59 protein-coding genes are annotated in these 54,881 nt (G+C 57.7%); 32 read left to right on the forward strand and 27 right to left on the reverse strand.

Going from position 1 to position 54,881, the window contains the following annotated elements:
- The 3 genes from B3R00_RS05155 to xseA all read right to left on the reverse strand — a co-directional run.
- A partial coding sequence (locus B3R00_RS05155; RefSeq protein WP_286997838.1) for an NADP-dependent isocitrate dehydrogenase occupies positions 1-1,699 on the reverse strand: 1,699 nt, incomplete at its 3' end.
- Between the two features lie 355 nt (positions 1,700-2,054).
- Positions 2,055-2,639: a superoxide dismutase gene (locus tag B3R00_RS05160; protein ID WP_174862768.1), complete on the reverse strand. Its 585-nt coding sequence runs from the start codon at positions 2,637-2,639 to the stop codon at positions 2,055-2,057.
- Positions 2,640-2,843: 204 nt separating this feature from the next.
- A complete protein-coding gene (gene xseA / locus B3R00_RS05165; RefSeq protein WP_376747681.1) occupies positions 2,844-4,163 on the reverse strand; it encodes an exodeoxyribonuclease VII large subunit in 1,320 nt (439 codons plus the stop codon).
- A gap of 174 nt (positions 4,164-4,337) precedes the next feature.
- On the opposite strand from xseA, the gene B3R00_RS05170 reads away from it, so the two are divergent.
- The 6 genes from B3R00_RS05170 to adk all read left to right on the forward strand — a co-directional run bounded on the left by B3R00_RS05170 (position 4,338) and on the right by adk (position 8,489).
- On the forward strand, positions 4,338-4,970 hold the full coding sequence (locus B3R00_RS05170; protein ID WP_286997843.1) for a MotA/TolQ/ExbB proton channel family protein: 633 nt from the start codon (positions 4,338-4,340) through the stop codon (positions 4,968-4,970).
- Positions 4,971-4,992: 22 nt separating this feature from the next.
- Positions 4,993-5,421: an ExbD/TolR family protein gene (locus tag B3R00_RS05175; RefSeq protein WP_286997845.1), complete on the forward strand. Its 429-nt coding sequence runs from the start codon at positions 4,993-4,995 to the stop codon at positions 5,419-5,421.
- Between the two features lie 10 nt (positions 5,422-5,431).
- Positions 5,432-6,454, forward strand: coding sequence for a tetraacyldisaccharide 4'-kinase (lpxK, locus tag B3R00_RS05180; protein WP_286997846.1), 1,023 nt, complete (start codon positions 5,432-5,434; stop codon positions 6,452-6,454).
- Positions 6,455-6,479: 25 nt separating this feature from the next.
- On the forward strand, positions 6,480-6,662 hold the full coding sequence (locus B3R00_RS05185) for a Trm112 family protein (protein ID WP_054067691.1): 183 nt from the start codon (positions 6,480-6,482) through the stop codon (positions 6,660-6,662).
- 5 nt (positions 6,663-6,667) lie between these two features.
- Positions 6,668-7,429 (forward strand): 3-deoxy-manno-octulosonate cytidylyltransferase, encoded by a 762-nt coding sequence (gene kdsB / locus B3R00_RS05190; RefSeq protein WP_286997849.1) that lies wholly within the window; start codon positions 6,668-6,670, stop codon positions 7,427-7,429.
- A gap of 403 nt (positions 7,430-7,832) precedes the next feature.
- Positions 7,833-8,489 carry an adenylate kinase gene (gene adk, locus B3R00_RS05195; RefSeq protein WP_174862773.1) on the forward strand — a complete coding sequence of 219 codons (657 nt, stop codon included), beginning with the start codon at positions 7,833-7,835 and terminating at the stop codon, positions 8,487-8,489.
- 101 nt (positions 8,490-8,590) lie between these two features.
- On the opposite strand, the gene B3R00_RS05200 is transcribed toward adk, so the two are convergent.
- Positions 8,591-9,547, reverse strand: a complete 957-nt coding sequence (locus B3R00_RS05200; RefSeq protein ID WP_376747678.1) for an asparaginase — start codon at positions 9,545-9,547, stop codon at positions 8,591-8,593.
- A 67-nt stretch (positions 9,548-9,614) separates the two neighbouring features.
- Here B3R00_RS05200 and lexA point away from each other — a divergent pair, with 67 nt between their 5' ends.
- The 3 genes from lexA to B3R00_RS05215 all read left to right on the forward strand — a co-directional run bounded on the left by lexA (position 9,615) and on the right by B3R00_RS05215 (position 12,233).
- Positions 9,615-10,286 carry a transcriptional repressor LexA gene (gene lexA, locus B3R00_RS05205; protein WP_219161964.1) on the forward strand — a complete coding sequence of 224 codons (672 nt, stop codon included), beginning with the start codon at positions 9,615-9,617 and terminating at the stop codon, positions 10,284-10,286.
- Positions 10,287-10,379: 93 nt separating this feature from the next.
- Entirely contained in the window at positions 10,380-10,643 is a 264-nt protein-coding gene (locus B3R00_RS05210) for a hypothetical protein (protein ID WP_219161965.1), read from the forward strand.
- Positions 10,644-11,231: 588 nt separating this feature from the next.
- Positions 11,232-12,233 carry a D-2-hydroxyacid dehydrogenase family protein gene (locus tag B3R00_RS05215; protein ID WP_219161967.1) on the forward strand — a complete coding sequence of 334 codons (1,002 nt, stop codon included), beginning with the start codon at positions 11,232-11,234 and terminating at the stop codon, positions 12,231-12,233.
- A 16-nt stretch (positions 12,234-12,249) separates the two neighbouring features.
- Here the strand turns inward: B3R00_RS05215 and B3R00_RS05220 are convergent, their stop codons facing one another.
- The 3 genes from B3R00_RS05220 to B3R00_RS05230 are packed head-to-tail and all read right to left on the reverse strand — an operon-like array spanning position 12,250 to position 14,707.
- The gene (locus B3R00_RS05220) at positions 12,250-12,687 is read right to left on the reverse strand and encodes a hypothetical protein (protein WP_219161968.1); all 438 of its coding nucleotides are present in this window, start codon (positions 12,685-12,687) and stop codon (positions 12,250-12,252) included.
- A complete protein-coding gene (locus B3R00_RS05225; RefSeq protein ID WP_219161969.1) occupies positions 12,687-13,142 on the reverse strand; it encodes a DNA polymerase III subunit chi in 456 nt (151 codons plus the stop codon). Before B3R00_RS05225 ends, B3R00_RS05220 begins: the two co-directional genes overlap by 1 nt.
- Positions 13,142-14,707, reverse strand: coding sequence for a leucyl aminopeptidase (locus tag B3R00_RS05230; RefSeq protein ID WP_219161970.1), 1,566 nt, complete (start codon positions 14,705-14,707; stop codon positions 13,142-13,144). The genes B3R00_RS05225 and B3R00_RS05230 overlap by 1 nt, the downstream gene beginning before the upstream one ends.
- Positions 14,708-14,731: 24 nt before the next feature.
- Here B3R00_RS05230 and lptF point away from each other — a divergent pair, with 24 nt between their 5' ends.
- The 7 genes from lptF (at position 14,732) to B3R00_RS05265 (ending at position 22,543) form a co-directional block, all read left to right on the forward strand.
- A complete protein-coding gene (lptF, locus tag B3R00_RS05235; protein ID WP_286997855.1) occupies positions 14,732-15,826 on the forward strand; it encodes an LPS export ABC transporter permease LptF in 1,095 nt (364 codons plus the stop codon).
- On the forward strand, positions 15,823-16,950 hold the full coding sequence (gene lptG / locus B3R00_RS05240) for an LPS export ABC transporter permease LptG (protein ID WP_219161972.1): 1,128 nt from the start codon (positions 15,823-15,825) through the stop codon (positions 16,948-16,950). The genes lptF and lptG overlap by 4 nt, the downstream gene beginning before the upstream one ends.
- Positions 16,951-16,955: 5 nt before the next feature.
- Positions 16,956-17,330, forward strand: coding sequence for a sirohydrochlorin chelatase (locus tag B3R00_RS05245; RefSeq protein WP_219164769.1), 375 nt, complete (start codon positions 16,956-16,958; stop codon positions 17,328-17,330).
- 61 nt (positions 17,331-17,391) lie between these two features.
- Positions 17,392-18,333 (forward strand): CysB family HTH-type transcriptional regulator, encoded by a 942-nt coding sequence (locus tag B3R00_RS05250; protein WP_219161973.1) that lies wholly within the window; start codon positions 17,392-17,394, stop codon positions 18,331-18,333.
- Between the two features lie 47 nt (positions 18,334-18,380).
- Positions 18,381-19,541, forward strand: a complete 1,161-nt coding sequence (locus tag B3R00_RS05255) for a pyridoxal phosphate-dependent aminotransferase (protein ID WP_286997859.1) — start codon at positions 18,381-18,383, stop codon at positions 19,539-19,541.
- Between the two features lie 451 nt (positions 19,542-19,992).
- Positions 19,993-21,330: a GntP family permease gene (locus B3R00_RS05260; RefSeq protein WP_286997860.1), complete on the forward strand. Its 1,338-nt coding sequence runs from the start codon at positions 19,993-19,995 to the stop codon at positions 21,328-21,330.
- Between the two features lie 37 nt (positions 21,331-21,367).
- Positions 21,368-22,543 (forward strand): glycerate kinase, encoded by a 1,176-nt coding sequence (locus tag B3R00_RS05265; RefSeq protein WP_286997861.1) that lies wholly within the window; start codon positions 21,368-21,370, stop codon positions 22,541-22,543.
- A 186-nt stretch (positions 22,544-22,729) separates the two neighbouring features.
- Here the strand turns inward: B3R00_RS05265 and B3R00_RS05270 are convergent, their stop codons facing one another.
- The 8 genes from B3R00_RS05270 to B3R00_RS05305 form a co-directional block, all read right to left on the reverse strand.
- Entirely contained in the window at positions 22,730-23,371 is a 642-nt protein-coding gene (locus tag B3R00_RS05270) for a DsbA family protein (RefSeq protein ID WP_286997862.1), read from the reverse strand.
- Positions 23,372-23,441: 70 nt separating this feature from the next.
- Positions 23,442-24,929 carry a ribonuclease G gene (gene rng / locus B3R00_RS05275; RefSeq protein ID WP_286997863.1) on the reverse strand — a complete coding sequence of 496 codons (1,488 nt, stop codon included), beginning with the start codon at positions 24,927-24,929 and terminating at the stop codon, positions 23,442-23,444.
- A gap of 61 nt (positions 24,930-24,990) precedes the next feature.
- Positions 24,991-25,605: a Maf family protein gene (locus tag B3R00_RS05280; protein ID WP_286997864.1), complete on the reverse strand. Its 615-nt coding sequence runs from the start codon at positions 25,603-25,605 to the stop codon at positions 24,991-24,993.
- Between the two features lie 167 nt (positions 25,606-25,772).
- Positions 25,773-26,240, reverse strand: a complete 468-nt coding sequence (rlmH, locus tag B3R00_RS05285) for a 23S rRNA (pseudouridine(1915)-N(3))-methyltransferase RlmH (RefSeq protein ID WP_219161980.1) — start codon at positions 26,238-26,240, stop codon at positions 25,773-25,775.
- Positions 26,237-26,908, reverse strand: a complete 672-nt coding sequence (gene rsfS, locus B3R00_RS05290; RefSeq protein WP_286997865.1) for a ribosome silencing factor — start codon at positions 26,906-26,908, stop codon at positions 26,237-26,239. The genes rlmH and rsfS overlap by 4 nt, the downstream gene beginning before the upstream one ends.
- Before the next feature lie 193 nt (positions 26,909-27,101).
- On the reverse strand, positions 27,102-28,103 hold the full coding sequence (gene hemF / locus B3R00_RS05295) for an oxygen-dependent coproporphyrinogen oxidase (protein ID WP_376747679.1): 1,002 nt from the start codon (positions 28,101-28,103) through the stop codon (positions 27,102-27,104).
- Entirely contained in the window at positions 28,054-29,340 is a 1,287-nt protein-coding gene (gene purD / locus B3R00_RS05300) for a phosphoribosylamine--glycine ligase (RefSeq protein ID WP_286997867.1), read from the reverse strand. The genes hemF and purD overlap by 50 nt, the downstream gene beginning before the upstream one ends.
- Positions 29,337-30,056, reverse strand: coding sequence for a YebC/PmpR family DNA-binding transcriptional regulator (locus B3R00_RS05305; RefSeq protein ID WP_286997868.1), 720 nt, complete (start codon positions 30,054-30,056; stop codon positions 29,337-29,339). Before B3R00_RS05305 ends, purD begins: the two co-directional genes overlap by 4 nt.
- A gap of 81 nt (positions 30,057-30,137) precedes the next feature.
- On the opposite strand from B3R00_RS05305, the gene B3R00_RS05310 reads away from it, so the two are divergent.
- The 3 genes from B3R00_RS05310 to upp all read left to right on the forward strand — a co-directional run bounded on the left by B3R00_RS05310 (position 30,138) and on the right by upp (position 33,453).
- Entirely contained in the window at positions 30,138-31,655 is a 1,518-nt protein-coding gene (locus B3R00_RS05310; protein ID WP_286997869.1) for a helicase HerA-like C-terminal domain-containing protein, read from the forward strand.
- A 79-nt stretch (positions 31,656-31,734) separates the two neighbouring features.
- Positions 31,735-32,601, forward strand: coding sequence for an enoyl-CoA hydratase-related protein (locus B3R00_RS05315; protein ID WP_286997870.1), 867 nt, complete (start codon positions 31,735-31,737; stop codon positions 32,599-32,601).
- Positions 32,602-32,820: 219 nt separating this feature from the next.
- Positions 32,821-33,453, forward strand: a complete 633-nt coding sequence (gene upp, locus B3R00_RS05320; protein WP_219161987.1) for a uracil phosphoribosyltransferase — start codon at positions 32,821-32,823, stop codon at positions 33,451-33,453.
- 338 nt (positions 33,454-33,791) lie between these two features.
- Here upp and B3R00_RS05325 read toward each other — a convergent pair whose 3' ends face one another.
- Positions 33,792-34,496 (reverse strand): YebC/PmpR family DNA-binding transcriptional regulator, encoded by a 705-nt coding sequence (locus tag B3R00_RS05325; RefSeq protein ID WP_286997871.1) that lies wholly within the window; start codon positions 34,494-34,496, stop codon positions 33,792-33,794.
- A gap of 172 nt (positions 34,497-34,668) precedes the next feature.
- On the opposite strand from B3R00_RS05325, the gene B3R00_RS05330 reads away from it, so the two are divergent.
- On the forward strand, positions 34,669-35,802 hold the full coding sequence (locus tag B3R00_RS05330) for a PQQ-dependent sugar dehydrogenase (protein ID WP_286997872.1): 1,134 nt from the start codon (positions 34,669-34,671) through the stop codon (positions 35,800-35,802).
- A 3-nt stretch (positions 35,803-35,805) separates the two neighbouring features.
- On the opposite strand, the gene phnD is transcribed toward B3R00_RS05330, so the two are convergent.
- The 4 genes from phnD to rpiA form a co-directional block, all read right to left on the reverse strand.
- Positions 35,806-36,669, reverse strand: a complete 864-nt coding sequence (gene phnD / locus B3R00_RS05335) for a phosphate/phosphite/phosphonate ABC transporter substrate-binding protein (protein ID WP_286997873.1) — start codon at positions 36,667-36,669, stop codon at positions 35,806-35,808.
- The gene (locus tag B3R00_RS05340) at positions 36,666-38,936 is read right to left on the reverse strand and encodes a putative bifunctional diguanylate cyclase/phosphodiesterase (RefSeq protein ID WP_286997874.1); all 2,271 of its coding nucleotides are present in this window, start codon (positions 38,934-38,936) and stop codon (positions 36,666-36,668) included. The genes phnD and B3R00_RS05340 overlap by 4 nt, the downstream gene beginning before the upstream one ends.
- Positions 38,937-39,116: 180 nt before the next feature.
- Positions 39,117-40,346 carry a nucleoside recognition domain-containing protein gene (locus B3R00_RS05345; RefSeq protein WP_286997875.1) on the reverse strand — a complete coding sequence of 410 codons (1,230 nt, stop codon included), beginning with the start codon at positions 40,344-40,346 and terminating at the stop codon, positions 39,117-39,119.
- Positions 40,347-40,367: 21 nt separating this feature from the next.
- Positions 40,368-41,060, reverse strand: a complete 693-nt coding sequence (rpiA, locus tag B3R00_RS05350) for a ribose-5-phosphate isomerase RpiA (protein WP_286997877.1) — start codon at positions 41,058-41,060, stop codon at positions 40,368-40,370.
- Positions 41,061-41,096: 36 nt separating this feature from the next.
- On the opposite strand from rpiA, the gene B3R00_RS05355 reads away from it, so the two are divergent.
- Entirely contained in the window at positions 41,097-42,143 is a 1,047-nt protein-coding gene (locus tag B3R00_RS05355; protein WP_286997879.1) for a quinone-dependent dihydroorotate dehydrogenase, read from the forward strand.
- A gap of 150 nt (positions 42,144-42,293) precedes the next feature.
- Here B3R00_RS05355 and B3R00_RS05360 read toward each other — a convergent pair whose 3' ends face one another.
- From B3R00_RS05360 to B3R00_RS05375, 4 genes are all read right to left on the reverse strand, one after another.
- Positions 42,294-42,677, reverse strand: coding sequence for a hypothetical protein (locus B3R00_RS05360; RefSeq protein ID WP_286997881.1), 384 nt, complete (start codon positions 42,675-42,677; stop codon positions 42,294-42,296).
- Complete coding sequence (locus tag B3R00_RS05365) at positions 42,674-43,069, reverse strand: phage holin family protein (RefSeq protein WP_219161995.1); 396 nt, start codon at positions 43,067-43,069, stop codon at positions 42,674-42,676. The genes B3R00_RS05360 and B3R00_RS05365 overlap by 4 nt, the downstream gene beginning before the upstream one ends.
- Positions 43,070-43,250: 181 nt before the next feature.
- Positions 43,251-43,556: a glycine zipper domain-containing protein gene (locus tag B3R00_RS05370; protein WP_174864041.1), complete on the reverse strand. Its 306-nt coding sequence runs from the start codon at positions 43,554-43,556 to the stop codon at positions 43,251-43,253.
- Between the two features lie 129 nt (positions 43,557-43,685).
- Positions 43,686-44,795 carry an NAD(P)/FAD-dependent oxidoreductase gene (locus B3R00_RS05375; RefSeq protein ID WP_286997885.1) on the reverse strand — a complete coding sequence of 370 codons (1,110 nt, stop codon included), beginning with the start codon at positions 44,793-44,795 and terminating at the stop codon, positions 43,686-43,688.
- Between the two features lie 359 nt (positions 44,796-45,154).
- On the opposite strand from B3R00_RS05375, the gene B3R00_RS05380 reads away from it, so the two are divergent.
- From B3R00_RS05380 to B3R00_RS05390, 3 genes are all read left to right on the forward strand, one after another.
- On the forward strand, positions 45,155-46,396 hold the full coding sequence (locus B3R00_RS05380) for a GGDEF domain-containing protein (protein ID WP_286997886.1): 1,242 nt from the start codon (positions 45,155-45,157) through the stop codon (positions 46,394-46,396).
- Positions 46,397-46,804: 408 nt separating this feature from the next.
- Positions 46,805-46,987 carry a hypothetical protein gene (locus B3R00_RS05385; protein ID WP_286997889.1) on the forward strand — a complete coding sequence of 61 codons (183 nt, stop codon included), beginning with the start codon at positions 46,805-46,807 and terminating at the stop codon, positions 46,985-46,987.
- 73 nt (positions 46,988-47,060) lie between these two features.
- Positions 47,061-47,417, forward strand: coding sequence for a PRC-barrel domain-containing protein (locus B3R00_RS05390; protein WP_286997890.1), 357 nt, complete (start codon positions 47,061-47,063; stop codon positions 47,415-47,417).
- 102 nt (positions 47,418-47,519) lie between these two features.
- On the opposite strand, the gene B3R00_RS05395 is transcribed toward B3R00_RS05390, so the two are convergent.
- Positions 47,520-47,753, reverse strand: a complete 234-nt coding sequence (locus B3R00_RS05395; protein WP_286997891.1) for a hypothetical protein — start codon at positions 47,751-47,753, stop codon at positions 47,520-47,522.
- A 481-nt stretch (positions 47,754-48,234) separates the two neighbouring features.
- A complete protein-coding gene (locus B3R00_RS05400; protein WP_286997892.1) occupies positions 48,235-48,510 on the reverse strand; it encodes a metal/formaldehyde-sensitive transcriptional repressor in 276 nt (91 codons plus the stop codon).
- Between the two features lie 45 nt (positions 48,511-48,555).
- Here B3R00_RS05400 and dmeF point away from each other — a divergent pair, with 45 nt between their 5' ends.
- The 8 genes from dmeF (at position 48,556) to B3R00_RS05440 (ending at position 54,629) form a co-directional block, all read left to right on the forward strand.
- Positions 48,556-49,521, forward strand: coding sequence for a CDF family Co(II)/Ni(II) efflux transporter DmeF (gene dmeF / locus B3R00_RS05405; RefSeq protein WP_286997893.1), 966 nt, complete (start codon positions 48,556-48,558; stop codon positions 49,519-49,521).
- A gap of 37 nt (positions 49,522-49,558) precedes the next feature.
- The gene (locus B3R00_RS05410; RefSeq protein WP_286997894.1) at positions 49,559-49,957 is read left to right on the forward strand and encodes a YkvA family protein; all 399 of its coding nucleotides are present in this window, start codon (positions 49,559-49,561) and stop codon (positions 49,955-49,957) included.
- Positions 49,958-50,096: 139 nt separating this feature from the next.
- A complete protein-coding gene (locus B3R00_RS05415) occupies positions 50,097-50,540 on the forward strand; it encodes a LexA family protein (protein WP_286997895.1) in 444 nt (147 codons plus the stop codon).
- A gap of 2 nt (positions 50,541-50,542) precedes the next feature.
- Complete coding sequence (cho, locus tag B3R00_RS05420) at positions 50,543-51,400, forward strand: excinuclease Cho (protein ID WP_286997896.1); 858 nt, start codon at positions 50,543-50,545, stop codon at positions 51,398-51,400.
- A gap of 8 nt (positions 51,401-51,408) precedes the next feature.
- Positions 51,409-52,797, forward strand: coding sequence for a Y-family DNA polymerase (locus tag B3R00_RS05425; RefSeq protein WP_286997897.1), 1,389 nt, complete (start codon positions 51,409-51,411; stop codon positions 52,795-52,797).
- Between the two features lie 36 nt (positions 52,798-52,833).
- Entirely contained in the window at positions 52,834-53,193 is a 360-nt protein-coding gene (locus B3R00_RS05430) for a hypothetical protein (protein WP_286997898.1), read from the forward strand.
- 146 nt (positions 53,194-53,339) lie between these two features.
- Entirely contained in the window at positions 53,340-53,906 is a 567-nt protein-coding gene (locus B3R00_RS05435) for a cytochrome b (protein WP_286997900.1), read from the forward strand.
- 15 nt (positions 53,907-53,921) lie between these two features.
- The gene (locus B3R00_RS05440; RefSeq protein ID WP_286997903.1) at positions 53,922-54,629 is read left to right on the forward strand and encodes a VIT1/CCC1 transporter family protein; all 708 of its coding nucleotides are present in this window, start codon (positions 53,922-53,924) and stop codon (positions 54,627-54,629) included.
- A gap of 55 nt (positions 54,630-54,684) precedes the next feature.
- Here B3R00_RS05440 and B3R00_RS05445 read toward each other — a convergent pair.
- Positions 54,685-54,881: diguanylate cyclase domain-containing protein (locus B3R00_RS05445; RefSeq protein ID WP_286997902.1), on the reverse strand; the 197-nt coding region annotated here is incomplete at its 5' end.

Consider the following 54,881-nt stretch of genomic DNA (forward strand, 5'->3'; position numbering starts at 1 on the left):
TGGCCGAGGTGCCCAGCTCCAGAATGGGGAACAGGTCGGTCAGGTAGTCGCGCAGGATGTTGCCGGTCACCGAGATGGTGTCCAGGCCACGGGCCACGCGCTCGAGCGTAAAGCGCATGGCGCGCACCTGGCTCATGATCTGGATGTCCAGACCTTCGGTGTCGTGGTCCTTCAGGTAGGTGCGCACCTTCTTGATCAGCTCGGCTTCATGGGGGCGGTAGGCGTCCAGCCAGAAAATCGCGGGCATGCCAGAGTTGCGGGCACGGGTCACGGCCAGCTTCACCCAGTCACGGATCGGCGCGTCCTTGACCTGGCACATGCGCCAGATGTCACCGGCTTCCACGTTTTGGCTCAGCAGCACTTCACCGGTGGCGATGTCTACGATGTTGGCCACACCGGCTTCGGAGATTTCAAAGGTCTTGTCGTGCGAGCCGTACTCTTCCGCCTTTTGCGCCATCAAGCCCACGTTGGGCACGGTGCCCATGGTGCGAGGATCGAAGTTGCCGTGCCACTTGCAGAAATTGATCATTTCTTGGTAGATACGGGCAAAGGTGGACTCAGGCATCACGGCCTTGCAGTCGTAAGTCTTGCCGTCAGCGCCCCACATCTTGCCGCCTTGGCGAATCATGGCGGGCATGGATGCGTCCACGATGATGTCGTTGGGCGAGTGGAAGTTGGTGATGCCCTTGGCAGAGTCCACCATGGCCAGCTCAGGACGGTTGGCGTGGCAAGCGTGCAGATCGCGAATGATTTCTTCGCGCTGCGAAGCAGGCAGCGTCTCGATCTTTTCGTACAGCGTAGCCATGCCGTTGTTGACGTTGATACCCAACTCATCAAACAGCTTGCCGTGCTTCTCGAACGCTTCCTTGTAGTAGATCTTCACGCAGTGACCGAACACGATGGGGTGCGAGACCTTCATCATGGTGGCCTTGACGTGCAGCGAGAACAAGATGCCTGCTTCCTTGCAGTCATTGAGTTCGCGCTCATAGAATTCGCACAGCGCCTTCTTGCTCATGAACATGGAGTCGATGATCTCGCCATCCTTGAGCGCGACCTTCTCCTTCAGAACAATCGACTTGCCCGAAGTAGTTTCCAGCACCATCTTCACGTCACGGGCTTTGTCCAGCGTCATGGACTTTTCGCCGTGGTAGAAGTCGCCTTCGTGCATGTGCGAGACGTGGGTCTGCGACCACTGCTTCCACTCACCCATGGAGTGGGGGTTCTTCTTGGCGAAGTTCTTCACTGCAGCAGGCGCGCGGCGGTCAGAGTTACCTTCACGCAGCACGGGGTTCACCGACGAGCCGATGCACTTGGAGTAGCGCGCCAAGATAGCCTTGTCTTCGTCTGTCTTGGGGTCTTCGGGGTAATCGGGCAGCGCATAGCCCTTGCCCTGCAGCTCCTTGATGGCTGCGATCAGCTGCGCTACGGAGGCCGAAATGTTAGGCAGCTTGATGATGTTGGCTTCGGGTGTCAGGGTCAACTTACCCAACTCGGCAAGTGTGTTCGGTACGCGCTGCGCTTCAGGCAGCATGTCGCTGAACTCACCCAGGATACGGGCAGCCACAGAGATGTCGCTGGTTTCGACATTCACACCCGCAGTGGATGCGAAAGCTTGCACCACAGGCAGGAAAGCGCTGGTGGCCAGACGGGGAGCTTCATCCGTCAGGGTATAGATGATGGTGGATTGCTGAGTTGTCATCTCTTGCTTTTGGCTCGATGGTTTACTGGGATATGGATAGGCACAAGACCTGGTCCCGACTCGGTTGCCCGCTGCCGTATCTGTTTTGCTTGGTGCCTGGAGCAACAGCGCAAAATTTCGTATCCGTGAAGCGAACTCCCACAATACAAAATTCTAACCGTTGATGCACCCTTTTTACCAAGTCTTCTACAAGAGTTAATCAAAAACTCTTCTATAAGACTTGCTGAATGCAAGCTGTTTTTGATGCTTGCAGCCCACAATCTAACAGCGCCACAAAAGAAAAGCCCGCGGGCTTTCACCAGCGGGCTTGACCGGCATCATGACCGGCGATGACAGTTAACTGTCAGTCAGTGCATTAAGCGGCAAAGTTGGCTTCAGCGAACTTCCAGTTCACCAGCTTGTCGAAGAAAGTTTCCACAAACTTGGGGCGTGCGTTGCGGTAGTCGATGTAGTAGGCGTGCTCCCACACGTCCACCGTGAGCAGCGCCTTGTCGCCGGTGGTCAGAGGTGTGCCCGCAGCGCCCATGTTGACGATGTCCACCGAGCCGTCAGCCTTCTTCACCAACCATGTCCAGCCAGAGCCGAAGTTGCCCACTGCCGAAGCCACAAAGGCTTTCTTGAACTCAGCGTATGAGCCCCACTTCTTGTTGATGGCATCCGCCAGTGCGCCTGTTGGCTCTGCACCGCCATTGGGCGTCATGCAGTTCCAGAAGAAGGTGTGGTTCCAGATCTGGGCTGCTTGGTTGTAGATGCCGCCCGAAGACTTCTTGATGACGTCTTCCAGTTCCATGTTTTCAAACTCGGTGCCCACTTGCAACTCATTGAGCTTGACCACATAAGCGTTGTGGTGCTTGCCGTGGTGGTACTCCAGCGTTTCTTGGCTGTAGTGGGGAGCCAGGGCGTCGATGGCGTAAGGCAATGGGGGCAGAGTGCGTTCCATGTTCAATCCTCGTGGTGTAAATAGTTAGAGAGGGTGCACCGCAGCAGCAGCGGTCAGCCAGATGCTGCGTGCAATCCAAGCGCTTAGTTTGACTTGGCGCAAACCATGCACTGTGTCAGCCATTGTAGGAACATCACAGGCGAATTGCAGCTAAAACCTCAAGGCTTTTGCTATAAAAGCCAAAGCGCTTGACTATGACGGTGATTACAAAAGCTTGGGTTGCGTCACGCTCACATCCAAACTGCCATCGGCCAACACCGCTTTCAATGGCGTACCTACGGGCGCCTGCTTGGCGCTGGTGATGACCTGCCCGCTTTGCGTCGTCAACACACTATAGCCACGCTCTAACACCCGTTGCGGATTGAGCAATTCAACACGCACTTGCAACTGCTGCAAACCTTGGCCTTGCTGCTGCAGTCTGCGTTGCGTTTTTTGAACCAAATCAGCCTCTAGCGCTTGATAAGCCTGCGTCTGCCGCTGCATTTTCATGAGCAATCCATGCCGCGCACGCTGCTGCATTTGCGACAGCTGCAGCCGCTGCTGCGCCATTTGCTGGCTGGGCCGCACCAGCCGGTAGGCCGCGGCATCCAGACGCTGCGCCTGACGGTCCACCTGGCGCAGCAACGCATCTTGAATGCGTGCCTGCATCGCCTCCAAGCCATCCAGCCATGCTTGGCGCGGCTGGGCCACCAACTCCGCCGCAGCCGTGGGCGTGGGCGCACGCAGATCCGCACAAAAGTCCGCTATGGTGAAATCGGTCTCGTGCCCTACACCGCTGATCAACGGCACCGGGCTTTGCACAATGGCGCGCGCCACCCGCTCGTCGTTGAAAGCCCACAGGTCTTCCATGGAGCCACCACCACGCACCAGCAAAATCACATCAATCACCGGCACGCCAGGCGTGCCTTTGCGCGCTGCCAAGTCATACAGCAGCTGCAGCGCCTGGGCAATCGATGCAGGGGCCTCACCCCCTTGCACCATGGAAGGGGCAATCAACACCGGAATGTGGGGCACGCGGCGGCGCAGCGCCGTCACCACATCGTGCAACGCCGCAGCGCCCAGCGATGTGACCACGCCAATGCCACGCGGCATCACCGGCAAAGGGCGTTTACGCGCAGCATCAAACAGCCCTTCGCTCTCCAACTGGGCCTTCACACGCAAAAACTGCTCAAAGAGTGCACCTTGCCCCGCGCGCTGCAGGCTCTCCACAATCAGTTGCAAATCGCCACGCTGCTCATACACCCCCAGCTTGCCACGCACCTCGACCAGCTCACCATCGCGCGGCGTGAAATCCATCGCCACAGCGGCACGGCGAAACATGGCACAGCGCAACTGCCCGGCCGCATCCTTGATACTGAAATAGCAATGCCCACTGCCTGCGCGAGAAAAGCCCGTGATCTCGCCGCGCACCGTCACGGGGTTGAAACGCGCCTCCAGACTGTCAGCAATCGCGCGGCACAAAGCGCCTACATCCCACACACGGGGTTTGCCAAGCGAAGGAAGGGGATCAAAGAAAGACATCAGGACTGCATCCACTCAAACAAGTGCAGAAAACAACAGCGCACCTGCACGGCCAGCGCGTAAGCTTTGATGCTTGCCAATTGCAGGCCAATCAAGCCACACAAGCCAAGCAGCGCGCTGGTGCTGCGCGATAATGCATGGCTGCAGACTCACAACACAAGCACGGGAGAAACAAAGTTGCTGTCGATCATACAGGCCGCTGGCTGGCCCATCTGGCCCCTTATTGCATGCTCCATCTTCGCACTGGCACTGATTTTTGAGCGCTTTATCTCGTTGAAAACCGCCCGTGTTGCGCCGCCCAAATTGCTTGACGAAGCCATCACCGTCTCCAAAGACCGTCTGCCCTCCAACGACGTAATCCAGCAACTGGCGCAAAACAGTGCCTTGGGTGAAGTGCTGGCCAGTGGCATGCAGCAGCTCAGCGCCTACCCCAAAAGCAGCGAAGAAGACCTGCGCGCGCGCATGGAGGCGGAGGGCCGCTCGGTGGCACACCGTCTGGAAAAATACCTGGGCGCACTGGCCACCATTGCCTCAGCCGCACCACTGCTGGGGCTGCTCGGCACCGTGATCGGCATGATTGAAATTTTTGGTTCACAAGCCAATGCTGGCGCCATGGGCACCGGCAACCCCGGCCAGCTCGCCCACGGCATTTCGATTGCGCTGTACAACACCGCCTTTGGCTTGATCGTAGCCATTCCTGCACTGATCTTCTGGAAGTACTTCCGCGCCCGCGTGGATGCTTATTTGCTGCAGTTGGAGCTGGCCAGCGAACAGTTTGTACGCCACCTCAACCGCCTGCGCACCAAATAACGAAGCGAAGCGCACCATGGCTATGAATTTTCGCCCCCGCCGCGCTGAAGAGCCAGAGATCAATCTGATTCCCTTCATTGATGTGCTCTTGGTGATCCTCATCTTCTTGATGCTGAGCACCACCTATAGCAAATTCACAGAGCTGCAACTGACCTTGCCCACCGCAGACGCGGAGCAAATGCGCGATCGCCCCAAGGAAGTGATTGTCTCCATCGCGGCCGATGGGCGTTACGCGGTGGACAAAAGCGCGCTGGAAGACCGCTCGGTCGATGCGATTGCCAGCGCCCTGGCTGGTGCTGCCCCAGCGGGGGCCAACAGCATTGTCATCATCAGCGCCGATGCGGCAGCCCCGCACCAGGCCGTGGTGTCTGCCATGGAAGCTGCGCGACGTGCAGGTTTGACGCAAATTACCTTTGCCACCCAGTCGGCCGCTTCTGCCGGCAAAAAATAAGGCTGCACCAATGAGTGCCCCCGCCCACCAGGGCACAGGCTCTGAGCGCTTGCGCCATATCTGGCGCAGCCGCAATCTGGCCGCCCGCGCTTTGTGGCCGCTAGCGGCCGTGTATGGCGCACTGTCTGGGTTGCAGCGCAAGCTGTATGTATGGGGCTGGAAAAAAGCTGCGCACCCGGGCATTCCCACCATCGTGGTGGGCAATGTGATTGCAGGCGGCGCAGGCAAAACCCCCGTGACGCTGGCCACCGTGGCGCATTTGCAGTCGCGGGGCTTCACGCCAGGCATCATCTCGCGCGGCTATGGCCGCAGCACCAATGACTGCCGCGAGGCCACGTCTGAATCCCTGCCGCAAGAGGTGGGCGATGAGCCCTTGCTCATGACCCGCGCCAGCGGCGTGCCAGTTTTTGTGGCGCGCCAGCGCATCGATGCCGCTCGCGCCTTGCTGGCCGCCTATCCAGCCACCAATGTCCTGGTCTGCGATGACGGGCTGCAGCACCACGCACTGGCACGCGACATAGAGATTTGCGTCTTCAACAACGAAGGGATTGGCAACGGCTGGCTGCTGCCTGCTGGCCCGCTGCGCGAAGCGTGGCCACGCCCGGTCACTGCTGCACTGTATTCCGCAGCGCGGCCGCCTTCAGGCACACCGGCCAGCATCCCGTGTTTTCATGTGCAGCGCCAATTGGCGCCCTATGCCATCACACGCAGCGGCCAGCGCGTGCCTTTGCAGAGCTTGCAAAGCCAGCCACTGCACGCTTTGGCAGCCATTGCCCGCCCCGAAGATTTTTTTGCCATGCTGCGCGCCCAGTCTCTGGCATTAGCCAGCACCGAAGCCCTGCCAGATCACTACAATTTTGAAAGCTGGAAGCGCCCGTCTGGTGAGCGCATTCAAGTGATTTGCACTGAAAAAGATGCCGCCAAGCTCTGGCAGCAATGCCCTGACGCCTTGGCGGTGCCTTTGCACCTTCACGTGGATCAAGGCTATTTTGATCTGCTAGATAAGCATCCGTGCCTATCATCCCCCTCTTAATACAGAACACCACTGGTACACCGCTATGGACCCCAAACTGCTTGAACTCTTGGTCTGCCCCGTCACCAAAGGCCCTTTGCGCTTTGACAAAGAGCGCCAGGAGCTGATCTCGCAAAGCGCCCGCTTGGCCTACCCCGTGCGCGACGGCATGCCCATCTTGCTGGAAAACGAAGCACGCCCCCTGGAAGACAGCGAACTGGAAGGCTAAACACCGTGGGCTTTACCGTTCTCATCCCCGCGCGACTGGCCTCCAGCCGTCTGCCCAACAAACCGCTGGCAGACATTGCAGGCTTGCCCATGGTGGTGCGTGTAGCACTGCAAGCACGCCAAAGTGCTGCCGACCGTGTGGTGGTGGCCGCCGACGATGCCTCTATCGTGCAAGCGTGTGCTGCCCATGGCGTCGAAGCGCTGCTGACCCGTGCTGACCACCCCAGCGGCAGCGACCGTTTGGCCGAAGCCTGCGCCCAATTGGGCCTGCATGGCGACGACATGGTGGTCAACGTTCAAGGGGATGAGCCGCTGATAGACCCCGCCTTGATTGATTCCGTGGCACAGGTGCTTGCCTGCGCACCCAGCGCCAGCATGGGCACCGCCGCACACCGCATTGCCAACCTGGCTGACTATCTGAACCCCAATGTGGTCAAAGTCGTGTGCAACGCCCAGGGCCTGGCGCACTACTTCAGCCGCGCCCCCATTCCCTTCAACCGCGACCATGCCGACACGCAATGGTGGAGCGAAAACAGCGACCACGCGCCGCTGCGCCATGTGGGTATATACGCGTACAAAGCGGGGTTTTTGCGCAGCTTTCCCCAACTCACGCCTGCGCCCACGGAGCAACTGGAATCACTGGAACAATTGCGCGCCCTGTGGCACGGCCATCAAATTGCCGTGCACATTACACAAAATCCACCCGGTACAGGCGTAGATACGCCGGAAGATTTGGAACGTGTACGCGCGCTCTTGCGCCACGCTTAAGCCAAAATATTTCAGGAATTTCTGAAAATTGAATGAAAAATAAGAGCAGTTAGCGCTTGAATTTGCAAGAGATGCCATGCATTCCAATGGAAAACTCAAGACAGACATGCGCCAAATGCTCCTATTTTCAGAAATTCCACAGCAATGTCTTCTACAAGACATGTCTGTCTTTTATCAACACAGTATGCTTTGTGCATAGCGAATAAGCACCCTGAGCACCGCCTGTCAAGTCACTGGCATCGCCCCCGAGAAACGACGCAGACGCGAAGTACTGGCGACTTTGTAAGTCAAAAATAAGGGCGTGCATGCTATCCTTGAAAAGATATCAAGCGGTAGCCGCCTGCTTTTTTGCTGCATCAAAACGCCCCGCTTCGCCAAGAATTTCTATATATCGAGGATCTCCATGAAACTGATTTTGTTGGGCGCTCCCGGCGCCGGCAAAGGCACACAAGCTGCTTTTATTTGCCAGAAGTTCGGCATTCCCCAAATCTCCACGGGTGACATGCTGCGCGCCGCCGTGAAGGCTGGCACACCTTTGGGCCTGCAAGCCAAGGCCGTGATGGAAGCTGGACAGCTGGTGAGCGACGACCTGATCATCAACTTGGTCAAAGAACGCATCGCCCAAGCCGATTGCGCCAACGGTTTCTTGTTCGATGGCTTCCCCCGCACCATCCCCCAGGCCGATGCCATGAAGGCCGCAGGCGTGGATCTGGACTACGTGCTGGAAATCGACGTTCCTTTCGACGCCATCATCGAGCGCATGAGCGGTCGCCGCTCGCACCCTGCATCGGGTCGCACCTACCACGTCAAGTTCAACCCACCGAAGGTGGAAGGCAAGGACGACGTGACCGGCGAAGACCTGGTACAGCGTGACGATGACAAGGAAGAGACTGTCAAAAAGCGTCTGGATGTGTACAGCAACCAAACGCGTCCTTTGGTGGACTACTACCAAGCTTGGGCCAAGCAAGACCCAGCCAAGGCTCCCCAATACCGCGCCATCAGCGGCATGGGTTCTGTCGAAGAAATCACGGCGCGCGCTTTCCAAGCATTGGGCGCCTGATTTTTTTTACACACCCACAAAAAAGCTGCCCCAGAGGCAGCTTTTTTATGTGCACTGCAACCACGCAGCGCCACACGCATTCCACACGTAAGGCGTATGCACTAGTTTTGCAGCAGCGCCAGCATCAGACTGATGCGTGCCTTGACAGGACTAAGGGGCGTCACCGCCGCGTCCTGCTCGCCATCGGCCAGCACAATCTGCCCCTGCTCGCAGCGCGTAGTCCGCCACACCATCACGCCTTGGGCCGTGGCACGCTGCAGTGCTTGCAGCAAGGCTTGGTGAATAGACCCATTGCCTGTGCCTGCCACCACCAGGCCCTGCACGCCCGCCGCCACCAACGCATCTACCGCAGCAGGCCGCGCTGCTGCGGTACTGGTCACCAACTCCACCCACGGCCACTGCTTGGCATCGCGCTCCCACACTGCAGCAGCCAGTTCAGGCAATACCAAGGTTGCAGATGCACGCTGCAGCCAACGCACACGCCCCTCCTCGACCCAAGCTACAGGCCCCTGTGCTCCAGAGGAGAAGGCATGCACGCGGTACGGATGCGCCTTGCGCAGCCATTGCGCGCCATGCACCTCGCCCGCCGCAGTCACCCACACGCCGGCTACGCCATCAGCGGCACAAATCACTGCATCCCGCAAATTGGCAGGGCCGTCGGCCGACAAAGCCGTGGCGGGGCGCATCGCACATGTCATGACCACAGGCTTCACCGGCCGCAGCACGCACTGCAAGAACCAAGCCGTCTCTTCCAATGTATCGGTGCCATGGGTAATTACTACACCTGCCACATCAGCTTGATCCAACCACTTGCTGCACGCCTGCGCTAGCTGCTGCCAAGTCGTGATATCCATGTCTTTGCTGTCGAGTTGTGCAACCTGTTCAGCCACGAATACGAAATGCTCCGGCAGGCAGCGATCAACAATCGGCTGCAACAACTGTGCAACATCAATCTGCCCAGGTTGGTAGCCAACACCACCTCCATGGGCGCTGCCCTGGCCCGCAATTGTCCCTCCCGTACCCAAGATCACAATTTTTCTTGTTGTAGACACTTGCACCCCTCACGAAACTGGTTAAAAATACAGGTACTGGATAAACAAACAGTTATCCTTCAAAAGGACAGGCATGGAGCACACCACCCTCACCCCCAGACAGCAGCAGATTCTGGATCTCATTCAAGAAGCCATCTCCCGCACAGGCGCGCCGCCAACACGCGCCGAGATTGCGCGCACCCTGGGTTTCCGGTCTGCCAATGCAGCAGAAGAGCACCTCAAGGCTTTGGCACGCAAAGGCGTACTTGAATTGGTCAGCGGCACTTCGCGCGGCATTCGCTTGGTCAGCGAGACCGTGCGCAACATTAACGCAGCCCGAGGCACACACTTTGACCTGCCAATGGCTGCCATGCAACCTCTTTGGTTACCGCTGGTGGGCCGCGTCGCTGCAGGGTCGCCCATTTTGGCGCAAGAGCACATTGACCAAAGTTTCGCCGTCGAGAGTTCCATGTTTGCCAGCAAACCCGACTACCTTTTGCGCGTGCGCGGCATGTCGATGCGCGATGCCGGCATCTTGGACGGGGATTTACTCGCGGTGCAATCCACCCGAGAAGCCCGCAACGGTCAAATCGTGGTGGCACGCCTCGGTGATGAAGTTACCGTCAAGCGTTTGCGCAAATCCGCTCACGGGATTGAGCTGCTGCCTGAGAACCCTGACTACCCCATCATCCAAGTCGGTGAAGAAGAAAATTTTGCGATCGAAGGCCTGGCTGTTGGCCTGATCCGCAACGCCATCCAGCTCTAAAAAAGCCATCTCCCCCTCCATGCATGCGGCCATTTGCGCTGCAGGGATTGCTGTCGCCTGTTTTATCTCAATTTCTCCACCAAGGAGTACGCCATGCACCTTTTGCACTGCCCATTGCCTCTGCCACATATCAAAACTGCGCGCACATCCGCCAGCAACCAAAATACTTTCTGCGATGTGTCGTTGCGCACCGTGACTTGCAAAACTTGCACCGGGAATGTCCGTTTAATGCGCCGCAGTAAAGACAAGGACAGCAATCGTTTTGCCTTATCCGGCAAATTAGCAGATGTTTGTGCGGCGCTGGATGCCCTGGCTGAGCAAGAAATGCGCAACACATGGCGTGTTGCAGCACATTAATGTCGCACAACCCATCGTCCACCACACGTCACTCTTGCCACTTCACCCAAACGTCAAAAACACCTGACAACAAATAGCGTGAATAAGCCCGAATCAGTTCCCGATAATTGCTGCACGATGCAACCAACGGTTCTCACCGATTCATACAGTTGCGCCATACCGGCAGGAGGATTTATGAGCACTACGCCGTATTCCACATCACGCCAACCTGTTATGCCCAGCAGCGGCGGGTTAATGGGCCGCAGCTTCACCTATCGCACCGCAGAAAAAACCGATGTGCGCTTGACTTGGGAGCGCGCCAAGGCCCAGTTGCCACGTCCAACCAAACCAGCTTAGGCACTTGCATGAAGTGCAAAAATAGGAGCTAGCAGCGCTTTTTCCGCTTAGCTCAAGAGCCTAATTGGCATATACCTCCTCAACCGCTCGTGCAACTAAAACTGCACGAATGTCGCAGTTGCATACACGATATGTCCCTAACCACGGGCTTCATGCACTCAGGCTATAGGACAATACGCGGGGTACAGCAGTCCTTGCATGCTATTTGCAATGCATGCTTTTCTTGGCTCCAGCAGCAAGCCCCTATTGCCCATGAATATTGTCATCCTCGACGACTACCAAGATGCTGTGCGCAAGCTGCAATGCGCAGCGCTCTTGGATGGTTTTACGACCAAAGTCTTTACCAACACGGTCAAAGGTGTGGGTCAACTCGCGGTGCGCTTGCGCGATGCAGACGTCATCGTCCTGATACGAGAGCGCACGCCGATTAGCCGGCAATTGATTGAGAAACTGCCCAAGTTAAAACTTATTGCACAGGTAGGCAAAGCAGGGCCCCACATCGACGTTCAGGCTTGCACCGACCACGGCGTTCTGATTGCAGAGGGCGTAGGCTCACCAGTTGCGCCTGCTGAGCTGACATGGGCACTCATCATGGCTGCCACAAGGCGCCTGCCGCAATACATCTCTAACCTCAAACATGGTGCATGGCAACAATCAGGGTTAAAGACAGCCTCTATGCCCCCCAATTTTGCCTTGGGTACCTCCCTGCGAGAGCGCACATTAGGCATTTGGGGTTATGGCCGAATCGGCCAGCTGGTGGCAGGCTATGGCAAGGCATTTGGCATGCAAGTCGTCATCTGGGGCAGCGAATCTTCCCGCATAAAAGCCCAGCAAGATGGGTATGCGGCCGCTGCAAGTCAGGAATCCTTTTTTGCTCACAGCGACGTACTGTCCTTACACCTGCGACTTAATGCGCAAACCCAACACATTGTGCAAAGCCAAGACCTAGCGCTCATGAAGCCCACAGCACTGCTGGTGAATACAGCACGTGCAGAACTGATAGCGCCCGATGCGCTGGTGACCGCCTTGCAGCGCGGCCGCCCCGGCTTAGCCGCTATTGACGTTTTTGAGAGCGAGCCTATTTTGCAAGGCCAGTCCCTGCTGCGGATGGAAAACTGCATCTGCACGCCACACATTGGATATGTAGAGCAAGACAGCTATGAACTGTACTTCAGCGCTGCGTTTGACAACGTGCGTAACTTTGCGCAAGGCACGCCTAGCAATATTTTGAACCCTGAAGCTGCACCACGTTAGGACAGCTGAGCAGCAATCAAAGCTGATCGGTTTGGGAGCGCATATGCGCCAGCTCTTGGGCGATGGCCTCATGCACGGCACTGCTCACCAGGCGCTCAACATCAGCGCGAATCGCTTGATACAGCGATTGGGTGTGCAGTTGCACCATGTCTGCCAGCGCATAGCGCAAACGCTCCTCCAAAGTCTCATCCAGGCGGGCCATGACATTGGCCTGCATAGACTGCGCTATATCCACCAAGCACTGCTGCGTTGGCAGTTCTGGCGCGCTGGCAGTTTTCGCCAGAGGTGCTGCGGACTCCGCAACATCTTGCACAAACGGCGCATCCACCGGCTCTGGCAAATGCTCTTGCGACACAGCGAAGTTGGGAGCAGCCAGCATCGTCTCAGCGTCTGGAACTACATCAGTGAGCGTCGGCACGAAACGCGGGGGATGCCGTGTATCCATAGCAGCCATCACCGATCTCCTTGCAGTACCAAGTCAAACCGCTCAATCGCATGTCCTGCACTTTGGTAACTGCGCCAACGCCCACGGGCCAATGCACGATCTTGTTCATCAAAGCTGGACACCACCTCTACCACTTTGCTGAACGACTCAAAACCTTGTGGCATTTCCAGTCCCAAATTCAGCAGCACCTCACGGTGCGTGCTGAGCTGAGCAGCTTCCACCAGCACCACGGGAGCCAAAGCAAAAAGCTCTGCATCATCGCCTTGTACTGCATGGGCCAAAAACTCATGCCCTGCAAATTTCCACAGACGTGCAGACAGTTGCCGCAGCCGCTCCAGCGGAGCAACCACTGTCACACGCGCGTCGTGGCGCAATGCTTTGCGGATAAAACGGCACGCATAGTCCAACTTATCTGGGGCGTTGAAGTGAAAAGCCACCTGTGGGCTAGAGGTTGTGTCAGTCATCAGACTTGAGGCGCCTTCGCTTTTACCGCCGCTGTTTGAGGTACCAATGCAGTCTTCGCGGCAGATTTTCGCGCAGGCTTGGTTGCCTCTGGGGCTTTACGCGTTTTGGCTACAGGTTGCTGCGCGGCATCCAGCAGATACTGCACCAGCAAAGGCACAGGACGGCCTGTTGCCCCCTTGGCTGCACCCTCCTTCCATGCGGTACCCGCGATATCCAAATGCGCCCATGGCATATCGCCCACGAAGCGCTGCAGGAATTTAGCTGCAGTGATAGAGCCACCGGCGCGGCCCGCCACATTACCCATGTCCGCGAAATTGCTCTTGAGGCCTTCGGAATAATCATCATCCAAAGGCATGCGCCAGCACAGGTCATGACTCTTTTCACCTGCCTGCTGCAATGCCTGGCCCAGTGCCTCTTGATTGGCGTACATACCCGAGCGAATGCCACCCAAGGCAATCACACACGCACCCGTCAACGTTGCGATGTCGACCACGGCTGCCGGTTTAAAGCGTGCAGCATAGGTCAGCGCATCGCACAGCACCAAACGCCCTTCAGCGTCAGTATTCAAAATTTCGATGGTTTGACCACTCATGCTGGTTACCACATCACCGGGCTTTACAGCAGCGCCATCAGGCATGTTCTCGCACGCAGGAATCAAACCGACCACATTAATAGCAAGTTTGAGTTCCGCCAACGCACGAAATACTCCCAGCACACTCGCCGCGCCACACATATCGAACTTCATTTCATCCATAGCCGCGGCAGGCTTGAGGGAAATGCCACCTGTATCAAACGTGATGCCTTTGCCCACCAACACCACCGGCGCCTGCGACTTGGCCGCCCCGCTATAGCTCAGCTCAATCAATTGCAAGGGTTCTTTAGAGCCTTGAGCAACTGCCAAAAACGCCCCCATTCCCAGTTTCTCAACATCCTTGGGGCCATGCACCTTGCATTGAATGGCTGACGACTGCTTGGCCAAGTCCTTCGCGGCCTTGGCCAGCAAGCTAGGCGTTGCGTAGTTTGCAGGTCGATTGCCCCATTCTTTGGCCAGCGACTGGCCCAAAGAGACCGCCACGACTTGGTCAAAAATCTGGCTGATATCAGCAGACTTGCTAGTCACTCCCACGGTCACTTTGCCCAGCGCAGGGGATTTTGCTTTTGATTTGGTCAATGTATAGGTATATGCAGCATCCGTTACAGATTGCACAGCAATACGCACCGCCTGGGCAGCATCTTCCAAAGCGCTCAAACAAATTACCGCATGTTTGACGCCTTCGGCTTTGAGCACGGAAGCAGCACTTGCTAGCGCAGCGCGCACATCCCGCGCAGAGCCTTTGCCTGTGCCCAGCAACAGCACGCGGCGCGCTTGCACCCCTTGGGGCTGGTACAAATGCAGCTGTTTACTACAGACCGCAGACCAGTCACCATGGCGCGTTACGCTGTCTACCAAGGCGGACAAAGGGTCTTGTTGGGGCTTGAATGACTCAGGCACCAACAATAAAAGAAGATCACACTTTGCTGCAGCTGCGCTGGACAGATTCAAAGCCTTCAGTTCAAAGTTCATAATCGGCGTTTTCCTTTTCAGCCAATGTTATTCGATTCATCCATACGCAAGGAGCTGGGCCGCAGCTTCGGCGCCACCTTAGTGGTGCTTATCACCGTGGTTATGACCATGATGCTGATCCGCACGCTGGGCCAAGCCACCAAAGGCACTGTCAGCCCATCCGATGTGATGCTGGTCATGGGTTTTACCGTGCTTGGTCAACTGTCCACGATTTTGACGCTGAGCCTCTTTGTGGCGGTGGTTGGCACGCTGTCGCGCATGTACCGCGATAGCGAAATGTCCATCTGGTTTGCCAGTGGCCAAGGCCTCGCCAGCCAACTCAAGCCTATCTTGCGCTTTGCTTGGCCGATTGTGGCAGTGATTGCCGTACTGGGCCTGCTCGTTTGGCCTTGGAGCAACCAACAGATCCAAGAATTGCGCAGCCAATTTGAGCAACGTAGTGATATAGACCGCATTGCGCCCGGTGAGTTTCAAGAATCTTCTGATGGCACACGCGTGATCTTCATTGACAAGGACAGCGCCTCCCAAGAATCGGCCAGCAATATTTTTCTGGTGGAGCAACGCCAAGGTCGTGAATTTGTGACGTCCTCCAAGACTGCACAAATCCAAACAGTCGATGGTGTGCGTAATGCCGTCCTGACTGAGGGCCAGCGTGTAGAAACCGACCAGACTACCGGTCAAATCAAACTCACACACTTTGACAGCTATACGCTGCGTTTGGAAGACAGCAGCCCCGCCAAAACCAGCCTGACCGCACGAGCGATTTCTACACCGCAATTGCTTCAAAACACCAACCCTGTCTATCTGGCCGAAGCGGGCTGGCGTGCAGGCCTGCCACTGGCCGCCCTCAATCTTTTGGTACTGGCTTTAGCCATCACCATCGTGAACCCTCGTGCAGGCCAAAGCACCAGTTTGGTAGTCGCTTTATTGGCTTTCGTGGTGTATTACAACTTAATGAACATGGGACAAAGCTGGGTTGCTTCGGGTCGCATGTCTTTAGGTGGTTATCTCCTGGGTATACATGGAAGCATCTTTGCGGTTGCTGCACTCGGCTTGGCCATCCGGCATCACCGTTGGCACATCAAAGACCTGTGGCAACGTCGTGGAGTAACTGCATGAAAACGTTACGCACACTCATCTACCGCGACACCATCAGCGCAATCGGCTTTGTGGCGCTGGCTTTTTTGGCCATGTTTTTTTTCTTCGATTTGCTCGATGAAATGGGGGACGTAGGCCGCAAGTTTGGCGACGTCACCTACACCGTGTGGCACGCATTGCTGGCCGTCACCTTTGGATTGCCCAAGCATTTGTATGAATTGCTGCCGATTGCGGTGCTGATAGGCAGTATTTTTGTGATGGCGCGCTTTGCACAAAGCTCGGAGTTCACCATCATGCGCACCAGTGGCTTAGGCCCATGGATGGCTTTGCGCACCATGCTGGTTTTGGGCGCTGGCTTTGTCGTGCTCACCGTCGCCGTCGGTGACTACATTGCACCTGCAGCAGAACGCTGGGCATTGGTAGCCAAGGCCAAGTATTTAGGGCAAACCTCCACCACTGGATCGACTGGCGCTTGGCTCAAAGAAAAAACCAAAGATGGCACCTTGGCTGTCAACGTGCGTGCTGTACGCGCAGACGGTGCCCTCACCGGTATCCGCATTTTTGAGTTTGATCGCCAAGGGCGCATGACACTGCAACTGCATGCAGACCAAGGTCAAGTGCAAGAAGAGGCGGACAACTGGTTGCTGGAAAATGCACGCCTGACACGTTTGAGCTATGCCAGTTCAACCGCCAACGACAGCGCTGCAGCCGTCACCAAAGACAGCCATGCGCAGCTCAATTGGCCCACCAGCATTACCAGCGAAATGCTGATTGCAGCCGTGCACAAGCCGGATCGTATGCCAACGCTGGAGCTGTTTCAGTTCATCCAGCACTTGAAGACCAACGATCAGTCTGCACAGAAATACGAAATTGAATTCTGGCGCAAAGTGTTCTATCCGCTGAGTTGCCTGGTGATGGTCGTGCTGGCACTGCCCTTTGCTTACCTGCACTTTCGCTCTGGCGGCATTGCAGGCTACGTGTTTGGGGGCGTCATGGCGGGTATCAGCTTCTTCTTGCTTAACAACGTGTTTGGCTATGCGGGCAATCTGCAGAACTGGTCACCCATGCTTACGGCTGCAGCTCCTGGCCTGATTTACTCCTTACTCTCCCTTGGGGCTTTTGCATGGCTGGTCATACGCCGATAACGCAGATGCCGCCGGTGCGCGGCATCGTATTCTTCGCCCACGGTTCGCGCGATCCGCGCTGGTCGCTACCAATTGCAGCCGTCGCTGATGTCCTGCAGCAACGGTGCCCTGATGCGCTGAGTACCTGCGCCTACCTCGAACTCACCGAGCCCGATCTCCCCACGGCCTGCCAGCACCTGATCCATCAAGGCTGCACAGCCATTACGGTGCTGCCCATGTTTTTGGGCACAGGCCGCCACGCCCGCCATGATTTACCCGTCCTGGTCGAGGCCCTGCGCCAGCAACACCCTGCTGTCAGTTTTGAGGTTGCCACCGCCGTGGGCGAAGACCCCCGTGTGACCCAGCTACTGGCGCAGATTGCGATGCAATACATTGCATAAAAAAATACATCTTTAGATATTTCATTCATAATGATGAAAGCATCGTTGCTACCATCCTCTTATGAATCTGCATCAATTCCGTTTTGTCCAAGAAGCTGCCCGCCGCAACCTCAATCTGACCGAAGCGGCCAAAGCGCTGCACACCTCGCAGCCCGGCGTCTCCAAAGCCATCATTGAGCTGGAAGAAGAGCTGGGGGTGGACATCTTTGCGCGGCACGGCAAGCGCCTCAAGCGCATTACCGAGCCCGGGCAACACGTGCTCAAAAGCATTGAACTCATCATGCGTGAGGTGGGCAACCTCAAGCGCATCGGCGAGCAGTTCAGCGCCCAAGACAGCGGCACACTCAGCATTGCCACCACCCACACCCAAGCGCGTTATGTGCTGCCGCACGCCGTAGCCAAGCTGCGCAGCAGTTACCCCAAGGTCAATATCAGCTTGCACCAAGCCACGCCCCACGAAGTGGCGCGCATGGTGATCGACGAAGTCGCTGAAATTGGCATGGCCACCGAATCGCTGGCCGATTACCCCGACTTGGTGACATTGCCCTGCTATGAATGGCAGCACGTGCTGGTCGTGCCCAGCGGACACCGTCTGGCCACCAAAGAGCGCATCGGTTTGGATGACTTGGCCGACGAACCGCTGATTACCTACCACCCCTCATTCACAGGGCGCGGCAAGGTCGATGCCGCCTTCGCCACGCGCAAAATTGCGCCACGCATCGTGCTGGAAGCGATTGACTCGGACGTGATCAAAACCTACGTGCGCCTTGGCTTGGGCATTGGCATCGTGGCCGAGATGGCCATGCGTGAAGAACTGGGCCCTGATTTGGTTTCACGCCCCATGGGCCACCTGTTTGGCCAGAGCGTGGCGCGCGTAGCCTTCAAGCGCGGCGCCTACCTGCGCAACTTTGTGTACAAATTTGCCGAAACGCTGAGCGACCGCCTCTCGCGAGACTTGATCTTGCGCGCCATGAGCGGCCACGTGAACGATTACGAACTTTGATTTCCTGCTCAAAACCGGGGTGCCACACGGCATCCCATTTTTTTGCCATGACAACACCTGTGACCCCTGCTTTCCCTAGCAAGCTGCCCAATGTGGGCACCACCATTTTTTCTGTGATGTCGGCCCTGGCCAACCAGCACCACGCCGTTAATTTGGGCCAAGGCTTTCCCGACTTCGGCTGCGACCCCAAGTTGCTGGATGCCGTCACCGCCGCCATGCAAGCCGGGCACAACCAATACCCGCCCATGCCCGGCATGCCGCAGTTGCGTGAAGCCGTGGCCGCCAAAATTGCCACTTTGCATGGCGCACACTACGACCCACACACCGAGATCACCATCACCGCAGGTGCCACGCAAGCCATCTTGACGGCCATTTTGGCCACCGTGCACGCGGGTGACGAAGTAATTGTGCTGGACCCTTGCTACGACAGCTATGCCCCCAACATTGAGTTGGCCGGCGGCGTCATCGTGCGGGTGCCGCTTACGCCAGGCAGCTTCCGCCCGGACTTCGCAAAAATTGCCGCAGCCATCACGCCCCAAACGCGCCTGATGATTGTGAACACCCCGCACAACCCCAGCGCCACCATCTGGACCGCTGATGAAATGCGCCAGCTCGAAGCCCTGCTCGCCCCCACCAACGTGCTGCTGATCAGCGATGAGGTGTACGAACACATGGTGTTTGACGGCGCGCAGCACGAAAGTGCCGCACGCTTTCCCGGCTTGGCAGCGCGCGCCTTCATCGTCTCCAGCTTTGGCAAGACTTACCACGTCACCGGCTGGAAGGTGGGTACGGTGGCAGCGCCTGCCGCGTTGATGAGCGAATTCCGCAAGGTGCACCAGTTCAATGTATTCACCGTGAACACGCCCATGCAGGTCGGCTTGTCCGCCTATATGCAAGACCCGGCGCCCTATCTGGAGCTACCCGCCTTCTACCAGCGCAAGCGCGATTTGTTTGCAGAAGGGCTGCAGCAAACGCGCCTGAAGCTGCTGCCCACCACAGGCACTTACTTCCAGTGCGTGGATATTTCTGAAGTGACAGATCTCAACGAAGCCGATTTTTGCCAGTGGATGGTGCAAGAGCTGGGCGTGGCGGCCATTCCGCTGTCTGCGTTTTACGGGGATGGTTTCGATCAAAAAGTAGTGCGCTTTTGCTTTGCCAAGCAAGATGCAACCTTGCTGGCCGCGCTGGAGCGTCTGCGCAAGCTTTAAGGGGCACGCGCCTTCGGCTAATTACGGCAAGCCGCAGCAAGGGCGTGACAGGGGTCGTGTTAGCCGGTTGATCGTGCCAGCCGGTTACGCACACACCCACCACACACCAATCAATAAAGGGAGCAGCTTACGCGCTCCCTTTATTGTTTTCAGATAGCTTTGTATTGGAAATGATTGATTGAAGCGCGCTAGCAGCTATAAAAATGAATCCAATTCCCCTTGCTTGCCCACGCTGCACAAGGCGTTGACATAGCCCTTGCAACCAAGCTGGCTGCGGGCGCGCTCCTATAATCGCGCCCCGTTGGCACGCATGAGCAAACGCGCAGCATGGCCGATCAGGATGCCCCTTTGCGCCCCTGCGGCCTAACGCCCGCGCTGCGGGCATCCCTCTGCTGCTACCAAGACGCACGCCCACCTCTGCGCACGATTTCTCTCTATCAGGTATCAACCCATGAGCAGTATTGCTATCTCCTCCATCTTGGTGGTTCTCAGTATCGTGGCCATCATTTATTTGACCGCCAAGGTCAAATTCAACGTCTTTGGTGCACTGTTTGCCGTGACCATGGCGCTGGCAGTGTTTGGCACAGGGCTGCCGTTTGGCAAAGTGATTGACGCCATGAAGACCGGCTTTGGCAACACGCTGGGCGGCATCTCCTTCATCATCATCTTTGGCGCAGCGATTGCCGTGTGCATGGAACGCAGCGGCGGTGCGCTGAGCCTGGCTACGCACATCATGAACATGGCGGGCAAGAAAAACACCAAGGCCGCCGTAGCCTGGACCGGCTTCATCCCCGGTTTGACCATTTTTTGCGACACCGGCTACATCATTCTGAGCGGCATTGTGCGCACCATCAGCGCTACCTCCCAGCTGCCCATGCCCCTGCTGGCATCTATTTTGGGCACCTCGCTGTTTGCCGTGCACTGCCTGGTTCCTACCCACCCAGGCGCTTTGGCAGCTGCGACCACCATGAATGCCAATCTCGGCCTGCTGGTGGTAGCCAGCATCGTGTTTGCAGTACCCGGTCTGATCGCCGCTTATTTCTGGTCCAGCAAAATGTGCAAGGGCATGGACTACGCGCCCGCCACCCTGGAAGCGTCTGCGCAGCCATCAACGGCCCAGTTGCCCTCGTTTGGTTTTTCGCTGCTGCCCGTGGTGCTGCCGTTGGTGCTGATCTCCATCTCCACCTTGCTGACCACCTTTGGCTTGAAGGACGGCGTGGCCACCGTATTTCACTTTCTGGGCAACCCCGTGATTGCCCTGCTGGTTGGCATGCTGTGCGGCATCTGGCTGCTGGCATGCAACGGCGGTCAAAAGGGTGATTTCAGCGCCGTGCTGGAAGAAGCCATCTCCAAGGCGGGTCCCATTTTGATAATCACGGGCGCTGGCGGCATGTTTGGCGCCATCATCAAGGAAACGGGCGTGGGCGGTGCGCTGGGCCAAGCGCTGGGTTCCGCCTCTGTCGGCCTGTTGGTGCCCTTCATCATTGCCGCGTTGCTGAAAACTGCACAAGGCTCCTCTACCGTCGCCTCCATCACCACCGCCGCAATCATCGTGCCAAGCCTGGCCACATTCGGTCTGGATTCTGAGGCTGGTCGCATCTTTGCCGTGCTGGCCATTGGGGCAGGCTCCTTGGTCGCGTCGCACGCCAACGACTCCTATTTCTGGGTGGTGACGAAGTTCTCCAACATTGAAATGGAGCAATCGCTGCGCGTGTTCACCACCTCCACCATCGTCATGGGCGTGGTGACTTTCGCCTGCATCTGGGGTGCAAGCTTCTTCTTCCTGTAATGCCCGCGGTTCGCCCGGCTAGCCCAAAGCGTCCATCATGAAAATTGTGATCGCCCCCGACTCCTACAAAGAAAGCCTGTCTGCGCTGGAAGTTGCCACGCAGATTGAACTGGGCTTCAAAGAAGTCTTTCCCGATGCGCAGTACGTCAAAGTGCCCATGGCCGATGGCGGCGAAGGCACGGTGCAAGCCATGATTGAGGCCACGCACGGTCGCCGCGTAGAAGTCGAAGTCACCGCCCCGCTGGGCGAGCGCATTCCCAGCTTTTACGCACTGACCGGCGACGGCCACACCGCCATGATTGAAATGGCCGCAGCCAGCGGCCTGGCCTTGGTGCCCGCAGACCAGCGCAACCCACTCGTCACCACCAGCTACGGCACGGGCGAGCTCATCGCCGCTGCGCTGGATGCCGGTGCATGCCACCTGATTGTGGGCATTGGCGGCAGCGCCACCAACGACGGCGGAGCCGGCATGCTGCAGGCTTTGGGCGTCAAGCTGCTGGATGCCCAAGGCCAGCCCATTGGCCGTGGCGGCGCCCCGCTGGCGCAACTGGCACGTATCGATGCCAGCGGCCTGGATGCACGCCTGGCCGCATGCACCATCGAAGTCGCATGCGACGTGGACAACCCGCTGACCGGCGAGCGCGGTGCCTCGGCCATCTTTGGCCCGCAAAAAGGGGCCACCCCGGCGATGGTGCAAACGCTGGATGCCAACCTCCAGCACTTTGCCCAGCTCATTGAGCGGGATGTGGGCATAGAGGTGGAGCACATTGCCGGCGCCGGTGCCGCAGGTGGCATGGGTGCGGCAATGCTGGCTTTTCTCAAAGGCCAGCTGCGCCCCGGCTGTGAAATCATTGCCAAGGCCGTGGGTCTGGAAGCCGCCGTGCAAGATGCAGATTTGGTCATCACCGGCGAAGGCCGCATTGACCAGCAAACCATCTTCGGCAAAACCCCGTTTGGCGTAGCCACCGTTGCAAGCAAGCACGGCAAACCGGTGATCGGTATTGCGGGTAGCCTGGGCACCAACGCCCATGTGGTGCATGACCACGGCATTGATGCCATCTTCAGCGTGCTCAGCCGCACCTGCAACATCGAAGACGCCATGGCGGAAGCCGCGTTCAACGTGCGCAGCGCAGCACGCAATGTGGCAGCCATGCTGGCCATCGGGCAGCGCACCCCACGCGATGCTCCTTCAAAGCCCGCCCCCCACGCGTAACGGTTTATAGGCGCCATTAAAAAAGGGAGCTGCTTGCGCGCTCCCTTTCTTGTTTTCAAATACTTTCCGTGCTGAAGCAGTTATTCAATCAGCGCTGGTAGCTCTTTTTTATGATTTGATGGCGTGCTATGGCGCTACTTAACAGCGCACCTTTTCGTGAAGGAATGCTGCTAACAAGCTCAAGCCTTAAGCGGCTTGCAGTTGCGCCATCCACGCATCAGGATCCGAAAACAACAGCGCTGATGGCAACAACTGACCTCGGCCATCGTCGTGCTCCAGCATGAAGGCCGGCACGCCCCGCACGCCCAATTGCTGCAGCCAGTGTTGCGCTTGCTGCGTGCGGGCCGTGTGTGCGGCCTGCAGCGCAGCACCGCCGTCACGCAAGCACTGTGCGGCCTGCGCCAAACCCAGCCCTTGCAAGCACTGCGCCACATGCGCGGTCGAGGTCACATCCTCCCCATTCACATAGCGTGCATGCTGCAAAGACTTGAGCGCCGTGACCTCGTGCGCCGGCGCCGTCAGCGCAACGGCAGCCAGCGCCAGGCTGAGAGGGCCGCTGTCAAAGCGCTGCTGGCGATCACCCAGCACCTGGCGGCGATAAAGCTCCGAAAAAGGCTGTCCCGTCAACTGTGCAATACGCTGGTCATTCGCCCAAGCGTAAGCCGCAAACGCATCATCCATGGCGCGCGCGCCAGCACCCGAAAACATGCCGCAGGGCCACAGCTTGAGTTGCAGGCCGGGCAAGTCCGCGAGCTTGGCCACCACCGCGCCAGCGCCATAGCACCAGCCGCACAAAGGATCAAAAATGTAATGCAGGGTGTTGCTCATGCCCCAATCCAATCCGTTACTTATCCGTTCCTATCCACCCCAGCCGGGCGATGCTGTCGGCGCAGCCAACTCACAGCAGCACAATGTCGTACTGCTCCTGCGCCAGCGCGCCTTCGGATTGCAGTGAAATCGGCTTTTGGATAAAGTCGCTCAGCCCGGCCAGATGCTGGCTTTCTTCATCGAGCAGCAAATCAATCACATCGGGGTTGGCCACCACACGGAATTCCTTGGGATTGAACTGGCGCGCCTCTCGCAGAATTTCGCGCAGGATCTCGTAGGCCACGCTGCGCACCGTTTTCACGCTGCCCTTGCCCTGGCACACGGGGCAGGCCTCGCACAGCATGTGCGCCAGCGACTCGCGCGTGCGCTTGCGCGTCATCTCCACCAACCCCAGTTGCGAGAAGGTGCCCGCCATGGTTTTGACGCGGTCGCGCTTGAGTTGTTTATTCAACTCTTCCAAAACCTGCTCGCGGTGCTCATCGTGCGCCATGTCAATGAAGTCGGCAATGATGATGCCGCCCAAATTGCGCAGCCGCATCTGGCGCGCAATTGCTTGCGCAGCCTCCAGGTTGGTTTTGAAGATGGTGTCATCAAAATTGCGCGCACCGACATAGCCGCCGGTGTTCACATCCACCGTAGTCAAAGCCTCGGTCTGGTCGATGATGAGGTAGCCGCCCGACTTCAAATCCACACGGCGTCCCAGCGCCTTGGCGATTTCCTCGTCGATGGAATACAGGTCGAAAATCGGCCGCTCGCCTTTGTACAGCTGCAGCTTGGGCGCTGCGCTGGGCATGAACTCTTTGCCAAAGGCCATCAGCAAGCCAAACTGCTCTTTGGAGTCAATGCGGATACCTTGCGTATCTTCGCCCACCATGTCGCGCAGCACCCGCTGCAGCAAATTCAAATCTTGGTGCAGCACCGACATGGGCGGCAGCGTCACCGCTGCGTTTTTCACGCGCGCCCAGGTTTTGCGCAGGTAAGCGATGTCTTCGGCCAGCTCCTCGTCGGTGGCATCCTCGCCATTGGTGCGCAAAATAAAGCCGCCACCGCCGCCGTTTTCTTTCAGGCCTACCAGTTGCTGCAAACGGCCACGCAAGGCATCGCGCTCTTCAGCAGTGATTTTTTGCGACACGCCAATGTGCTCGTCTTGCGGCAGGTGCACCAGCAACCGCCCTGCAATACTGATCTGCGTGGACAAGCGTGCGCCCTTGGTGCCAATCGGGTCCTTGATGACCTGCACCACAATCGATTGCCCCTCAAACACCTGGTGCTCAATGGGCTTGGGTGGCTCATTCTTGCGCGCAATCATGGGCGCATCGCCGCTTTCATGGCGCTGCCACACATCGGCCACGTGCAAGAAGGCGGCGCGCTCCAGGCCAATGTCAATGAATGCCGACTGCATGCCCGGCAGCACGCGCGAAACCTTGCCCAGGTAAATGTTGCCGACCAAACCGCGTTCGAGCGTGCGCTCAATGTGCAGCTCTTGGACCGCCCCCTGCTCCACCACCGCCACCCGGGTCTCTTGGGGCGACCAATTGATCAAAATATCTTGCTGCATGTTGTCTGTTTTTCTGTAAGGATCACCCGTGGCAGGGCTGGCTCATCAATCTAAGCACGCTTTAGAGCTTCCAGCCGATTTGACGCAGCAATTGTGCAGTTTCAAACACGGGCAAACCCATGATGCCCGAGTAGCTGCCTTCGATGTGCTCAATCATGGCTGCCGCCAAGCCCTGCACGCCGTAAGCACCGGCTTTGCCAAAGGGCTCGCCAGAGGCCACATACGCAGCTATCTGTGCATCACTCATGGCCATAAAGCGCACTTTGGACACGGACAGTGCCTGCAAACGCTGCACACCATGTTGCAGCGCTACGGCCGTCAGTACCTCGTGCGTTTGGCCTGACAGCTTGCGCAGCATGGTTTGCGCCTGCGCAGCATCTTCCGGTTTGCCCAAAATTTCTGTGCCCAGCGCCACCGTGGTGTCTGAGGTCAGCACCGGTGCAGGCGGCAAACCACGCCGTGCCCAGCGTGCGACCGCAGCATCAAGCTTCAAAGCTGTGACCCGTTGCACGTAATCGCGGGGCGCTTCGCTGGGCAGCACTGCTTCGATCGCTTCCGCATCTTCGGGCACATCACCCGGCGCGTTGGGCAATAGCAGTTCATGGCGCACACCCAGTTGCTGCAGCAGTTGGCTGCGGCGCGGGCTTTGGGAAGCAAGATAAATAAAGTCAGACATGCAATCTCAATAAAAAAAGGCATTAGCGCTTGTCAGACAAGCGCTGAAAGCTACCAAAAAAATAGTACCACGCAGCCTGCAAATCGGCAATGTCACCCACAGCTGGCGCCAAAAAACAAAGCCCTGCAAAGACACTTACAGGGCTGGGTTCTGGGTATGCAACTATCTCACTCGCGGTGGTACGGATGGCCAGCATTGACCGACCATGCGCGGTAGAGCTGCTCAATCAACAGCACACGCACCATGGCATGTGGCAGCGTCATGTCAGACAAACGAATCTTTTCATGCGCCAGTTGCTTGAAGGCGGGATCCAAACCATCGGGGCCACCAATGATCAAAGCCACATCGTCGCCTTCGAGCTGCCAGTTTTGCAGCCGTGCTGCCAACGCCTTGGTCGTCAAATTGGTGCCGCGCTCATCCAGCACCACAATGCGCGTGCCACGTGGAATGGCTGCCTCAATGCGCTTGCGCTCCGCTGCGTACAAGGTTTCCACCGTTTTGGAGCCACGCGGCTCGGTCTTGACTGCCTTGAGCTCGACCTTGAGTTCGGGTGGAAACCGCTTGGCGTAATCGTCGTAAGCCGTCTGTGCCCAATCAGGCACATGCTGGCCCACGGCCACTATCAGCAGCTTCATGCCTTCTTGGCAGCAGCCTTCTTCGCACCACCACGGGGTGCCGTAGGCTTGACCACCACGGTCTTCAGCGCTGTGGTCTTCTTGGCTGCAGGCTTCTTGGCTGCAGGCTTTTTAGCCGCAGGTTTGTCTGCAGCTGTTTTGGCAGCTGCAGACTTTTTGGCAGCGGCCTTCTTCACCACGGTTTTGCCATCGACTGCCGCCACAGATTTCTTGGCTGCAGGCTTCTTGGAGGGCTTGGCCGCCGCTGCTGATGCATCTTCCGAAGCGAAGATCTTGGCAGGCTTGGCACCGCCGAGCTTCAAGCGCACTGGCTTGTCACCCCAGATTTCTTCCAGGCGGTAGTACTGGCGAATAGTGGGTTGCATGATGTGCACCACGCACTGGCCGCAGTCCACAATGATCCACTCACCGTTTTCTTCACCTTCGTGGCGTGGAACGGCAAAGCCAGCCTTCTTGACCGCATCACGCACGCTGGAGGCCAAGGCCTTGGTCTGGCGGTTGGACGCGCCCGATGCCACGATCACGCGCTCGAACAGCGGCGACAGGTGTTCGGTATTGAAAACCTGAATATCTTGTGCCTTGACGTCTTCCAGGCCATCGACGATGGCACGCTGAAGTTTGGTCACGTCTTTCTTGGCTGCGGAATCCGATTTTGTGGAAGTGCTCATCAGGCGATGTTTGGTTGAGTAAGTTCCGGTCAATATAGCGTGGCGCTGGCCGAGGCTTCAATGCCCTTCGGTATGCTGCCCCACGCTGACAGGGCTTTATTGTGTTTATAAAAAATAATGCCGGGCACAGGCAATCTGAGACCGGCAGCTATGGAAATTATAGTTTTCCTGATCCGATAGCGCTTTTCACGGCTCAAAGCCAGTCGCGGCGTACCAAGTATTGGCTCAGCAGCTGCGCTTCCGGGGTTCCTTGCGGGTCTTGGCGCTGGTAACTCCAGTCTGCATGCAGGGGCATGGACAGCAAGATGGACTCCGTGCGGCCACCCGACTGCAGTCCAAAGTGCGTACCGCGGTCCCAGACCAGGTTGAACTCTACATAACGGCCACGGCGGTAGCGCTGGAAATCCACTTGCGCCGGACCGTAATGTGTGGTCTTGCGCTTTTCGACGATAGGCAGATAAGCCTTGAGGAAGGCATCACCGACCGAGCGCATCATGGCAAAGCCTTGGTCTTGCCCCAGCTCGCTGAAGTCGTCATAGAAAATGCCGCCAATACCGCGCTGCTCGTCCCGGTGCTTCAAATAAAAATATTCGTCACACCAGGTCTTGAAGCGGGGGTACAGCTGCGCACCAAAAGGCTGCAGTGCGTCCTTGCAGGTTTGGTGAAAATGCACGGCATCTTCCTCAAAGCCATACACCGGCGTCAAATCCATACCGCCACCAAACCAGCAGGTTGGAGTCTGGCCTTCGTGACCTGCAGCGATCATGCGCACATTCATGTGCACCGTGGGCACATAGGGATTGCGCGGATGGAACACCAGCGAAACCCCCATGGCTTCAAACGGCGCACCCGCCAATTCAGGCCGGTGCTGCGTGGCCGAAGGCGGCAACTGCGCCCCCTTCACGTGCGAAAAACCACAGCCAGCGCGTTCAAACACCAAGCCGTTTTCCATGATTTTGGTGATGCCGTCGCCTTGCAAGCGCTCATCAGCGCCCTTCGCCCACGGATCTGCCAAAAACTGTGCAGCCCCTGCGCCCGCCGCTTTTTCGACGGTCTCCAGCGCCTGCGTGATGCTGGCTTGCAAACCTAGCAAATAGGTTCGGACGTTATCCACCGTGGCTTTTTGTTCTTGCACGTGAAGCTCCTTAGCCTTTGATGGCCCTGAAACCAATGTCGCGGCGGTACTGCATGCCATCAAAGTGAATGCCACGCGTCACGTCGTACACACGGGTTTGCGCTTGGCGCACGCTGTCGGCCAGCACAGTCACGCACAGCACGCGGCCCCCCGTCGTCACCGGCACTCCTGCTTCATTGAGTTGGGTACCGGCATGGAATACCACGGCATCATCAGCTTCTGCAGGTAAGCCGGTGATGGTGTCACCCTTGCGCGGAGCTTCGGGGTAGCCTGCGGCGGCCATCACCACGCCCAAAGCGGTGCGGCGATCCCACTCCAGCTCCACGTTGTCGAGCTTGCCATCGACCGCTGCCAGCATGACATCCACCAAATCGCTCTTGAGGCGCATCATGATGGGCTGGGTTTCGGGGTCACCCATGCGGGTGTTGAACTCCAGCGTCTTGGGGTGGCCGTTGCCGTCAATCATCAAGCCGGCATACAGGAAGCCGGTGAAAGGCACGCCGTCTTTTTCCATGCCGCGGATGGTAGGCAAGATGATCTCGCGCATGGCGCGGGCATGCACATCGGCCGTGACCACCGGCGCAGGTGAGTACGCGCCCATACCACCCGTGTTGGGGCCTTCATCGTTGTCTTTCAGGCGTTTGTGGTCTTGGCTGGTGGCCATCGCCACCACGTTCTTGCCATCGCACAGCACGATGAACGAAGCCTCCTCGCCCGCGAGGAACTCTTCAATCACCACGCGCGCACCCCCTTCGTTGTGTTGCACGCCGTATTTGTTGTCCACCAGCATGAAGTCCACGGCGTCGTGGGCTTCTTGCAGCGTCATGGCAACCACCACGCCCTTGCCTGCAGCCAGACCGTCAGCCTTGATCACGATGGGTGCGCCCAGGCGATCCACAAAGGCGTGGGCTGCAGCTGGGTCGGTGAACGTGTCGTAGTCGGCCGTAGGAATGCCGTGACGGCGCATGAATGCCTTCGAAAAGGCCTTGGAAGACTCCAGCTGCGCTGCGGCCTTGGTGGGGCCGAACACTTTCAGGCCATGCGCGCGGAACTCATCCACCACACCCGCGGCCAAAGGTGCTTCAGGGCCGACTACCGCCAGCGCCACGCCCTCTGCCTGCGCCCATTCGCGCAGTTGCACCACATCGGTAATCGGCAAGTTCTGCAACTTGCCTCCGGCCAAAGCAGTACCACCGTTGCCGGGTGCCACAAATACCTTGGTCGCCTTGGGCGACTGGGCCAACTTCCACGCCAAAGCGTGCTCACGGCCACCGCCGCCAATCACAAGAATTTTCATAAGTCCGCGTTGTGGTAAACGTCTTGAACGTCATCTAGATCTTCCAGAACGTCCAACAGCTTTTGCATGCGCTCAGCGTCATCGCCTTGCAGCTCAATCGTATTTTCAGCACGCATGGTCACCTCCGCCACTTCGGGCTTCAGGCCTGCGGCTTCCAGCGCATTCTTGACCGCTTCAAAGTCGGCGGGCGCCGTCAGCACCTCGATAGCGCCCTCTTCATCGGTGATTACATCTTCGGCGCCTGCTTCCAAAGCGACTTCCATCACTTGGTCTTCTGAGGCACCGGGCGCAAAAATAATTTGACCGCAGTGCTTGAACTGGAAGGCCACTGAGCCCTCGGTGCCCATGTTGCCACCATGCTTGCTGAATGCATGGCGCACTTCCGCGACAGTACGCACTTTGTTGTCGGTCATGGTGTCCACAATGATGGCCGCACCACCAATGCCATAGCCTTCGTAGCGAATTTCCTCGTAGGTCACGCCTTCGAGGTTGCCCGTGGCTTTGTCGATATTGCGTTTGATATTGTCGGCAGGCATATTGGCAGCCTTGGCCTTATCTACCGCCAGACGCAAACGAGGGTTGGCGTTCAGGTCACCACCACCTTGGCGGGCAGCCACCATGATTTCACGAATGATTCGGGTCCAGATACGGCCGCGCTTTTCATCCTGGCGACCTTTGCGGTGCTGGATGTTGGCCCACTTGCTATGTCCTGCCACAGGAAATCCTTTGGTCTTGATTTAATCTACTAGGCACGGATTCTACGTTTGACAGCGCCCCTTGACAGAGGAAACCCGAACATGGCCCCAGCATTACCCATCGCACAGCGCGGCGATACCGTTTGTTCCATCTTGCCCGGCATGGCCAACCGCCATGGTTTGATCACGGGTGCCACCGGCACTGGCAAGACCGTCACACTCCAGAAAATTGCAGAAAGCTTCTCTGTGGCGGGTGTACCTGTCTTTTTGGCTGACATCAAGGGAGACCTGACCGGCATCAGCCAAACCGGCTCTATCGGGGGCAAATTGGCTGCGTCCCTGCAAGAGCGTGGCATTGCTCTGCCAGAGCCCCATGCATGCCCCAGCACGCTGTGGGACGTATTTGGTGAGCAAGGCCACCCGGTGCGTGCCACCATCTCCGACATGGGGCCTTTGCTGATTGGTCGCATGTTGGGTTTGAACGACACGCAAATGGGCGTGCTCAACATCGTTTTCAAGATTGCCGACGACAACGGCATGCTGCTACTTGATCTCAAAGACTTGCGTGCCATGCTGCAGCATGTAGGCGACAACGCCAAACAATTCACCACCGAATACGGCAACATCTCCGCGGCCAGCGTGGGCGCCATCCAGCGTGGCTTGCTGCAAATTGAGTCGCAAGGCGGCGAATCCTTCTTCGGCGAGCCGATGCTCAATATCGAAGACCTGATGCAAACCGACGCGCAAGGCCACGGCATAGTCAACATTTTGGCCGCAGACAAGCTGATGCAGTCGCCGCGCCTGTACTCCACCTTCTTGCTGTGGATGCTGTCTGAGCTGTTTGAGCAACTGCCCGAAATTGGCGACCCCGAAAAGCCCAAGCTGGCGTTCTTTTTTGACGAAGCACACCTCTTGTTCAACGATGCGCCCAAGGTATTGATTGAGCGGATTGAGCTGGTGGTGCGGCTGGTGCGCTCCAAGGGGGTGGGCGTGTACTTTGTCACGCAAAACCCCATGGATATTCCCGACACCGTGCTGGCCCAGCTAGGCAACCGTGTCCAGCACGCGTTGCGCGCTTTCACACCCAAAGACCAAAAAGCCGTCAAAGCCACGGCGCAAACCATGCGCCCCAACCCCGATGTCGACATTGAAGCGGCGATCACCGAGCTGGCCGTGGGGGAGGCATTGGTGAGCCTGCTGGATGAAAAAGGCCGCCCCGGCATTACCCAGCGCGTGTATGTCGTACCGCCCGGCAGCCAGATTGGCCCTATCACTGATATCCAGCGCCGAGCCCTGATGGCCAACTCCATCGTGGCAGGCGTGTACGAAAAGGCCGAGGATCGGGAGTCCGCCTATGAGGTGCTGCAAACCCGTGCAGCCACAGCGCCCACCGCTACAGGCGGCCTTGCCGGCGCCCCTGCTGCAGCCCAAGCCGAAGCTGGCGGATTGATGGGCGGCCTCAACGATTTTCTGTTTGGCAGCACTGGCCCACGTGGGGGCAAAAAAGATGGGCTGGTGCAAAGCCTCGTCAAATCCACGGCCCGCAATATGAGCAACCAGATTGGACGAGAGCTGCTGCGCGGTGTGCTGGGCAGCTTGACGGGTAGTAAAAAACGTTAAGTCTGCGCGCTGATCGCACATTCCTCAGGGAATGTGCGACTTCAACTTGGCTGGTGCGCTCTTTAGAGTGCAAGGCCATATGCCCACATCTACACCTACCGCACACCCTTCGCTGTCGGTCATGCAACTGCACGTGCAAGACCACATCGCCCACCTCCAATTGAGCCAGCCTCAGCGCCTGAACACCATGCACCCGGGCTTTTGGCGCGACTTAGACGCTGCGCTCACGCACATTCAGGCCCACGGCGATGTGCGGGCGCTGGTCATCAGCAGCACAGGCAAGCACTTCAGCGCGGGCATGGCGCTAGAAACATTTGCCAACCCAGAATTTGCCCCGCAAGACAAATCTCCCGAGGGCCGTGCCGCCCTGTCAGAGTTCTTGTGGGACATGCAGCAGGTTTTTACCCGCATCGAGCAACTGCGTATTCCTGTGATCGCGGCCATCCAAGGTGGCTGCATTGGCGGTGCACTGGACATGGTGTGCTGCGCCTGCATCCGCTACGCCACGCAAGAAGCTTTTTTCTGCGTACAGGAAATCAATATCGGCATGGTGGCTGACCTTGGCAGCTTGCAGCGCCTGCCCAAGCTGCTACCCATGGGTTTGGTCAAAGAGCTTGCCTACACGGGCCGCCGCTGGCCGGCACAGGCGGCCTTGGAGCACGGTTTTGTCAACGGCCTCTATGCCACCCAAGAAGACATGCTGGCCGCCGCCATGCAGACGGCCCAAGAAATTGCATCCAAGCCCCCGATTGCCATCTGGGGCAGCAAGCAGGCCTTGGACTTTGCGCGCGACCACAGCGTGCAAGACAGCTTGCGCCAGATGGGCTGGCTACAAGCTGGCATCTGGAGCAACCGCCACGTGATGGAATCTGTGCAGGCCTCCAAGCAACAACGCGCGGGCGACTTCCCTGCCCTTGTGCCTCAACGGGCGTTTGGCCAGATGTAATGTTTGCAGCGCCCCATCCCGGGCAAATGTGCGCAAGGTCAAAAAAACACCCTTGCGCGCACAGACAAGACCAGGACTTTCCACAGAGGTAATGAGAAATAAGCACAATGCAGGTCATCGCAATGTGCAGTGGCACACCACGTGCTTGAGACAGAACAGGCAGCAACATTCTTGGGCGCTGCGTGCCAGCCACAACCTTTCTAAATACCGACACTGACCATGAGCACCGTCCATCTCATCGACCACCCCCTGATTCAGCACAAACTGACTTTGATGCGCCGCAAGGAAGCCAGCACCAACAGCTTCCGCCGCATGCTCGGCGAGCTGTCGACCCTGATGGCCTACGAAATTACGCGCGACTTCCCCTTGCAAGACCTGGAAATCGAAACCCCCATGGAAAAAATGGTGGGCAAGGTCATTGACGGCAAAAAGCTGGCGCTGGTGTCCATCCTGCGTGCAGGCAATGGTTTCCTGGATGGCATGCTCAACGTGGTGCCCGGTGCGCGCATTGGTCACATCGGCCTGTACCGCGACCCCGAGACACTGCAACCCGTGGAGTACTACTACAAGATGCCCGAGAACATGGGCGAGCGCGATGTGATTGTGGTGGACCCCATGCTGGCCACCGGCAACTCTGCAGCGGCTGCTGTGCAGCAACTCAAAGACAAGAGCGCGCCCAAGTCCATCAAGTTCATGTGCCTGCTGGCTGCGCCCGAGGGCATCAAGACCATGCAAGCCGCCCACCCTGACGTGGAAATTTTTACTGCCGCCATTGACCGTGAGCTCGACAGCCACGGTTACATCCTGCCAGGCCTGGGTGATGCGGGCGACCGTATTTTCGGTACCAAGTAAACACAGATGCAGGCGTTTCCCACGCCTTCATCCCAAGTAAAGGCTTCCTGCGGGAAGCCTTTTTTTGTGCCCATAAGACCCTGCCACGCGCGGTTTAACGCATGCCAGCGCGGGCCGACCCCATCCATCCGCATTGGCCATCAAGTAAAAATTGGTAGCTGGTAGCGCAAAGCTGGCAATGCGCTCATTGCCAAATCTATACAAAACCCTTGAAACACAAGCGCTAGCAGCTATACATTTTCAATCAGACAAAAATTCAAACTAAAAAAAGGACTGCCGGGTGCAGTCCTTTTCGCATGCAGGCCGCGTGATGCGACTTTGAACGCTGTGCTACGCAATCAGTCCACTAGGCCCACGAACACGTGTTGCACGTCGTCGTCGTTCTCCAGACCCGCCAAGAAAGCTTGCACTTCCTCTTGCTGCTCGGCCGACAGACTGCCCATGCTCACGGGGTTCTTGGCCTTGTAGCCCAGCTTGACCGACAGCACCTTGATGCCTTGCGCAGGCAGCGCCTTGCTCACAGCGTCCAGGTCGCTGGTGTCGGTAATGAACAGCGTCACACCATCTTCGTCACCGGATTCAAAGTCTTGCGCGCCCGCTTCAATGGCGGCCAACTCGACGTCAGCGCCGCTCTCGGCCTCGCCTTCGATCATGCCCACATGGTCAAAGTCCCACGCCACCGCAGTCATCTGGCCTTTGCGAAAGCACACGCGCATATTGGGCGCAGTGCGGTTGGGGTTGTCGGTCAGGCACTCCACCATCACGGGCACGCGGTGAGGCGCATAGCCTTCAAAAATCACGCTGGCGTAATTGACCGCATCCGCGCCCACGCCCGCACCTTTTTTGACCGCCCGGTCCAGCGTTTCTTTGGACATGGAAGCCTTGCGGGCCGCTTCAATCGCCATGCGCAGGCGCGCATTGCTGCCGGGATCGCCCCCGCCCAAACGGGCTGCTACGGTGATTTCCTTGACCAATTTGCCAAACAGCTTGCCTTTGGCGTCCGCAACCAGGGCCTTGCCCTTGGCTTTCCATTGCGCTCCCATAGGGGGCCTTTCTCGAAAAAGAACAAAAAAAGCCGCTTCTTATGAGCGGCATAGAATGACTCAGCAGGATTTATACACCTGCCGCAGTGGCCCCTGCGCCATCGTTGCCAAGTTTTTGTGCCTTCTGCTTTCGTGCTTGCGCTGCCGCAAGTCCAATCTCTAGGAGACATGTATGCTTTCCACCGCCCTCTGCCGCCGTCTTGCGCCGCGCACCTGCGCAGCGGCCCTGTGCTGCACACTGGCCAGCGCCCACGCACTCCACATACAGCCGCAAGTCGTAGCACAAGGGTTGCAAAACCCATGGGCTGTGGCGTTTTTACCCGAGGGCAAGTTTTTGGTTGCCGAGCGCCCGGGGCGCATGCGCGTCATAGCTGCCGATGGCACCTTGGGCGCTGCGCTGCAGGGCTTGCCAGCGATTGCGGCAGGCGGCCAAGGCGGCTTGCTGGATGTGGTGCTGGACAGCGACTTTGCCCACAGCCGCACCGTGTACTTTTGCTACAGCGAGCCCGCCCCCACCAACAACGGCACCAACAGCACGGCACTGGCCAAAGCCCAGCTTTCGGCGGATCAAACAAGGCTGGAAAACCTGCAAATCATTTTCAGCCAGCGCCCCAAGAAAGCCAGCCAGCTGCATTTTGGCTGCCGCATTGTGGAGCGCCGCGATGGCACGCTGCTGCTCACACTGGGCGAGCGCTACCACTTCAAGGAAGAGGCGCAAAATCTGCAAAACCACTTGGGCAAGATTGTGCGCATCCACAAAGACGGCAGCGTACCCAAAGACAACCCCTTTGTGGGGCGCAGCAATGCCCTGCCCGAAATCTGGAGCTATGGCCACCGCAACCCGCAGGGGGCAGCCCTGGCACCGGATGGCAGCTATTGGATGAACGAGCACGGCCCCCAAGGGGGGGATGAAATCAATCGCCCAGAAGCCGGCAAAAACTACGGCTGGCCCGTCATTACCTATGGCGAAAACTATGGCGGCGGCAAGATTGGCGACGGTAAGACACACCAAGCAGGGATGGAGCAGCCTGTGCACCACTGGACGCCCTCGATCGCGGTGTCGGGCATGGCGTTCATTACCTCCGACCGCTATCCCGGCTGGAAAGGAGACATGGTGGTGGGCGCGCTCAAAGCCCAGCGGCTGGAGCGTATACGCTTTGAAGGCAACAAGATCAGCAAAGTCGAGCACCTGCTCCCCGATCTGGGTCAGCGCGTGCGCGATGTACGCCAAGGCCCCGATGGCTGGCTGTATGTGCTGACCGATCGCAGCAATGGCCAGTTGCTCCGTCTGGTGGCAACGCCCTAGTTGTTAGGGTGAGGGCTGCCCGTCTGCAGGCGGCGCAATGAGGGCTTGAACACCTGCGTAATCCTCTGCCGTAACTGGCACGACATACTGATAGTGCTGCATCTGCAGCCATGCCTGCAGCCGTTCTTGCCGCTCCAAGAAAGCCTTGCGCACCTGCGCCTGAATGGCAGGGCACAGGCGGTCATCCATCACAAAAGGGCTGCCCACCAAGGCAGGAGAGCGCCACAACACACGCCAACTTTTAACGTCTTCGGGCATTTCATCGCTGGCGACAAACGCTGCCTCCACCCATCCTTTGCGCACCGCATTCAGTGCCCGGTCATGGGATCCCATGAACAGCACGCGCGAGAAGTAATGGGTCAACGCGTAGCCCGTCGCCTTTTGCACCATCCACCCTGGCACCACGGCCCCCGAAGTGCTGGAGGGATCCGTCAGCGCCAGTGACTTGCCACGCAGCTGCAGCAGGCTTTGATAGAGAGCATCCCCACGTACCACCAGCAGCGAATGGTATTGGCCCAGCTGCCGACTGCGCGACAGGGTGGCGAACGGCACAAAGTGCGGTGCGCGCTTGCTCAACAAGGCGTAGCTGGCTGGCCCCAGCTCCGCAATATGTGCTTTGCCGGCCAGCAGGTTTTCAATCACCGCCGCATAAGAAGTGGCGGGCAGCAACTCGACCGCTTTGCCACTTTCTTCCTGAATGCTTTGCAGCAATGCCGACTGCGATGACACCTGGGCATTGCGCACGTTCTTGGGTATCACCGCCATCTGCAGCACCTTGGGATTCAAGCATGCTGCGGTTGCGGCAGCCAGCCACCCACTGCAGCACAGCACGCACACCGCCCCGAATCCTCTGGCCATGTTGCTCATGCAATCTCCAGAATGCTCTGTCGCAGCAACGCTTCTGCGTTTTGCGCCGTCACCGGGCGACTTAAAAAATACCCTTGTGCAACGTCACAGCCTGCGGTTTTCAGATACACCAGTTGATCCATCAACTCCACGCCCTCTGCCACCACCTGCATTTTGAGGTTATGAGCCAAGGTGATGATCGACGTCACCAACACCCCCGCCTCTTTGCTGCTGCGCAATTCATTGACAAAGGATTTATCAAGCTTGATGGTGTCGATGGGCAGTGAGCGAATCTGGCTCAGGCTGGAGAACCCCGTGCCAAAATCATCCAGCCCAATCCGAACACCCATTTGCTGCAGCTGACTCAGCACGCGCGTGGCCACCCCCACCGGCTCCACCAGGCAGCTCTCGGTAATTTCCACCTCGACGTCACTGCCGCGCACCCCATAGTGCTGCAAGCAAGTTGCCAGACGCAGTGGAAATGCGCAGTCACGCAGCTGCAATGGCGAGACATTGAACGCAATGGGGCGTACATCCAGCCCCTGCATGCGCCACGCCGCAATCTGCCTGCAGCAAGCCAGCATCACCCACTCACCCAGGGCTTCAATGTGACCATGCTCTTCTGCCAGCGCAATAAAGTCCCCCGGATATATCAGCCCTAACTCTGGATGCTGCCAGCGCACCAGCGCCTCAAAACCTACAATAGTTCGATCCTCCAGCCGCACCTTGGGCTGAAAGTGCAGCACCAACTGCTCTTGGCCAATCGCATCGGGCAGTTGCCGTGCCAAGCGGTAACCGCGCTCACTGTCTACGGGGGTGATGCGTTCGTAGTACGTAAACCGGTTGCGCCCGGCTTTTTTGGAGGCATACATGGCGGTATCCGCATGGCGGCACAACATCTCCACGTCATGTCCATCGCGCGGGAAAAAAGCAATACCGATGCTGGGCGAGGTATGCAGTGCCGTTGGCGCGATGCCTTCATAAGGTGCGGACAGCGCCTCCACCAGTTTCTGAGCCAGCACATCCATATCCTGCGGGCCTTCCATGGCCGTGACCAGCACGGCGAATTCATCGCCCCCCATGCGAGCAATAATGTCAGAGCTTCTGAGCATGGCCTGCAAGCGCAGGGCCACTGCTTGCAACAAGGCATCCCCCACATGGTGCCCCAATGTATCGTTCACGCTCTTGAATCGATCCAAATCCAGGTACAGCAATGCGTAGTATTTGCTGCTGCGCCTGGCCAAAGCCAGATGGCTTGAAACCAACTCATAGAACATGCGCCGGTTGTGCAGCCCTGTCAGGTGGTCACTGGCCGCCAAGGCCAATGCACGCTGCTTTTCACTCTCCAGCTGGGCAATCAGCTCTTGTTTGTCTTGGTCCGCTTTTTCTAGCGCATCAAACCACTGCTGGCGCCGCTGCAAGGTTCGCAGCAAAAACAAAGTAGCCCCCATGGTCATCACCGAGACCACCGATAACAACCACCAGGCACGGTGGGCATAGTCGTCATGAGCGGCAAGGATCTCGCGCCATTCACGGCTGACCACCACGGTTATGGGCATGTGCGCTGTACGGTGAAAATTGGCCAGCCGCGCCACCCCTTGGGGCCACTCAAAGTTGCGCACCCCTGCGCCTTCAGGCACTTTGCGAAACGCATCGACCGCTGCGCTGCTGGGCTGCGCCACCAATCCACCGCCGACCATCGCTGCAATCACACGGCCATCGGGTGCCAGCAAATGCAAGCTGCCGCTTGCACCCCAATCCACATCTTGGTACAGGCTCAAAAAATAGCCCAAGTCCATGTGCAGCATCAAATAGCCTTGCGACACGCCTTGGGCATCCGTGACGCACAGCAGCAAGGGCACCTGCCATGTCATCTCCTGGGAGCTCGACTGATGGGCCCCTGGCAAGACCAAAGCCCCTCTGCCACCCGCACACGCACCTTGTTGTTGTGCGAGTGCGTCGTCCCACCGACCTAAATTTTGAACATCGCCCGCCAAAGGCTGGAGCTGCTGATCCAGCAGGGTATAGCGCAGAAAGACACGGTCGCGATCCAGCATTTGTGCCAGTTGGTGCTGCCAGGGCCCCGTGCCTTGTACCCCTTGCAAAGCCAGCACACTCATGAGCTGGGCTTTTTCCAGGATTTGCCGCAAATTCTCTGACACGATGGCCCCAACGCCCGCCTGCTGCAAGCGGGTGGCGTTTTCTACTTGCTCCTGCTGGGCGCGCAAATGCTTGGCCGTCAGCCACCACAGCAAACTCAACACCAGGACGATGACAGCAACCAGCATCCCATGCGTAGGCTGCCAGCGCTTGGCACCGCTCGCGGCCCCTTGACGGGGTGAAATTCTTTGAGTTCGTGCACCGAAATGCGTCGCAAGCCATGTCATGGTGAAAGCCCAGTTCTACTTGCAACATTGTGTGAATATTGCGTGACAACTGAGTGACACCCGCAGGGTGCGGTGCTCTACCTAGCCAAAAAACCAGTACGTCACTCCAATGGCAGCCACTACACCTGCCAGTTCTGCCACCAAAGCGCAGGGCACCGCGTGCCGCGCTTTTTGAATGCCTACCGCGCCAAAATACACGGCCAGCACGTAAAAGGTGGTTTCGGTGCTGCCTTGGATGGTGGCGGCCGCCAAAGCGGCAAAGCTGTCCACCCCCTGGGTTTGCATGGTCTCAATCAACATGGCGCGCGCGGCGCTGCCCGAGAAGGGCTTGACCAAGGCCGTGGGCAGCGCATCCACAAAGCGGCCGTCCATGCCCAACCACTGCACGCACCAGCGCACGGCATCCAGCACATAGTCCAAAGCACCCGAGGCACGGAATACCCCGACGGCGCAGAGCATGGCCACCAAATACGGCAGCAAGCCCTTGGCCACGTCAAAACCCTCTTTGGCCCCGGCCACAAAGCTGTCGTACACCGGCACTTTTTTATAAGCGCCCAGGGTTACAAACAGCACAATCAATGCAAACAGGGTGAAATTACCCAGCAACGCCGACAGCGAAGCCAATGCTGCGGCGCTGAGTGTGGTCAGCAATGCCATAAAGGCCGCCAAGCCTAGTCCGACTGGCAGCAAATAGGCCAGCACCACGGGGCTGAAAATCGGCAAGCGCTGCACCAGTGTCACCGCCAGCAGCCCCACCAAGGTCGAGGCCGAGGTGGCCAGCAAAATCGGCAGAAACACCAGCGTTGGGTCGGGCGCTCCCTGCTGCATGCGGTACATAAAGATGGTGACCGGCAGCAGCGTGAGCGACGAGGCATTCAGCACCAAAAACAAGATTTGGGCGTTGGTCGCCGTGTCGGGCTGGGGGTTGAGCGTTTGCAGCTCCTTCATGGCTTTGAGGCCCATGGGCGTGGCGGCGTTGTCCAGCCCCAGGCCGTTGGCGGCAAAGTTCAGCGTAATGAGCCCCAGCGCCGGGTGCCCGCGCGGCACTTCAGGCATCAGCTTGGCAAACAACGGTCCCAGCACTTGGGCCAGCCACTGCACCACGCCCGCCTCTTCGGCAATGCGCAAAAAACCCAGCCACAAGGTGAGCGTACCGAACAGCAACACCATGACCTCGACCGACAACTTGGCCATGCCAAACAGTGCCTGCACCATCTGTGCAAACACTTGTGGCTGCCCGCCAACCAGCCATTGGGCCAGCGCAGCGACAGCAGCCACGAGAAAAAAGCCCAACCAAAGCGCGTTGAGCATAGGTATAAATCAGCTCAAAAGTTAGTAAGTGATGGTGCGCACGCCATCGGCGCAACCCAGCAAGCATACATGGGCTTTTTGGTGCGCGAACACACCCACGGTGACCACGCCGGGCCACTGGTTGACTTGACTCTCAAACGCGAGTGGCTCGGTGATCTGCAGGCCGCGCACGTCCAGAATGTGCTGACCGTTATCGGTCACCAGGGGCTGGCCATCTTTCATGCGCAGCGTGGCAGTACCGCCCATGGCTTCAAACTTGCGGGCGATTTGGCCCGCAGCCATAGGGATCACTTCCACGGGCAGCGGAAAATTGCCCAAAGCCGCAACCAGCTTGGATTCGTCAGCAATGCAGACAAACTGCTTGGCCAACGCTGCCACAATTTTTTCGCGCGTGAGCGCAGCGCCCCCGCCCTTGACCATATAGCCCTGGCCATCGATTTCGTCGGCACCGTCGATGTAGACCGACAGGCTTTGCACGTCGTTGGCATCGAACACGGTGATGCCCAGCGCCTTCAAACGCTCGGTACTCGCTACCGAGCTGGAAACCGCACCCTTGATCTGGTCCTTCATAGAGGCCAAGGCATCGATGAACTTGTTGACGGTGGAGCCGGTGCCCACGCCCACAATTTCGCCGGGTACCACGTAGTGCAGCGCGGCTTGGCCGACCAAAGTTTTCAGTTCATCTTGCGTGAGAGGTGCAGTAGGTGTCGTCATGGGGGAAAATCCGGTTAATCCTCCGAATTATTCCCTATGTCGCTTATTCCTTACGCCCTTGTACGCCCCTTCTTATTTGGTATGGACCCCGAGAAGGCCCACGACTTCACCATGAACACGCTGGCCAAAGGCCAGGGCACCTTGCTGGAATGCGCATGGGCTGCACCGCTGGTGGAAGACCCCATCACCTTGGCGGGCCTGAAGTTTCCCAACCGAGTGGGCATGGCCGCGGGCCTGGACAAAAACGCGCGCTGCATCGACGCATTGGCGGCCATGGGCTTTGGCTTTGTGGAAGTGGGCACCGTCACGCCCAAAGGCCAGCCGGGCAACCCCAAGCCACGCATGTTCCGCCTGCCTGCGGCCAAGGGCTTGATCAACCGCCTGGGCTTTAACAACGACGGGCTGGATGCTTTCATTGCCAACGTCAAACAATCCAAAGTGCGTGCACAGGGCAAGCCCATGCTGCTGGGCCTGAACATTGGCAAGAACGCCGCCACGCCGATTGAACAAGCTACCGACGACTATCTGATCTGCCTGGAAGGCGTGTACCCCCACGCGGACTACGTGACGGTGAATATCAGCTCACCCAACACCAAGAACCTGCGCGCCCTGCAAAGTGACGAAGCGCTGGATGCGCTGCTGGGCGCGATTGCCGCCAAGCGCGAAGAGCTGGCCACCGCCCAGGGCCGCCGTGTGCCCATTTTTGTAAAAATTGCCCCGGATCTGGACGAGGCACAAGTCAACGTCATCGCCGCCACCTTGCAGCGCCACGGCATGGATGGTGTGATTGCCACCAACACCACCCTCAGCCGCGAAGCCGTCCAGGGGCTGGAGCACGCCGAAGAAACCGGCGGCCTTAGCGGCGCGCCCGCGTTTGAAGCCAGCAACCGCGTGATTGCCCAACTGCGCGCTGCACTGGGCGCTGGCTACCCCATCATTGGTGTGGGCGGCATCATGAGCGGCGAAGATGCCGCCGCCAAAATCTGCGCGGGTGCCGATGTGGTGCAGATCTACAGCGGCTTGATCTATGCCGGCCCGGGCTTAGTAAGAGATGCAGCCCAAGCCATCAAGGCTATGCGCTAATCTTTTGCAAAAAAAAGGAGCTGCTAGCGTAATTAAAACAAGGATTTCAGCATCATTACCATCTGAAATCCTTAAAAATCATGCGCTAGCAGCTATCAAAAAAAGCCCGGCATGCCGGGCTTTTGTTTTGAATCAGCGCAAACGCCGCACTCAGCGCTTGAGTTTGCTGATCAACGGCAGCGCCAAGCCACCATAGCGCATCAACTTGCGCGGGCCAACCATCACAGCCAGCCCGGCCACCGCAGCTGTTGCTATCGGGTGCAGCTTGGCAAACACCACCAATCTTTCCATCAGCGGAGCATCTGCGGGCACCGTGTCTGCCTGCGCGCGCAGCGCCTTGGCTTGCTGCTGCGCATGCTTGGCGGCCACCCAGCGGTCACGCTGCATGGCAATGCGCTTGAGCACCACACGCTCGGCCTCACTGGCTTGCTGCCAGCGCACATCTTGCTCCAAAGCCGCCACCGCAGAGATGACCAGCGGTGCTTCGGCATGCGTTGGCACCGCAGTTGCGGAAGTAGTTGCCAAATTGCTCACAGCTTCTCCTTCATCAAAGCCCAGTCCTGCGCCAACTCTGCACGCGTTAGCGCAAAAGGATGGCTGGACTTGCGCAGCGCCGACAACAGCACCACCAGCGTGCCCAGCCATGCAAACATCCAAACGCCTGCAATCACCCAAGCCACCACAGAGCGCTGCGGCGAATCCCAAAAGTGCACCAACACGGCCAGTGACAGCAGCACCAGGGCCACAATCGTCAGACCGCCCATCACAATGCCCAGCACCAAAATGGTTTGCAGGCGCTGTTTCTGCGCAGACCATTCCAGACGCGCTAGCGCAATGCGGTCTTCTGCCGCTATGGCTCCTTCATTGAGATTGGCTCGCATGCGAGCAGACAAGTTTTCCAATCCAAGAATCGACATCCAATTCACGGCAGATTTCCTTTGCAGGGCTGTAGGCAGAAGGTGTAAACAAGCTTGAGCGGCTGAGGGCCACTCACACAACCCGGCACAGCAAATCTTTGATTTGCAATGGATACAAAGCGCGAAGCCACATGTAGCAAGCAGTACTACAGGCTACGCAACCATGCACCAAGGGTTGTGTTTGCGCGTTTTAGCGGCGTGCCAGCAAAAAGCCCAGCAATGCACCTACTGCCAGTGCAGCACCAGCCACGCGCCACGGCTCGTCGTGGGCGTAGCGGTCTGCCACATACGCCGCTTCCTTGGCCTGGCGTGCTGCCTCGTGCGCCGCATTAAGGGTGCTTTCACGGGCACGGTACACACCGTCATCGAGCTTTTGGCGCAGCACGCTGATTTGGGGAATAGAGTCCAGATCTTTGCTGGCCAGCAGGCCACGCACGTCCGTCACCAGCTTTTCCAGATCAGCTTGGGCAGAAGAAACAGTGTCAGAAAACGCCATGATGAAAGCCTTTCTTGGTCATTAAGTAGAAGAAAAATCATCCGCCACGGCCAAAGACCATAGCAGCAATGTTGTATGCCATCTTAGCGAATGCATGGGCACCCACAAGTCAGCATAGGCCGCACAAGATCAAGATTTCTTGGCTAATTGCAGCAAAACCTCATCGGCAATCGCCATGCAGCTGGTCAGCCCGGGCGACTCTATGCCAAACAAATTCACCAGCCCCGCCACGCCATGGGTGCCTGCACCTTGAATCACAAAGTCTGCGGCGGCATCGCCCGGCCCTGAAATTTTGGGACGCATCCCCGCATAGCCGGGGGCCAAACTACCGGTCTTCAGACCTGGCCAGTACTTGTTGACCTCTGCATAAAAGCCTTCACAGCGCTGTGGGTCCACCTCCAGTTGATCTGGGCTGTCTACCCACTGCACGTCGGGGCCAAATTTGGCCTGTCCTCCCAAATCCAGCGTCAGGTGCACGCCCAAGCCAGCCGCCTCGGGCACGGGGTAAATCAAATGCCTGAACGGCGCACGGCCGCTGAGCGTGAAATAGTTGCCCTTGGCGTAAAAAGCCTGCGGCACATGGCGCGCATCCAAACCCTGTATCTTGCTGGCTACGCTGGGAGCAAACAGGCCCGCGGCATTCACTACCTCCTGCGCCAGCAGCTCGGTGCCATCTGCGGTGCGAATCAATATTCCATCCGGCTGCACCTGCGCAGACGCTACCGGTGACAGCAACGCCAGCGCACCCCCAGCATTTTCCATATCGCCCTGCAAAGCCAGCATCAGGCCGTGGCTGTCCACAATGCCAGTGCTGGGAGAGAGCAAGGCTGCATGGCATTCCAGCTCGGGTTCAAGCGCCCTGGCCTGCTCACGGCTTAGCAACTGCAAGTCATGCACACCATTGGCAACGGCCTTTTTTTGAATGTGTTCCAGCTGTGCCACTTGCTCGGCACTGGTTGCCACAATCAACTTGCCACAGCGGCGCACATCCACGCCTTTTCCTGCGCAAAAAGCGTACAGCTGCTCTTTGCCTTTCACACACAAACGCGCTTTGAGCGAGCCTGCGGGGTAATAAATACCGGCATGAATCACCTCGCTATTGCGTGAACTGGTGCCCGTACCAATCGCATCAGCGCCTTCCAAAACAATGACTTCCCGGCCGGACTGTGCCAAGGCACGGCCCACAGCCAGCCCCACCACACCCGCCCCAATCACCACACTTTGCACTTGATCTACCACGTATGTCTCCCTGATGTACTTGTGCCTGAGCATGCAAGCGTACGCGCAGAATCGCCTTGCAAGGCTTAATAAATTCTTACGCCATAGCCTTGCTGCATCTCCCCCAGAGAGACTCAGTTTTCCTGCAAAGTCGGCGCAAAACTGCGGTGCTTTCTGGTCAAAGGGCTTGGCATCTATTCACAAATCATTACACTGCGACGTTCAATCCCAAGAACGTCAACAGCCACTACAGAGCATGCCGTAGGAAGCAGGCCCATCCTGCCTCTGCATGTTTTGCCTACTGATTCTTGCGTACGACTGCCAGGGCAGCCAGTCGTTCCCCCCAACAGCTGCCTGTATTGCATTTTTCCCTCAACACCATGGTTGCAACCATTCTCGTCGGCATGTTGTGTGCCCACCTGCTGTGCTTTTCAGCCATGTTTTTGCTAATCAGCAAACGCTTGCATGGCAAAAAGATGGGGATGGATTTTTTTGCTCTGGGCAATTTTTTGCTCGGACTGGCCTATATCCTGCAACTGGCTGAGGGCGGGCCCACATGGAGTGCCGTGAGCGTTATCAACCACACACTCACGCTGGCCTCCCCAATTGCCTACTGGCTGGGCGCGATGCGCTTTTTTGGCCACATGGTGCCTTTGTGGCGCCCATTGATTGTTTTTGCGGTGGTGTATGGCTGCGCACAAGTGCTGGTGCAATGGAGCCTCGGGCCCACCGCGCGCTACGCGATGCTGGCGGCCATGTCGTCGCTGCTGTTCTTTTTGATGACCCTGACTGTCATCCATGGCGTGCGTACTTTTGCCAAAGATTTGTATGCCGAAATGGTCTTTTTTGCCCTGCTGATCAGTGGCATCTGTGTTCTCAACGCCTTGAAATTCATCAAAATTGTGGACGGTGGACTGGACGCATTGCAAATGGACAACAGCTTCCAGACCGTGTTCTATATTTACATGTCTTCTTTGGCCACCATTTTGCCGCCCTCCATCGTCTGGTTGGTACTGCGCCGCTTGACCGATGATTTGCGCGACGTGGCCGAACGCGATCCGATGACGCAATTGCTTAACCGGCGGGGTCTCTCAGAAGCGCTTCAGCTGTTTTTCAATACCCGCACCACTGCCCCGGCCTACTTGCTGCTGCTGGACGTTGACCACTTTAAGCACATCAATGACACCTACGGCCACACCGCTGGAGATGCAGTGCTATGCCACGTGGCACAAGTGCTGCGCACCACCGCACGCCGCGGTGATTTAACCAGCCGCATCGGCGGCGAAGAGTTTGTGCTCATCTGCCTTGACACGGACGAAGCCGGTGTTTTTCGCTTGGCAGAGCGGCTGCGCGCTATGCTGGAAGCGCAGATCATTGATATTCCGGAAAGCTCTCAGCCACTGCGCTGCACGGTCACTATCGGCATCTCCCATCCCTTTAGCTCGATTGCAGAATTAGCAGGAGCCATGCGCGCCGCTGACGCTGCCCTCTACCGGGGCAAAGCCGCTGGCCGCAACTGTGTTGAAGCGCCGCTGCCGCTGAATGATCACAGCGCACTGGATGACGGCAAACCCGGCATGCTTGCGCATGAGACTGCGCCAACAACTGCGCAGTCATGCTGAGTGGCCTGCCCTCTGGCGCCTCGCCTGCCACCGCTTTGCCTCAAGCAGCCTAGCTTCTACACCCACCGCCTACGTTCTGCGGGAGCCGCCACCGGGCGGGCCGTCAACAGCACTTTCGCAGCGTGGATGCACTCCCACTACCTTTTCATATAAAAACTGCATATATCGCAGATCCAGCAAACGCTAATAGCTATAAAAAATTAAGCAAAAATGCGTGCAAAAACAGGCGCTAAACCTTGGGTGCTCCCACCGAGGCACCCTCGCCCTCAGAGCGATGTAAAGAAAAGACTATTCCGCAAAAGTTGGTAAGTGACCGTCTGTCCTACCCTTCAACCGCCGTTCGTCGGCGATGCTTGATACCAAGGTAAGCAATCCCTGCTTGCCTGCCAACCTGAAGGAGTAATGGAAATGTCGCAACACCAACCGCCACAAAATCCCGGCCAAAAGGAACAGCAGCAGCAACAGCAGCCAAGCCCCAACCAGCAACAACCGGGCCAAAACACCCCGAAGCCTCAGCAGCAACAGCAGGACCCCAACCAAAAGAGCCACCAGGGTCATCCGCAGCAATCTCAAAAACAGAAACAGCAATAAGCACTGCTTGGTTTTCTCAGGCTAGCCAGATGTTCTGGCCCTAGGCCCTGAAATTTATGGAACAGGAGAAGGAATGCATACATCGAACACCGCTTCATCCGTCATCTCATCGTCTCGCGTTAACGGCACCAATGTGTACAACCCCGCTGGCGAAAAGCTGGGCTCTATTGACTCTCTGATGATCGACAAGATCACCGGTCAGGTACGTTATGCCGTCATGGAATTTGGTGGCTTTCTGGGTATAGGCACTGACTTATATCCCCTGCCTTGGCACAGCCTGAAATATGAACCGAATCAGGGCGGCTATGTAGTGTCTGTCACCAAGGAGCAACTGCATAACGCTCCACGCTATGAAAACGATACGTGGCCAGAGTACACCGATGAATATGGTCGCCGTGTGCACGACTACTACGGCGTGCCTTATATATAAGCAGCTGAGACCTTCTGAGAGCACCTACTACTTCGTGTAGTTTTAAGCCAGCGACTGCTGGCTTTTTTGTTTCAAGCGATCGCGACCAAACGGCCTTTTCGCTCATGGCATGTTCAAATCTAAACCAAGCTTGCTAGCAAGTGTGAAAGTGAAAAGTACCACGCACACAAGCGCCAGCATGAAAGCCGCTAGCACCTTGCCGCCCGTGAGCAACAGAGCGCGCTTGTTCGCCCCCTTCTTGCCTTGGTCGTAATGCCACTTGATGGCGAAGAACATGCACGTGCCAAAGATGAGTACCTTGAACGTGACGAAGACTACGGGGGTCCAATCGATCATTGTGAAAATTTCCAACCCATGGCTTGACGCTGTATGCAGTGATGAATATCGCCGCGCTGGCAAAAAGATCAGCAACACCTACTCGAAGACTGGTGTCACTGCATCCTTGGTAAGTATTTGCCCTGAATCACATCGGCTACCGTTAAAAGCTCGTTTGTTGAAGTACAGGCGCTAGCCTGCCAGGGCGTGGCAACTTTACGCCAATAGCTTGCCTGCGTTTGTGTGGGCGGGAAATGCCCCATGCGCTTTCGCGGTCAGGCATGGTCAAGCCCGGTGCACAGCACCAGACTTCGAGGCGAGAGTTGGTGAAAGTTGAGGCTGGCGCGACGGCCTCAGGGGCGAGATGCCGTTAGGCGTTAGCCGAAGCTTTTGCCGCAGGGATGCACACTTTCAGCTTGAGAGACAGGTTTGGTTAAACGATTGCACCAATCCAAGAGTGAGCAGCTCCAGTGACTTATTAGTCTGCAGGCCGCAGGTTTTGTCACTTTGCATAGCTACGCAGCACCGCAATGACCATTTCAAGGTCTTTCTCGCGCTGTGCGTCTGTGGCGTCGGCATCCGCAAGGTGCTCCCGCAGATGGCCTTCCATGACTTGCAGCATCAAGCCATTGACAGCGCCACGCACAGCGGCCAGTTGCTGCAGAACGACGGAACAGTCTTGCGAATTTTCCAAGGCGCGCTCCAGCGCTTCGACCTGCCCTTTGATACGCCGAATCCGCGCCAGCAGCGGCTTCTTGTTCTGAACTGTATGTGACATAAGGGCAATTTTAGAGGCCTAAATATACTAGGGTACAGTATACAAATGAACGCAACACAATCACTTCAGCAAGCGGCTCCGCCCTCTGTACGCCAGCACTCTCATATTTTTGATGAAGGCAATCCTTTGGGGGAAAGGAATGCAAAGCTTGCAGCGCTGCTGACGCTGTCGATGATGGTTTTAGAGATTGGTGCAGGCTATTACTACAACTCCATGGCCCTGCTGGCAGATGGTTGGCATATGAGCTCCCATGCCCTAGCCTTGGGTTTATCTGCGGCGGCTTATGTCGCGGCCCGTCGTTTGTCGGGGGACTCGCGCTTTGCATTTGGAACTTGGAAGATCGAGGTTCTCGCAGGCTATACCAGCGCCATATTCTTGATGTTGGTTGCATGCTTCATGGTGCTGCAGTCAGTGGAGCGCTTGCTATCCCCATCTCTCATTCAATATGAACAGGCCATGGGCGTTGCGGCCTTGGGCTTGATGGTGAATCTAGTGTGTGCATGGCTGCTGAAGGACGGGCATCACCACCATGATCACGACCACCATCATCACGGTCATGCCGAGCATGATGATCTGAATTTACGCTCTGCTTATCTGCATGTTGTTGCAGATGCCGCGACCTCTTTGCTGGCCATCTTTGCCTTGCTAGGTGGAATGTTGTGGGGGTTTGCTTGGCTAGACCCAGCCATGGGCCTCGTAGGCGCTGCGCTGATTACCATCTGGGCGTGGGGGCTGTTGCGTGAAAGCGCACGAGTGCTCCTAGATGCAGAAATGGATGCCCCAGTAACTGAAGAGATACGTGAAGCGATTGCGCAAGGTCCTTACCAAGCCGAACTGACAGACTTGCATGTGTGGCTTGTAGGTAAAGGCAAATACGCATGCATTGTGGCCGTAACAGGAGGGATGAGGGTAACCCCAGACTACATTCGCCAGCTTGTCGGCATTCATAAGGAGCTTGTGCATGTCACCGTGGAAGTGAACGCGCTGCATTCAGCAAGCGCTATCGCATAGCTGCACTGGATAAGCCCCCTTTTAAGTACTCAACCCTATGAGCATCCGTGAACATCTAACCCGATGGGCCAAGCGAACCAAGCGCGATGGCGTAACGCTATGGTTTGCAGGCAAGCACCCTGAAACTCCTTGGTATGCCAAAGCACTTGGTCTTTTCGTGGTCGCCTATGCGCTAAGCCCTATCGACTTGATACCTGATTTCATACCGGTGCTGGGGTATGTGGACGATATCTTTTTGCTTCCAGCACTCATTTTGCTAACGGTCAAATTGCTACCGACCTCCGTGCTGACTCAATGCCGTTTGCAAGCGGACAAATGGATGGCTGAAAAACAGTCGAAGCCGACCAGCAAAGCTGGCGCCCTTATGGTTATCTTACTGTGGACAGTTATTGGCATAGCGTTTGGGCTCTCGGTGATTCCCTGGTTATTTGCATGAGGGACTGCAATAGGACTAAAGCGCTCTGCACCAACCTTCGACCACTGCTTGCAGATTCCACTGCGCTGACAGGCAGAAACCACTGCTTTTTCCAAGCCAGCATCTGACAGTTTTTTCGCCCGGATATATACATGTATGCATGTACAGCAATCGTCTTTTGGCCGGCATGCCCGTGCCAACCACTGCCTCACCCATAGGGCTGCCTCTGGCCGACTGCCCGGTGCGCGCAGGCTTCCCGTCGCCTGCAGAAGACTTTCGGGGCGAGCGCCTGGACATTGCCAGCTTGCTGATTGAGCACCCGCACGCCACCTACCTGCTGCGGGTGGCTGGCCCTTCGATGCAGGATTGCGGCATTGATGATGGGGACTTGATTGTGGTGGACCGCTCCATCCAGGCGCGCCACGCGCACATTGCGGTGGCCATGGTGGAGGGAGAGATCACGGTCAAGCTGCTGCACTGTGCAGGTGGCGCTGTACGGCTGCAGGCAGGCAACCCGGCCTATCCCGACATTACCCCGCTGGAAAATGAAACGCTGGAGATCTGGGGTGTAGTCACTGCCTGTATCAAACGCTTTGCCCGCTAGCCATGCAACTGCCCGCACGCCGCCACCCGGAGTTTGAGCAGGCTAGCCCCTACGCCTACCCAGCACACCTGCGCACTGCCCTGCTGGACATGCCTGCGGCACCGGGGGTATACATCTTTCATGCGCAGGGCGACAGCATGCCCCTGTACATTGGCAAAAGCGTGAACCTGCGCGCACGGGTGCTGTCGCACCTGCGCAACCCTGAGGAGACCCGCATGCTGCGGCAGGCCACGCACATCAGCCACATTCGCACCGCGGGAGAGATTGGTGCTTTGCTGCTGGAGGCCCAGCTCATCAAACAGCAGCAGCCGTTGTACAACCAGAAGCTGCGCCGCAACCGCCAGCTGTGTGCGCTGCAACTGCGTGATGGGCAGCCCGAGGTGGTGCATGCCCGTGACATGGACTTTGCCAGCGCCCCAGATCTGTATGGCCTGTACAGCAGCCGCACGTCTGCCCTGCAGGCGCTGCATGAGCTGGCCGATGCACATGCCCTGTGCCTAGGTGCTTTGGGGCTGGAGAAGCTGCCAGCCGGCCGAGCGTGCTTCAGGGCCATGATCAAGCGCTGCCACGGTGTGTGCTGTGGGCGCGAAACCCTTGCCGAGCATGCCCAGCGCCTGCAAGCTGCACTGGAAGGCTTGCGCATAGCCACATGGCCCTACGCAGGGGCGATTGCACTGAAAGAGCGCTGCAACGATCTGCAGCAGCTGCATGTGGTGCACAACTGGTGCTATCTGGGCAGCGCCAGCACCTTGCCCCAGGCACGCAAGCTGGCCAAGGTGGCGGCCGGGTTTGATGCAGACGGCTACAAAATTCTGTACCGCCCGATCTTGACGGGGCAGTTGTCCATCGTGCCGCTGTAGGTGCTGCCATGTTTGCCCTGATTGATGGCAACAACTTCTATGTGTCCTGCGAACGGGCTTTTCAGCCTGCGCTGCGTGGCAGGCCCGTGGTGGTGCTGAGCAACAACGATGGCTGCGCCATTTCACGCTCAGACGAGGCCAAGGCCATGGGCATCAAAATGGCTCAACCGTATTACCAGTTTCGGGAGTTGGAGCGCACCGCAGATCTGGTGTGCCTGTCGGCCAACTTCGAGCTGTACGGCGACATGAGCGCCCGCATGATGGCGATTGCCGCAGGGCTGGGGCCGCTGCAGGAGATCTATTCGATTGATGAGAGCTTTATCGGCGACCTGGAGGGCATACCCGACCTGACGCACCGGGCGCGGGCCATACGTGGCCGCATCTGGCGCTGGACGAGCATACCCACCTGCATAGGGCTGGCCCCCACCAAGACGCTGGCCAAGCTGTGCAACCACATTGCCAAGGATGCCGAGCGCAAACCCGGCAGCTACCCGGCAGAGCTGGCACGGGTGTGCAACTGGGCAGAGCTGACGCCAGCACAGCACCGTGAGCTGCTGCAGCGCACCCCGGCAGGCGATGTGTGGGGCATTGGCCGCCGCTTGGCTGCCAGACTGGCAGAGCAAGGCATACACACCGCACTGGACTTGGCACGCATGCCCGCCACCAAGGCACGGGGTGCCTGGAGCGTGGTGCTGGAGCGCACGGTGCGTGAGCTGCAGGGCACCAGCTGCATCAGCCTAGAACACGCCCCGGCCCCAAAGCAACAGATTGCCTGCACACGCAGCTTTGGCCATGCCATCAACGCCCTGCCCCCACTGGTGGAAGCCTTGAGCGAATTTGCCACCCGTGCCGCTGAGAAGCTGCGCCACAGCCACCAGTTGGCCGGTGCCCTGCTGGTGTTTGCACATACCTCGCCATTCCGCTCGGGGCCGCGCTTCAATCAGTCCATCACCATCCCGTTACAGCGACCAACGTCAGACACAAGAACACTACTGCACGCAGCCGTGGGTGGGCTGCGCAAGATCTACCAGCCGGGGTTTGAGCTGGCAAAGGCCGGGGTGATGCTGCTGGACTTGCGCCCTGCCAACACGCAGCAGCAGACCGAGCTGCTGTTTGAAGAACCCCGCACTAGGCGCAATGAGGACAAGCTGATGGAAGCAATGGATCGCATCAACGCCCGTTACGGCAAAGCCACCGTGCACCTTGGCAGCACCGGCCACACCCAAACTGACGACGCCGGATGGCGCATGAAGCAAGAGCACCGCACGCCCCGCTACACCACACGGCTGGACGAAATACCGATTGCACGGGCCTACCCGCCTACCCCTGGTCTACAAATCTTCAGATTAAGGGGCTGTACACGGCTTGCCTGCCCAAGTAACTTGCCGCGGTTGTAGCTGCTGCCATTGGCATCTTTAACGGCATGGGCCAAGTTGACCTCGATCGCCAGTGGATCAAGATCCAGTCAATACACCGGCATGGTGCGGGTGCTGCGTCTGAAAACCGTGCCCGCCTTGCTCGGTTCCAAAGAACAAGCCTTACAGGCCACTGCGCACAGAGCTATCAGACTGAGGAGGGTAAGCGTGGTCATGCTGCCCGGAAAAAATGACGGCTATGGACAAGTCAGCAGCAACTCCCACCCTGCGTGGGCATGGGCACTCGTGCTGTATCCCGTTTTCTTTCCCCTTCTTCCGACACTTACAACTGACGTAGAACCACAGAGAAAAAAGCCTGTCGATTTCTTCAAAAAAAGCGCCGGAATATTGATAACTGCCGTTAGCGCTAAAGATTGACCATTTCCCCGAATCGCACATTGCTAGTTTTTGCATGTGCGCTTCCTGCTGTTTTCAGGCAACACTTCAGGTGTTATTCAGAATCGAGCCAGATACTATGGACTTGAAGTTCTTCACGATGAACTTTGCAGCTAACGGAGAAGAATATGCAATTCAAGAATACGCAGAGCCGCTACAGCACATTGGTCATCGGATTGCATTGGCTGATGTTGTTTGTTCTTATCGCCGTTTACGCCTTTATGGAGTTGCGTGGGGTCGCGCCGAAAGGTAGTGATTTGCGGGCAAACATGAAGTCGTTGCATTACTTACTCGGCCTATTGATCCTGGCCCTCGTTATGCTGCGAATTGGCGCGCGCTGGGCTGCAGGTACAGCACCAGATATTCAGCCGCCGATCCCACATTGGCAGGACAAGCTTTCTCAGCTTTTGCACTACTCGCTCTACGCCTTCATGGTGGTCACACCAATCCTTGGATGGCTAACACTGAGTGCTGACGGCAAGCCAATTGTCCTGTTTGGTTTGCCAATACCATCGCTGTTAGACGCGAATGAATCACTTTCGGACCAAATCAAGGAACTGCACGAAACTGTGGCTTCGGCAGGCTATTTTCTGATTGGTTTCCACGCGGCGGCGGGACTGTTGCATCACTACATCCAACGTGACAATACGCTTGTACGCATGCTCCCCAACAGCGCTGTTAAAAATAAGAACTAAAAATTGAAGTTGATCATGAGGCCACACCAATATCGTGCTCATACCGAGCAACACCGCACTGAGCACATAGGCTGGCTGCGCGCTGCGGTCCTCGGGGCAAATGATGGAATTATTTCCACTGCGAGTTTGGTCGCGGGAGTTGCAGCAGCACAAGCTAGTCATGCTGACATCATGACCACAGCTGTAGCAGGTCTTGTTGCTGGTGCTATGTCAATGGCCGCAGGAGAATTCGTCTCGGTGTACTCGCAAGCCGATACCGAGAAAGCAGACTTAGAGCGCGAGCGTAAAGAGCTTGCAACTGATGGAGAAACAGAGCACCGTGAGCTGACAGCCATCTACGTGCAACGCGGTCTTGAGCCCGAGCTCGCAAGCCAGGTCGCTACGCAATTGATGGCGCATGATGCACTCGGAGCACATGCGAGAGATGAGTTGGGCATTTCGGAGGCGCTCAGTGCCCGCCCGCTTCAAGCGGCTATGGCTTCTGCTCTCAGCTTTGGCGTAGGTGCAGCCATGCCACTGGCAGTAGTCATGCTGGCTCCAGAGGATACTTTGCTGCAATGGACGGTTGTCAGTGCAGCTTTCTTATTGGCCATGCTTGGAGCCATCGCCGCGCTGGTCGGCGGCGCCCCCGTCGCCAGGAGTTCGTTTCGAGTAACTTTTTGGGGCACGTTGGCGATGGCGGTGACAGCGGGCGTGGGTGCGTTATTTGGTGCTATGCCCTGAACGAGGGCGAAGCAAGCAGCATTCCCAACAACTTTGCACGTTAAGCCCATCAAATTTAGCAGGCCGTGGCGTGCAGATTTGTTGCCCACTCCGGGCTCTTGACACTCATCACTTTATTACGGCCTGATCTTTTCGCCACATACAGCAAGTCATCAGCTTGATTGATCGCTGATTGCAGCTGCTCCGCAGCGTCAATCACTACCACACCAAAGCTAGCTGTTAGCTTTTGGCGTGAACCGCCCCGGGTTTTGA

The organism is Comamonas sp. UBA7840 (assembly GCF_002501455.1).
In the GTDB taxonomy this organism is placed as follows: Bacteria; Pseudomonadota; Gammaproteobacteria; order Burkholderiales; family Burkholderiaceae_C; genus Comamonas; species Comamonas jiangduensis.

What these genes read in the sequence shown, in the direction of transcription:
- B3R00_RS05160 (WP_174862768.1), bottom strand. Translation starts at nt 2,639, where the DNA reads ATGGAACGCACTCTGCCCCCATTGCCTTACGCCATCGACGCCCTGGCT.
- B3R00_RS05175 (WP_286997845.1), top strand. Translation starts at nt 4,993, where the DNA reads ATGAATTTTCGCCCCCGCCGCGCTGAAGAGCCAGAGATCAATCTGATT.
- lpxK (WP_286997846.1), top strand. Translation starts at nt 5,432, where the DNA reads ATGAGTGCCCCCGCCCACCAGGGCACAGGCTCTGAGCGCTTGCGCCAT.
- B3R00_RS05185 (WP_054067691.1), top strand. Translation starts at nt 6,480, where the DNA reads ATGGACCCCAAACTGCTTGAACTCTTGGTCTGCCCCGTCACCAAAGGC.
- adk (WP_174862773.1), top strand. Translation starts at nt 7,833, where the DNA reads ATGAAACTGATTTTGTTGGGCGCTCCCGGCGCCGGCAAAGGCACACAA.
- lexA (WP_219161964.1), top strand. Translation starts at nt 9,615, where the DNA reads ATGGAGCACACCACCCTCACCCCCAGACAGCAGCAGATTCTGGATCTC.
- B3R00_RS05210 (WP_219161965.1), top strand. Translation starts at nt 10,380, where the DNA reads ATGCACCTTTTGCACTGCCCATTGCCTCTGCCACATATCAAAACTGCG.
- B3R00_RS05215 (WP_219161967.1), top strand. Translation starts at nt 11,232, where the DNA reads ATGAATATTGTCATCCTCGACGACTACCAAGATGCTGTGCGCAAGCTG.
- B3R00_RS05220 (WP_219161968.1), bottom strand. Translation starts at nt 12,687, where the DNA reads ATGGCTGCTATGGATACACGGCATCCCCCGCGTTTCGTGCCGACGCTC.
- B3R00_RS05225 (WP_219161969.1), bottom strand. Translation starts at nt 13,142, where the DNA reads ATGACTGACACAACCTCTAGCCCACAGGTGGCTTTTCACTTCAACGCC.
- B3R00_RS05230 (WP_219161970.1), bottom strand. Translation starts at nt 14,707, where the DNA reads ATGAACTTTGAACTGAAGGCTTTGAATCTGTCCAGCGCAGCTGCAGCA.
- lptF (WP_286997855.1), top strand. Translation starts at nt 14,732, where the DNA reads ATGTTATTCGATTCATCCATACGCAAGGAGCTGGGCCGCAGCTTCGGC.
- lptG (WP_219161972.1), top strand. Translation starts at nt 15,823, where the DNA reads ATGAAAACGTTACGCACACTCATCTACCGCGACACCATCAGCGCAATC.
- B3R00_RS05245 (WP_219164769.1), top strand. Translation starts at nt 16,956, where the DNA reads ATGCCGCCGGTGCGCGGCATCGTATTCTTCGCCCACGGTTCGCGCGAT.
- B3R00_RS05250 (WP_219161973.1), top strand. Translation starts at nt 17,392, where the DNA reads ATGAATCTGCATCAATTCCGTTTTGTCCAAGAAGCTGCCCGCCGCAAC.
- B3R00_RS05255 (WP_286997859.1), top strand. Translation starts at nt 18,381, where the DNA reads ATGACAACACCTGTGACCCCTGCTTTCCCTAGCAAGCTGCCCAATGTG.
- B3R00_RS05260 (WP_286997860.1), top strand. Translation starts at nt 19,993, where the DNA reads ATGAGCAGTATTGCTATCTCCTCCATCTTGGTGGTTCTCAGTATCGTG.
- B3R00_RS05265 (WP_286997861.1), top strand. Translation starts at nt 21,368, where the DNA reads ATGAAAATTGTGATCGCCCCCGACTCCTACAAAGAAAGCCTGTCTGCG.
- B3R00_RS05270 (WP_286997862.1), bottom strand. Translation starts at nt 23,371, where the DNA reads ATGAGCAACACCCTGCATTACATTTTTGATCCTTTGTGCGGCTGGTGC.
- rng (WP_286997863.1), bottom strand. Translation starts at nt 24,929, where the DNA reads ATGCAGCAAGATATTTTGATCAATTGGTCGCCCCAAGAGACCCGGGTG.
- B3R00_RS05280 (WP_286997864.1), bottom strand. Translation starts at nt 25,605, where the DNA reads ATGTCTGACTTTATTTATCTTGCTTCCCAAAGCCCGCGCCGCAGCCAA.
- rlmH (WP_219161980.1), bottom strand. Translation starts at nt 26,240, where the DNA reads ATGAAGCTGCTGATAGTGGCCGTGGGCCAGCATGTGCCTGATTGGGCA.
- rsfS (WP_286997865.1), bottom strand. Translation starts at nt 26,908, where the DNA reads ATGAGCACTTCCACAAAATCGGATTCCGCAGCCAAGAAAGACGTGACC.
- hemF (WP_376747679.1), bottom strand. Translation starts at nt 28,103, where the DNA reads ATGGCATGCAGTACCGCCGCGACATTGGTTTCAGGGCCATCAAAGGCT.
- purD (WP_286997867.1), bottom strand. Translation starts at nt 29,340, where the DNA reads ATGAAAATTCTTGTGATTGGCGGCGGTGGCCGTGAGCACGCTTTGGCG.
- B3R00_RS05310 (WP_286997869.1), top strand. Translation starts at nt 30,138, where the DNA reads ATGGCCCCAGCATTACCCATCGCACAGCGCGGCGATACCGTTTGTTCC.
- B3R00_RS05315 (WP_286997870.1), top strand. Translation starts at nt 31,735, where the DNA reads ATGCCCACATCTACACCTACCGCACACCCTTCGCTGTCGGTCATGCAA.
- upp (WP_219161987.1), top strand. Translation starts at nt 32,821, where the DNA reads ATGAGCACCGTCCATCTCATCGACCACCCCCTGATTCAGCACAAACTG.
- B3R00_RS05325 (WP_286997871.1), bottom strand. Translation starts at nt 34,496, where the DNA reads ATGGGAGCGCAATGGAAAGCCAAGGGCAAGGCCCTGGTTGCGGACGCC.
- B3R00_RS05330 (WP_286997872.1), top strand. Translation starts at nt 34,669, where the DNA reads ATGCTTTCCACCGCCCTCTGCCGCCGTCTTGCGCCGCGCACCTGCGCA.
- phnD (WP_286997873.1), bottom strand. Translation starts at nt 36,669, where the DNA reads ATGAGCAACATGGCCAGAGGATTCGGGGCGGTGTGCGTGCTGTGCTGC.
- B3R00_RS05340 (WP_286997874.1), bottom strand. Translation starts at nt 38,936, where the DNA reads ATGCTGGTTGCTGTCATCGTCCTGGTGTTGAGTTTGCTGTGGTGGCTG.
- B3R00_RS05345 (WP_286997875.1), bottom strand. Translation starts at nt 40,346, where the DNA reads ATGCTCAACGCGCTTTGGTTGGGCTTTTTTCTCGTGGCTGCTGTCGCT.
- rpiA (WP_286997877.1), bottom strand. Translation starts at nt 41,060, where the DNA reads ATGACGACACCTACTGCACCTCTCACGCAAGATGAACTGAAAACTTTG.
- B3R00_RS05355 (WP_286997879.1), top strand. Translation starts at nt 41,097, where the DNA reads ATGTCGCTTATTCCTTACGCCCTTGTACGCCCCTTCTTATTTGGTATG.
- B3R00_RS05370 (WP_174864041.1), bottom strand. Translation starts at nt 43,556, where the DNA reads ATGGCGTTTTCTGACACTGTTTCTTCTGCCCAAGCTGATCTGGAAAAG.
- B3R00_RS05380 (WP_286997886.1), top strand. Translation starts at nt 45,155, where the DNA reads ATGGTTGCAACCATTCTCGTCGGCATGTTGTGTGCCCACCTGCTGTGC.
- B3R00_RS05385 (WP_286997889.1), top strand. Translation starts at nt 46,805, where the DNA reads ATGTCGCAACACCAACCGCCACAAAATCCCGGCCAAAAGGAACAGCAG.
- B3R00_RS05390 (WP_286997890.1), top strand. Translation starts at nt 47,061, where the DNA reads ATGCATACATCGAACACCGCTTCATCCGTCATCTCATCGTCTCGCGTT.
- B3R00_RS05395 (WP_286997891.1), bottom strand. Translation starts at nt 47,753, where the DNA reads ATGATCGATTGGACCCCCGTAGTCTTCGTCACGTTCAAGGTACTCATC.
- B3R00_RS05400 (WP_286997892.1), bottom strand. Translation starts at nt 48,510, where the DNA reads ATGTCACATACAGTTCAGAACAAGAAGCCGCTGCTGGCGCGGATTCGG.
- dmeF (WP_286997893.1), top strand. Translation starts at nt 48,556, where the DNA reads ATGAACGCAACACAATCACTTCAGCAAGCGGCTCCGCCCTCTGTACGC.
- B3R00_RS05410 (WP_286997894.1), top strand. Translation starts at nt 49,559, where the DNA reads ATGAGCATCCGTGAACATCTAACCCGATGGGCCAAGCGAACCAAGCGC.
- B3R00_RS05415 (WP_286997895.1), top strand. Translation starts at nt 50,097, where the DNA reads ATGTACAGCAATCGTCTTTTGGCCGGCATGCCCGTGCCAACCACTGCC.
- cho (WP_286997896.1), top strand. Translation starts at nt 50,543, where the DNA reads ATGCAACTGCCCGCACGCCGCCACCCGGAGTTTGAGCAGGCTAGCCCC.
- B3R00_RS05425 (WP_286997897.1), top strand. Translation starts at nt 51,409, where the DNA reads ATGTTTGCCCTGATTGATGGCAACAACTTCTATGTGTCCTGCGAACGG.
- B3R00_RS05435 (WP_286997900.1), top strand. Translation starts at nt 53,340, where the DNA reads ATGCAATTCAAGAATACGCAGAGCCGCTACAGCACATTGGTCATCGGA.
- B3R00_RS05440 (WP_286997903.1), top strand. Translation starts at nt 53,922, where the DNA reads ATGAGGCCACACCAATATCGTGCTCATACCGAGCAACACCGCACTGAG.